Consider the following 57,671-nt stretch of genomic DNA (forward strand, 5'->3'; position numbering starts at 1 on the left):
TTTTTTGTTATAAACTGGCTATACAAGCTTCTCTAAAAGTCCAAATGTCTTTAAAAGTATAAGGTATATTATGTGATTGTATCCACTGTTTTAAATACGTTTTGTGCACATTTACTTTATAATCTCCAATGTCTTTTGGTTGTATAAAGTTTTCAGTTAAAAGGCTAGTAGTAAAAGCGTTATTGCTTTGTTCTTGTTTTGTAACATCACGTATTTTAGTATTGATTTTTAAATAGGTGTGTGCTTCTGGTAAATAGTCTAATTTATATTTTCTTAAAATACCACCAACTCCTTTGGTATTGGAGTCTTTCATTTTATAAATTCCTAAACAGAGATTGACTTCATTTTTATTATGCTCTATAGCTATTTGTTTTAAAAATGCATGTTTTGTGGAGCAGGTTCCTCTGTGCTCTATTAATACTAAAGTGTAATCGCTTCGGTCGGAGTTTCTTCCGTAGGGAAGTTGTTTAACAAATTCACAAAGTGAAATAAAATCACTTAAATCGTTAGCTAAACACAGTTGTGTTAATGGCGTTTTTGCAGTGAGTTTAAAGTTAAACGATTTGTCCATTTATAATCACTTTATCGATATGGTTTTCGCCAAAAGCGTAAGGTAAATAGTTATAACTTGGCACTGGTTTAGTGATAATTATATTTGCTTTTTTGCCTTTGGTAATGCTTCCATATTGGTTTTGAATTCCCATAGCATAAGCACCATTTATTGTGGCTGCATTTATGGCTTCTTCTGGTGTCATTCTTAATTTTATACACGCTGTGCTAAGTACAAAATTCATATTTCCGCTTGGTGTAGATCCAGGATTATAGTCTGATGCTATTGCTAAAGGCAAGCCTGCATCAATAAGTTGTCGGGCAGGAGTATAAGGAATATTTAAAAAATAGGAGCAAGAAGGTAAAGCCACAGGCATAGTTTCTGTGTTTTTTAGTGCATCTATATCTTCAGGTGTTAACTCTTCTAAATGGTCAACACTCAATGCATTATGTTTAACACCAAGTGCAATACCACCAAAAGCATTAAATTGATTGACATGGATTTTAGGTCTAAGACCATACTTTTTTCCTGCGGAAAGCATACGTTCTGTATCGTCTAAATCGAAATAACCTTTTTCACAAAATATATCTATATAATGTGCTAATTGCTCTTTTGCAATCTGCGGAAGCATCTCGTTAATAATTAAATTGAGATAGCCATTTTTATCATTTTTATATTCCTTTGGAAGTGCATGAGCACCTAAAAAGGTAGCTTTTACTTTTACAGGAAACTCCTTTTTTATACGCTTAATGACACGTAACATTTTAAGTTCTGCTTCTACAGTTAAACCATAGCCAGATTTAATTTCTATGGCTCCTGTACCTAATTGCATAACGTTTTTTAGACGTTTAACAGATTGGTTGTACAACTCTTCTTCGCTGGTGTTTTGAAGTCGTTCTGCCGAATTTAAAATCCCACCACCACGATTTGCAATAGCCTCGTAACTCAATCCATTTATTCTATCTACAAATTCTTGTTCACGATTTCCAGCATAAACAATATGTGTGTGACTATCGCACCAGGTTGGCAACACCATTTGTCCAGTAGCGTCAATTATAGTTTCTGCTGTTAGGTGACCAATATTATCCATTTCTCCAAAATCTACAATCGTATCGTGCTCAATTAGCACATACGCGTTTTTTAGAGTAGGAAGACTTTTCATAGCTTTGCCAGCTACTTTATTTACTGAGGTTTCTCTAATTTGAAGGAGTTCTTTAATATTTTTTATTAAAATGGACATAAGTTCTATTTTGAGCAATTATTTTAAAAGCATAAATTTAGCAATTAATTATTGTTTTTATCCCTAAACCAATGGACTATATAAAAGAAAACTATAAATTTATAGCAAGTTTTTATCCAATTTCTGAGCCAGTTTTTAAAAAGCTACAAGCTTTAGCTACTTATAAAAAACTAAAATCAAATATTCGTATTTTAGAAGCAGGCGAAGTACCAGATAAAATTTTTATAATTAACAAGGGTGTTATTCGCTCTTATATTCCTTTAGAAAATGGTAAAGAAGTTACTAAATCTTTATTTACACCAATTGTATTTTTCGCTTCGTTTAAAGCCTTGCTAAACCAATCACCTTCAGAAACTGTATATGAAACTTTAACCGATAGTGAAATCTATGAAATTGATTTTAAAGGCTTTGCAGAATTATGTAAAACAAATATTGAAGTACTTACCTTTTATTCTGAATTTCTAGAATCTTTAATACATGATAATGAAAAAAAATTTGTAGAGTTTGTATCGCACGATGCTAAAAAACGCTATTTAATGTTAAGGCAACGCATTCCTAATGTAGATAATTTAATACCGCAATACCAAATTGCTTCATATTTAAATATTACACCAGTGCAATTAAGTAGAATTCGTGCAAAACTATAATTTATTTATTAACCTATGTTAAGGGGTAAAATTGATTTGTTAACTATACTTGCACAAAGCTATTTTCTAAATCCCTAAGAACTAATAGCTGACTTTTTTAAGTAGAAAAGCCGATGACTTTATTGTCCATCGGCTTTTTGATATTTTAAATAGTTATGTTTAGAAGTACTGTTATTGCAAGCTTCCAACCATGTCTTCTGGTTTTACCCATTCGTCATAATCTTCTGCAGAAACATAACCTAAATTAATAGCTTCTTCTTTTAACGTTGTTCCATTTTTATGAGCAGTATTTGCAATCTCTGCGGCTTTATAGTATCCAATTTTAGTATTTAAAGCAGTGACTAACATTAGAGAGTTGTTTAACAGTTGCTTAATCACTTCGTGGTTTGGCTCAATTCCAGCAGCACAATGCTCATCGAAACTAGCACAAGCATCACCAATTAATTGTGCACTTTGTAAAATATTTGCAGCCATCATTGGTTTAAATACGTTAAGCTCGTAATGTCCTTGTGTGCCACCAACAGTAATAGCAACATCGTTACCCATTACTTGAGCACAAACCATTGTTAGAGCTTCGCATTGCGTAGGATTTACTTTTCCTGGCATTATAGAACTACCTGGTTCGTTTGCAGGAATTGTAATTTCTCCAATACCAGAACGAGGACCAGAAGCCATCATACGAATATCGTTTGCTATTTTATTTAGAGATACAGCTAATTGTTTTAAGGCACCATGAGTTTCTACAATAGCATCATGAGCAGCGAGTGCTTCAAATTTATTCTCTGCAGTTACAAAAGGTAATCCTGTAAATTGTGCAATGTATTTAGCCACTAAAACATCGTAACCGTTTGGTGTGTTTAAACCTGTACCAACAGCTGTTCCACCTAAAGCTAATTCTGCTAAATGAGGCAAAGTATTTTCTAAAGCTTTTAAACCATGATCTAATTGTGATACATAACCAGAAAATTCCTGACCAAGTGTTAAAGGTGTTGCATCCATTAAATGTGTACGACCAATTTTAACAACGTTTTTAAAGGCTATAGATTTTTCGTGTAAAGTGTTGCGTAATTGTATCACACCAGGAATAGTAGTTTCTACCACCTTTTTGTAAGCTGCAATGTGCATTCCTGTTGGAAACGTATCGTTAGAGGATTGTGACTTATTTACATCATCGTTTGGCTGAATTGTTTTGTCACCTTCACCAATAGTTTTACCAGCAATTTGGTGTGCTCTATTAGCAATAACTTCGTTAACATTCATATTACTTTGTGTCCCAGAACCTGTTTGCCAAATAACTAACGGAAATTGATCATCGTGCTGTCCATCTAAAATTTCGTCACATACTTTTGCTATCAAATCGCGTTTTTCTTCTGCTAAAACACCTAATTCTGCATTAGTATATGCAGCTGCTTTTTTTAAGTAAGCAAATCCATAAACAATTTCTAAAGGCATTGATGCTGCAGCACCAATTTTAAAGTTATTACGAGAACGTTCGGTTTGTGCTCCCCAAAGCTTATTGGCTGGCACTTTAACGTCTCCCATAGTGTCTTTTTCTATTCTGTATTCCATAGTGATGTTGATTAATTAGTGTGCAAAATTACGAAAATTTTAATGTTTTAATTATAAGTATTTGTTAATTAGAATAGCGTGTAAATTCTATAATTAATTATACTCAGTAGGATTTTTACCATTATATTTTTTAAATATTCTATTAAAATGGCTAGCATCTACAAATCCTGTTTTATCTGCAATTTCATTAATGGATAAATTTGATTGTTTTAATAAACGCTCTGCCATTTTTATTTTGGTTTGTATAACGTATTGTTGTATGGAAATACCAGCATGTTTTTTAATAAATATGCTAATGTAATTAGGTGACATGTGGAATTCTTCAGCAATAGTTTTAATCTTAATACGTTCTTTATGTAATACATTTTGCCTGATGTAACTTAACATGCGCTCAATTTTTTCAGAATTTGAACTTGTTGTACTTAGCTTATGTTTTAAGCTAGATTTTAAATTTCTAGATAATATGATTAGTAAAGCACCAAACAATTCAGTTAACACATTTCTACTATATACTTGCGGTTCATGCAATTCATTTTTTATCAATTCGTACAATCCAAAAAGTTGCGTTTTATCAGTATGATAATGCACAATACTTTCTGTAATTATATTTGAATGGAAAATTACAGTTTCAATATTTTTTCGCCAATAGGTACTGGAAGAAAAGGTGGCTTTTTCTAAAAATAATTGTTCGGTAAATTTTATAATACCAAATGTTGTGGGTTCAGCTATCACAAACTCGTGCTCATCTTTAGGAGTTAAAAAAAAGAGATCACCTTTATTGTAATCTATAACAGTATCATTTAAAATGTGGTGTCCAGAGCCTTTTAAAATAAATGTTAGTTCAAAAAAGTTATGATTATGTCTGGGATAACCCCATTCCTCAACAGCTTCAAACTCTAAGACATCTAAATTTTTGGTAATATAAAAACGTTTCGACATAGTGTAATATAATTATACAAATATACAATGTATTTGTACAACTATATAACTTCCAGTTACTGCTATCTTTGTACCATATAAAAACAGTTAATTATGAAAAAATCAATAGTTATAACATTAGCAGGTGCATTATTTTTATTTATAGGATTGACCTCTTGCCAAAAAAGCGATAGGAAAATTGAAAAACAAACTAACGTTAAAATTAAAAAAGCAGACAAGAGCTATTGGCCAAACGATGCGCAATTAGTGATTTCAATTTCTATGCAATTTGAAACAGGTGGACAGCCAGAAGGTGCCGAGAGTCCGTTCTCTGGTAACCCATTACCAAAAGGCAATCCAGATATGCCAGCAGAAAGTTAGTTTCGTTATGGTGCGAAAGAAGGTGTTTATAGAATGTTAGACCTTTGGGAAAAGCACAATGTAAAAGTCACTTCGCATGTTGTTGGAGAAGCTGCAATAACATATCCGGAAGTTGCAAAAGCCATAGCAATTGGTGGACACGAGATTGCAGCACATGGCATTGCTTGGAGCGATCAATGGGATTTAAGTTATGAAGACGAGTTGCGATTTATTAAAAAAGGAATCGATACAGTAGAAGCTATTACAGGACAACGTGGTCGTGGTTATAATGCCAATTGGTTGCGTCGTGGACCAAACACTTTAAAGGTATTGCAAGAGTTAGATTTTTTATACCATATAGATGATTTAAGTAGAGACGAGCCTTTTATAACTAAAGTAAGAGGTAAGGATTTTGTGGTTATGCCTTACACACTTAGAAATAATGATATTGTAAATATTGAAGGAAAATCGTGGAGTCCAGACCAACATTTAGCACAATTAAAAATGGAATTCGACCAATTATATGCAGAAGGAGCTACTAAGAGACGCATGATGTCTGTAAGTATGCACGATCGTATTGGTGGAGCTCCAGCTGTAGTTAATGCAGTAGATCAATTTATTGAATATGCAAAACAACACGAAGGCGTTGTATTTATGAGGAAAGATGACATTGCAAATATGATTAAAAACGATCCGAATACACCCATTGATAATTCTGAAATTGAATTCAATAGATAAACTATGATTAGTAAAACAATCAATAATGAAGGACATTGGGATTCTTTTTGGACGGAAGAATTAAAAGAAGCTCTAAAAAAAGCAGAAACTAACGATAATGTTGGTGAGTATTTATTACTTGAAACAGAGAGCTTTAAAGTGTGGAGTATTAGTTTAGAAAAAGGAAAATCCTTGCCATTTCATAAACATAACAAACCTTACTTTTATACAGCAAATCGTAAAGGAAAGTCACGTTCTTTTTTTTCTAACGGAAAAATAGTAGAAACAGAATACGAAACAAACGATATTAAGCATTTTAAGAATTTAAGCGAAGACCATTATTTTATTCATAATTTAGAAAATATAGGCAGCACAACCTTAAAATTTACAACAGTAGAATTTAAAAAATGAGATTCCCGCTTTCTCGGGAAATAACTATGAAAAACACACTTTTTACACCATATAGCATGAATGGCATTTCTTTAGAAAATCGTTTTCTAATGGCACCAATGACGCGTTCTAGAGCATCACAACCAGGAGATATACCAAACGCATTAATGGCAAAATATTACGGACAAAGAGCTTCCGCAGGACTTATAATTAGCGAAGCTACACAAATCTCTTTACAAGGAAAAGGCTACTCTAAAACACCTGGAATTTATACACAAGAGCAAATTGAAGGTTGGAAATTAGTAACCGACCAAGTGCATAAAAAAGGAAGTAAAATATTCTTACAATTATGGCATGTTGGTCGTGTGAGCTCTTCTAAAGTAAATGGACTGCAACCTATTGGACCATCTGCGAAAATAGCTAAAGAAACTAATGTATATATTTTTGATGGTGCGCCAAATGGCGACGCTACTTTTGTGCCAGTTGAAACACCAAAAGAAATGACTAAAGCCGATATAAAACAAGTAATTGAAGAGTTTAGAATTGGTGCAAAAAATGCCATTGAGGCAGGTTTTGATGGTGTAGAAATACATGCAGCTAATGGCTATTTAATCGATCAGTTTTTAAGAAGTAATTCTAACGAAAGGAAAGACGATTATGGTGGAAGTAAAGAAAACAGAGTACGTATTTTAAATGAAATTACTGAGGCTGTTGCCAACGAAATAGGAACAGAAAAAACAGGTGTTCGCTTATCGCCATTTATTAGTTTTAAAGACATGAATGATCCAGAAATTTTAGAGACCATACAAATTGCTGCAAAAGCATTAGAAAAAATAGGTGTTACTTATATTCATTTATGTGAAGCAGATTGGGATGATGCGCCTGAAATCCCACAGGATTTTAGAGTTGAATTAAGAAAAAATTTCTCCAAAACTATTATAGCAACTGGTAATAAAACGCCAAAACAAGCCAATGATTTATTAGGAGATAATTTAGTGGATTTAGTTGGTTTTGGAAGAAAATTTTTAACCAATCCAGACTACCCAAAACGGGTAAAACTAAATGCTGAAATGAACGAAATTAGCGATAATCATACACTGTTTGGAGGAGGAACAGCTAGAGGTTATACAGATTATCCGTTTTTATAACTAAAAAAACATTAAGTAAAAGGAGAGTCATTTATTTTTAAATCTAATAGTTTTAAACTAAACTTTAATACGTAAATCCAATTTTAATTCCTCCCCATTTTGCGGAAGAACCTGTTGTAAATTCGCGAGTGATAGCAGAGCGAGAATACTCAAAATAGAGTGTTCTCGTTTTTAATACTAAACCATAATTATATTGCGCAGTAAAACGAGTAATGTCACTAGAAGCAATTGTATATGGACTTTTTGTATTAAAAACTCCACCTTGTAAAGTAGCATCGTAACCAACAAGTGTTGCAATGGGTTGAAAATAAGCATACACTTTAAAATGTTTAGTAGAGTTTGATATAGAGAAAGGAGTATTAATAATCCCAAGAGTGGCATTAAATCCTACAGAAGCATTGGTAAATAACGTTCCTAATTTAAGGTTACTATGCGCTTGTAGAGAGAATAAGTTATTATTTTTATAGAGTTGTTTTTCGAAACCTATTTCGTAATTAATAACAACATCGTTTTTAATTTGGTGTTTCCAACCTTTCGGGATTTTATTGCCTGTTGCTTTGTGGATGCCAACTTGCATTTCTTCTCCAAAAGCTCCAGGACCAATAATTCCTATGTTTAATGAAGATGTAAAACGCGATTTATTTTCAAAATTTGAAGAGATTATAAAACTCTTCAACATAATTGCAGCAGCAAAAGGCCTGTCGCCAAACTGGATATCTTCACTTTCATAATCGTTTGGCGTAAAACCAATATGCTCTAAAGATAAACCGTATTTAATAGTGGAATGTTTCGGTTTTAGGAATACAACATTTATTGGGTTTTTTGCTAAACTTTTTAAAACTAACTCAAAATTATAACCTTGCGTGTAATTCTCGTCGGTTGCAGCAAAGTAATCGTTTTCATAATTATATCTAAAATAGCTTTCGCGCTTAATATCCCGAAAAGAGATTAAATTATCTATTTTTTGAGCATAAGTGATGCTTGTAAAACTTACAAAAAAGAGTAGGAGTAATATATGTTTGTTCATACCACTACTTACGCTATTTATTAGGTTTTGGTTTTGTTATTGGTTGATTAATAATGTGCATTATTGTATCAGTTTTTAAAAGAAATTAATTTTTCTTTATAAACTAATATTTATAACTATTAAGTCTTTCTTTTAATAACTCTGTTAATAATTTTAGACTTTGTATTGTTTAAAAAAGGAGATTGCTTTATATTTGCCTAAGATTTAAACCACAATTAAACGCATTATGTTCGAATTTGACCAATATTTAGGCTTTTTAGCATTTTTAACTATCTTAACCATAGGCTTTTGGTTAATGATTTTTTTAATAACTTTTGTTGTTCCTTATTGGATTGGAGGAAGCTTAATGGAGCGTTTAAAAGAAATTAAAGAAGAAAAAAAGGCTAAGCGTAACGCTTAAACTTAAAAATTATAACTTAAAAAAGAGGAAATTCTATTAGAATTTCCTCTTTTTTGTTTTTATAGGTGTTGTAAAGAAAAGTACTATAAATAGCGTTTCAATAAATATTTAAAGAGTTTACCGAACACTACACACTAAAACTTATCCTTCAAACTCCATATCGTCGCCATCTCCACGTCCACCACGTTCACGCTTCTTTTTCTGGTTAAAGCGGTAAGTAAACGATAAATTAAAACTACGCTCTCTCCATTGGAATTCGCTATCGCTTATATACGTTGGAGTAGTGGTTGTTTGTTGTCTTTTTCGGCTATTAAATAAATCACTAACGTTAAATGCTATAGAGGCTTTTTCTTTAAATAAGTCTTTACTAAATGCCATAGAAGTAGATAAAATCCCTTCGTTTTTATTTTGAGCATCTTCACTTGGACCTCTATAAAATATATTTGTTTGCCAATCTATGCTTGCTGGTAAAGTATATTTATTACTTAAACGTGCAAACCAACTAGTGTTTTTATTGTCTAACGATAAGCCATTTGGTGTTGTTCCATTAACTTCCGATTGAAAAAAGTTAAAATTTGTGTTTATACGCCATTTTCTCGAAGGACTATAAGTTACTGTAAACTCTGCACCAATTCTGTCTTGAGTAGCTAAGTTTATAGGAGTACGTTCAATAATTGGGATTTCTTGTCCTGAAATTGTTGCCGTTTCTCCAGTATCAAAATTTATATAATTAAACACATCTGTTGCATGAGAATAATAGGTAGAGGCATTGATAGTAAATTTTCCAAAACGTTTTAAATAGCCTAAATCAAACTGACCAGAGTAACTTGGGTCTAATTCTGGGTTTCCTCTAAAAACATTAGTTAAACTAGAAAACGATGGGAATGGATTTATAAAATACGAACGTGGTCTTCGTAATCGTCTGGCATAACCTAATGTTACATTTTCTTTATCACTAAGCTCGTAACTTAAATTTACCGTTGGAAATAATCCAGTGTAATTTCTTTTGCTATAATCACCACTTGTTGGTTGGTCTATAGTTAATTGTGTGTTTTCTAAGCGTAACCCTAAAAGGTAAGAGAATTTACCCATTTTACTACCAAATTGCGTATAAACAGCAGTTAGGTTTTCTTTATAATTAAACAAATTAGATTGCGTATTGTCTAACACCAATACATTGTCTGAGTTTAAGGATTTTACTATAAAGTCTGTAGATTGTGAGTTGTAATTTCCTCTATAACCTGCTTCAAACTGACTGTTCTCACCAATAGGTAACACATAATCTGTTTGTAACAAAATACGACTTTGCTCCTCAATGCTAGAAATATCGTTTGTTAAAACATTGTCGGACTGGACTAAGGAGTTTTCACTTTCGTTGTTGTCCTCATATTGAAAATCGAAAGTTAATTTATGTCCACTAGTATTAAAATCTTTATTAAAATTAACTGAATATTGTACCGTTTTATCATCCTCTAATTCTGGATCTAAACGTACATTAGTTGTGGTGTTTCCAAAAGCGTCTGTTTGGAACGTTGTATTTGTTGTATTTCTTTCATTATCACTATCTCTATAAAATACAGAAGTAGTTAACGAAGCCGAATCGTTAATATACCATTCTACACCAAAATTTGTGTTTAATCCTTTACGAATACGATCGTATTCTCTAATTTCTTCAGTAAATATATCTGGATTGTCTTCGATTAAATTTCCATTATCATCAAAAACTCTATTTAAAAATTGTGTATTAGAGTAGGAGTTTCCTGGAGCTTCTCTATAACTATAACCAGTTGTATTAAAAATATTTAAATCACCAGTTCTGTAGTTAATATTACCAGAAATTCCTGCAGATGGATTATAACCTACATTAGTAGTTATTGCTCCATTTAGGCCTTGTAGTTTGCTACGACGTAAAATTATATTTAAAATTCCTGCAGTACCTTCAGCATCATATCTTGCTGATGGTGAGGTAATCACTTCAACTTTTTCAATTGATTCTGCTGGTAGTTGACGTAAAGCATCTGTAGAATTTAATCCTACTAATCCTGAAGGTTTCCCGTTAATTAAAATACGAACGTTATCATTTCCGCGTAAAGCGACATTTCCTTCAACATCTACAGAAACAGAAGGCACATTATCTAAAACATCACTTACTGTACCACCACTAACAGTTAGGTCTTTACCTACGTTATAGATTTTTTTATCTAGCCTAATTTCTACAGTGGTTTTTTCGGCAATAATTTCGATTTCGCCTAAAGATTGCGCATCGATATCTAATCTTTGAGTCCCAAAATCTTCGTCTTTTGTAATTGTTTTTACTCCTAGATCTTTAGTCTTAAATCCAATATACTCAATAGCTACATTGTAAGTGCCTGTTTCTACAGGAATGCTGTAAGCACCTTTTATATCTGTTATCCCTCCAGTAACTTTGCTTGGTGTATTTACATCTTTAAATATAACTGTAGCAAATTCTAAAGGCTCTTGTGTATCGTTATCTAAAACAATACCCTTTATTGTTACCTCTTTGCCTTCTGGTGTTTGAGCAAAGCTTGTTGTAGAAATTAAAAATAAAGCAATTAAAGAAAATAAATAGTTTTGCATAATCTTAGTTTTGGTAGTAAGACCGCAAAAATACCCTTTGGTTTAACCTTAATTGGTTAAAGGTTTGTTAAATGAAATTAACGTTTTGTTAAAGGAATTTGTAAGACTATATAATATCTAATACTTTTTCTGGAGGTCTGCCAATTATAGCTATGTTATTATTAACAATAATTGGTCTTTCTATTAATTTGGGGTAACTAATCATAGCGTCAATAAGCTCTGCATCAGTTAATGTTTTGCCTTTAAAATGGTCTTTCCAAGCCGCTTCGTTTTTTCTAATTAATTCCATAGGTGTAATACCTAATAATTTAATGAGGTGTTTTAGTTCTGTTTTAGTAGGTACATTTTCTAAATACTTAATAACCTCAAATTCTTGTTTAGAGTCTTCAACTAGTTTTAATGCATTTCGGGATTTACTGCAACGGTTGTTGTGATATATTTGTATCATTAAAAAGGTCTTTTTATTTCCGCGTAAGTTAAAGATTTAAATTATAATTGGTCAGATTCTGTTGTTTGTTGTCCCATCATCATTAAATAGGCTTTTAAAAAGGGTTCGATATCGCCATCCATTACAGCATCTACGTTTCCTGTTTCGTGACCAGAACGTACATCTTTTACAAGTTTATAAGGATGCATGACGTAATTACGGATTTGGCTTCCCCATTCTATCTTCATTTTACCAGCTTCTATATCTTCGCGTTGTGCTAATTGCTTTTGTAATTCTATTTCGTAAAGTTGTGATTTTAGCATTTGCATTGCTCTAGCTCTATTGTCGTGTTGAGAGCGTGTTTCGGAGCATGAAATTTGAATGCCAGTTGGCTTGTGTGTTAACTGCACTTTGGTTTCTACTTTATTAACATTTTGTCCACCAGCTCCACTAGATCTAGCAGTTGTAATGTCTATATCTGCAGGGTTTATTTCAATTTCTATAGAGTCGTCCACTAAAGGATACACATATACCGAAGCAAAACTTGTGTGGCGTTTAGCATTACTATCAAAAGGAGAAATACGTACTAAACGATGAACACCATTTTCACCTTTTAACCAACCAAAGGCATAATCGCCTTCAATTTCTATAGTTACAGTTTTTATACCAGCAACGTCACCTTCTTGGAAGTTGAGTTCTTTAACTTTAAAACCACTTTTTTCGGCATACATTAAATACATACGCATAAGCATTTGTGCCCAATCGCAACTTTCTGTACCACCAGCTCCTGCTGTAATTTGAAGAACAGCACTTAAACTGTCACCTTCTTCGGAGAGCATATTTCTAAACTCTAAGGCTTCGATTAAAGTTGTGGCTTTTTCAAATCGAGACTCTACATCTGCTAAAGGCGCTTCGTCTTCTTTAAAAAACTCGTAAACAACCTCAAGGTCTTCAACTAAAGTTTTTGAGTTTTCATAATCTTCAATCCATTTTTTCTTTACTCGCAAGGATTTCATAATAGCTTCTGCTGCTTTAGAGTCGTTCCAGAAATTGGGATCAAAAGTTTGTTCTTCTTCGTTTTGTATTTCTATACGTTTTGCATCTATGTCAAAGATACTGCCTAAGTGCATCTAGGCGTGTATTGAGGTCTTTTATTTGATCTGAAGTAATCATTGTTTAGAATTTAAAACAAATGTATAATTTAATGAGTAAGTGCAAAATTAATACGAATATATTTTATAGTTTTATCTGAAAAATTTTTAAATATGATTATAGATTTAAGAAGCGATACGGTTACAAAACCAACAAAAGGCATGTTAGATGCTATGATGCAAGCCAAAGTTGGAGATGATGTCTATAAAGAAGATGAAACTGTAAATGCTTTAGAAGATCGTTTGGCTAAACTATTTGGGAAATCTCATGCTTTATTTTTCCCAACAGGAACTATGGCAAATCAAACTGCTTTAAAATTACATACCAATCCTGGAGACCAGGTTATATGCGATAAATATGCACATATTTATAATTACGAAGGAGGAGGAGCCTCTTTTAATAGTGGGATTTCTTGTAAATTATTAGATGGTAATAGAGGTATGTTTACAGCAGACCAAGTTTTAGAAGCTATAAATCCGCCCGATTTTTACCATAGTCCTTTAACAAGCCTAGTCGCAATAGAAAACACTACTAATAAAGGAGGAGGAGCATGTTGGGATTACCAAGAATTAAAGCAAATAAAACAAGTCTGTAAAAATCATAATTTAGGTTATCACTTAGATGGAGCACGTATTTGGAATGCTTTGGCTGTAAAAAAAGAATCTGCAAAAGCGTATGGAGAAGTGTTTGATACCATTTCTGTTTGTTTAAGTAAAGGTTTGGGTTGTCCATCAGGTTCTGTATTAATAGGAGACGAATTTTTAATGAAACATGCCATTAGAATCCGTAAAATTTTAGGAGGTGGCATGCGACAAGTAGGGTATTTAGCTGCTGCAGGATTATTTGCTTTAGATAATAACTTAGAGCGTTTAAAGGAAGATCATAAAAAAGCAAAAGAAATTGCAAGGGTTTTAAAAATGGTTAAAGGTATTTATAAAGTTGATCCTGTAGAAACAAATATTATAGTTTTTCAACTTGAAAATACTATCGATAGTAATAAATTTATAAGAAAATTACAACAAGATAATCTTCTTATTAGTGATATGGGAAATGGTAAGTTGCGCATAGTCACGCACTTAGATTATACTAACCAACAACATAGCTGGTTTTTAGCCTATTTAAAGTCCATTAACCTTAATTCTTTGTAAATATGATGATTATAAATTTTATTATCATTTAAACCTATTAAAAATGTATTTGGTCGAAATAGTTAACAATTTTTAACATTTAAGTAGGCTTTAAGTTTGATAAGTATTTTTTTTGTACGAAATTAGTAAACCTTGCTAGAAGTAATTTTAGCATTAAAAATTAATCTATAAATAACCATTTAAATCATTAAAAGAAATGAAAAAAGTATTACTAACAATTTTATCTTTTGTAGTGTGTGTGTCAGCATTTGCTCAAGATTTACCAACAAATCCTGAACCAGGAAAATGTTACGTTCGTTGTGTAACTCCAGATGTTTGGGTTAATCAAGATGTAACTATCCAAGTAGCACCAGCTTACAAAAAGTTAAGCACAGTGCCAGCAAGATACGAAACAACTACAGAGACTGTAGTAGTAGCAGACGCAAGTCAAAAATTAGAAGTAGTTCCTGCACAGTACGAAACTCAAACGTTTACAGTAGTAACTCAAGCGGCTTCTCAACGTTTAGAGAAAGTAGCATCTAGAACAGAAACTCAAACTGAAACTGTTGTTGTAAAACAAGCTAGTCAACGTTTAGAAGTTGTTCCTGCAGTTTACGAAACTCAAACTTTTGAGGTAGTAACTCAGCCAGCTAGTCAGAAATTAGAAATAGTTCCTGCTCAATACGAAACGCAAGATGTTACTGTAGTGGTACAAGAAGCGTCTCAACGTTTAGAGGTTGTACCTGCAGAATATGGTACAGAAACATTATCATACAAGAAAAGAGAATATGGTTCGTCTTTAAGAATTGTACCTGCTCAGTTTTCTTCTAACTACCAAGTTATAGAGACTAAGCCAGCTACTGCTAAATGGGGAATGAGTGATACACCAGCTGCGGATTGTGCATCTAGTGATCCTAACGATTGTAGATACTGGTGTTACACAGCAGTTCCTGCTCAAAACATAACTATAAACACTACTGAGTTAGCAGCAGATGCTAGTTTTGTAAGAACTCCAGATTGTGATACTTCTTCATCTAACGATGATTGTGGAATGGCAACTTACACAAAAAGAATTGTAACTAAGCCAGCTACTACAAGAGTAATTGATATTCCTGCTGTTACAAAAACAGTTAAGAAAACTGTAATGGTAACACCTCCAACAACACGAGTAATTCCTATTCCAGAGCAAAAAAGAACAATGAAGCGTACTGTAATGGTAACGCCTCCAACAACAAGAGTAATTGATATTCCTGCAGAAACTAAAACTGTAACTAAAACTATCATTATTCCTGAAACTACAAGAGTTGTTGATATTCCTGAACAAACTACTACAATGAAGCGTACTGTAATGGTAACTCCTCCAACTACAAGAGCTGTTGAAGTACCACAAAGAACATCTACAATTAAGAAAACAGTATTAGTAGAAGATTCTAAAGTTGTTGAAACTACAGTTCCTCCAGTATCTAAAACAGTTACTAAAGAAGTGTTGCAAACAAAAGGTGGTTTAACTACTTGGAAAGAAGTTGATTGTAAAATTGTTGAATATAACGACTTAAACATAAACTGGAACTTAGGTTCTGCAACATTAACTCCTGCTGCTAAAGCAGAGATTGATGCAAAATTATTACCAGTTCTTGCTGATGGTGTATCAGTAGAAATTGCTTCTCATACAGATTCTAGAGGTTCTAAAGCTAACAACCGTTCTTTATCAGAAAGAAGAGCACAAGCTGTAACTAACTACTTAATCTCTAAAGGTATCAACTCTTCAAGAATTGTATCTAACGGATTTGGTGAGTCTAGATTAACTAACAGATGTTCTGATGGTGTTTCTTGTACAGAAAGAGAGCACTTAGCAAACAGAAGAACTCAATTTAGAGTAATTAACGCTAACTAAGCTTAGTACTACTTACATATAAAAAAAAGGGAACCAATTTGGTTCCCTTTTTTATTATATCATACTCTCAATTTAATTTTAGATTGAAATTTTTTATTTAAACATATCCATTCCAGGAATGTTTGGCATACCTTCTTTAGCCACAGCAGCAATTTCGGCATCATTAATTTTAGTTGCTTTTTCAATAGCTTTATTAAGTGTTAATACCAAATAATCTTCAAGCTGCTCTTTATCTTCCAATAAACTATCATCAATAACAATAGATTTTAGTTCTCTATTGGCAGTTAAAGTAACTTTAAGTAAATTGTCACTACTTTGTTCATCTACTAAAACAGTGTCTAAACGTTTTTTAGTGTCTTCTACTTTTTGTTGGGTTTCTTTAAATTTACCCATCATTCCCATAAGGTCTCCAAACATAATTATAAGTTTTAAAATTTATTACAAAGCTATATAAATTTCATATTTTTATAAACTGAATTTTAATTATTAAATACTTAAATTTTTTGAAACTAAATCCTAATTATCCAATAGCACCAAAACTACCTAAAACATTAGTAATCCATAACGACGAGCGTATAGATGATTACTTTTGGTTAAATAATAGAGAAAACAAAGATGTTATTGATTATTTAGAAGCAGAGAATGAATATACAAAAAACACCTTAGCGCATACTGAAGACTTTCAACATTCTTTATTTGAAGAAATGAAAGCAAGAATAAAAGAAGATGATGAGTCTGTACCTTATAAACTAAATGGCTATTGGTATATTACAAAATTTGAAAAAGGTAAAGATTACCCAATATATACTAGAAAAAAAGAAACATTACACGCTAAAGAAGAGTTGCTTTTTGATTGTAATGAGATGGCAAAAGACTATGATTACTTTAAACTTGGCAGTATTTCTGTGAGTCCTGATAATCGTTTAGCTGCGTTTTCAACAGATACTGTAAGTAGAAGGCAATACACAATTCAAATAAAAAATTTAGAAACAGGTATAATTTATAAAGATAAGATTGAAAATACCACAGGAAGCGCAACTTGGGCAAATGATAATAAAACCTTGTTTTATGCAAGAAAAGACGAAGTTACCTTACGATCAGACACCATATTTAAACATAAATTTGGAGATGCTGTAGAAAATGATACCATTGTGTATCATGAAAAAGACGATACATTTAATACGTTTGTTTATAAATCTAAATCTAAAAAATACATTATAATTGGTTCTGCAAGTACATTAACAACTGAGTATCAAATTTTAAATGCAGATACACCAGGCGAGTCTTTTAAGCTATTTCAATCGCGTGTAAGAGGCTTAGAATATTCAATTTCGCATTATAAAGACCATTTTTATATACTTACCAATGCAGATAAAGCAACAAATTTTAAGCTTCAAAAAACGCCAGTACAAGCAACCGAGAAACAATTTTGGAAAGATGTAATTACACACAGAGAAAATGTACTTTTAGAAGACATTGAACTTTTCTCAGAGTATCTTGTGGTCACAGAAAGAGAAAATGGATTAAATAAAATTAGAATTATAAATTGGGATGGTAATGAAGATTATTATTTGCCATTAAAAGGCGAAACCTATACTGCCTATGTTGGTAATAATCCAGATTTTAATAGTAATGTGTTACGTTACAGTTACAACTCTTTGTCAACACCAGCTTCTGTAATAGACTATAATTTTAAAAAGAAAACAAAATCTATAAAAAAGCAACAAGAAGTTTTAGACGCTAATTTTGATAGCAGTAATTACCAAACGGAACGTATTTGGGCAACTGCTAGAGATGGCGTTAAAATCCCAATATCTTTAATTTATAAAAAAGGAATTGTATTAAATGGTACAAATCCCTTATTTCAATACGCTTATGGGTCTTATGGTTCTACAATTGATCCCTATTTTTCGTCTATACGATTAAGTTTGCTAGACAGAGGTTTTATATTTGCCATAGCTCATGTAAGAGGAGGAGAGTATTTAGGACGTTCATGGTATGAAGATGGTAAATTGCTTAAAAAGAAAAACACATTTTACGATTTTATAGATTGTTCATTACATTTAATTGAAAATAAGTACACCTCTTCACAACATTTATATGCTTCAGGAGGCTCAGCAGGAGGATTGTTAATGGGAGCAATAATAAATTTAAAACCAGAATTATATAAAGCTGTAATAGCTGCAGTACCTTTTGTTGATGTTGTAACTACAATGTTAGACGATACTATTCCATTAACAACAGGAGAATATGATGAATGGGGAAATCCAAATCAAGAAGATTACTATCATTATATAAAATCCTATTCGCCTTATGATAATATTGAGCGCAAAGACTATCCTAATCTATTAGTAACCACAGGATTGCACGATTCTCAAGTGCAGTATTGGGAACCTGCAAAATGGGTAGCCAAACTTAGAGACTATAAAACCGACTCTAACATTTTGCTTTTACATACCAACATGAAAACAGGACATGGTGGTGCTTCAGGCCGTTTTGAAAGTTTAAAAGAAGTCGCTTTAGAGTATGCATTTATATTGGATTTTGAAGGAATTAGTTCGTAAAAAAAAAAATGCTTATTTTTGCGAGGTTTTAGGTTACAATAAATAATTTGAGTAACGCTTAAAAAACGTTTATGAAAGATAACAAACAAGTTTTTGATAATGTGTTAGACCTTATAGGTAATACACCAATGATAAAACTAAACAAAATAACTTCTGGCTTTAATGGTCAATATTTAGCTAAAGTAGAAGCTTTTAATCCAGGACACTCTTCTAAAGATAGAATTGCACTTTACATAATAAAACAAGCAGAAAAGCAAGGGATTATAAAACCTGGTGACACCATTATCGAAACTACCTCTGGTAATACAGGATTTAGTCTGGCTATGGTGAGTGTAATTAAAGGTTACGATTGTATTTTAGCTGTAAGTTCAAAGTCCTCAGCAGATAAAATAGATATGCTTAAAAATATGGGCGCCAAAGTTTACGTTTGTCCTGCAAACGTTAGTGCAGACGACCCAAGATCATATTATCAAGTAGCAAAACGATTGCATGACGAGATAAAAGGTTCTGTTTATATTAATCAATATTTTAACGAATTAAATATTGATGCACATTACCACTCCACTGGACCAGAAATTTGGAATCAAACAGAAGGTAAAATAACCCATTTAGTAGCTTGTAGTGGTACAGGAGGTACTATTTCCGGAACGGCAAAATACTTAAAAGAGAAAAACCCAAACATTAAAATTATTGGCGTAGATGCTTATGGCTCTGTATTAAAAAAATACCACGAGACACGCGAGTTTGACGACAAAGAAATTTACCCTTATAGAATTGAAGGTTTAGGTAAAAACCTAATACCTACAGCAACAGATTTTGATGCTATAGATAATTTTGTAAAAGTTTCTGACGAAGAAAGTGCGCATACAGCAAGAGAAATTGCTGTAACCGAAGGTTTATTTGTTGGTTACACTTCTGGAGCTGCTATGCAAGCAATTAAACAACTAAATGATTCTAATTATTTTACAAAAGAAGATAATGTAGTTGTTATATTCCCAGATCATGGCTCACGCTACATGAGTAAAATATACAGTGATAAGTGGATGAATGAGCAAGGCTTTTTTGATAGTGTAAATTTAGAAGCAGCACAAAGCATACAATACGTTAAATAAAAAATAAAATACTAAATTAGAGATAATAATAAAGGTACTCCTTTGTTATTATCTTTTTTTGTTAATAATAGTAGGTAAAAATATTATGCAAGCATCTTAAAATTGTATAATTTTGTAATTCCTAACAAAACATAAGCTAAATGAAAGACTTATTCGATAAAATCTATAAAGACAAAGGACCTTTAGGTAAATGGGCTGCTCAAGCAGAAGGATATTTTGTATTCCCTAAGCTTGAAGGAGAAATTTCAAATCGAATGAAATTTCAAGGCAAAGAAGTAATTACTTGGAGTATTAACGATTATTTAGGTTTAGCCAATCATCCAGAAGTTCGTAAAGTAGATGCTGAAGCAGCTGCACAGTATGGATCTGCATATCCTATGGGAGCACGTATGATGTCTGGTCACACAGAGTTACACGAACAATTGCAGAATGAGTTAGCTGCATTTGTGCATAAAGAAGCTGCTTATTTATTAAACTTTGGGTATCAAGGTATGGTATCTACTGTAGATGCATTAGTTGCTAAAGACGATATTATTGTTTATGATGTCGATGCACACGCTTGTATTATTGATGGAGTTCGTTTACACCATGGTAAACGTTTTACATATAAACATAACGATATAGAAAGTTTAGAAAAAAACTTAGAGCGTGCCACTAAAATGGCAGAACAAACAGGTGGAGGAATTTTAGTGATTTCTGAAGGTGTTTTTGGAATGCGTGGAGAGCAAGGTCGTTTAAAAGAAATTGTTGCACTTAAAAAGAAATATAATTTTAGATTATTTGTTGATGATGCGCATGGTTTTGGAACATTAGGTAAAACAGGAGCAGGAGCAGGTGAGGAGCAAGGCGTACAAGACGATATTGATGTGTACTTTGCAACTTTTGCTAAATCATTAGCAAGTACTGGAGCTTTTATAGCAGCAGATCAAGAAATAATAGATTATTTAAAATATAACTTACGTTCACAAATGTTTGCGAAGTCGCTACAAATGCAATTGGTAGTTGGTGCTTTAAAGCGTTTAGACATGTTGCGCACAATGCCTGAGTTAAAACAAAACTTATGGAAAATTGTTGATGCTTTACAATCTGGACTTAAAAATCGTGGTTTCGACATTGGGACTACACAAAGTTGTGTAACTCCTGTATATTTAAACGGAAGTATTCCTGAAGCTATGGCACTAGTAAGGGATTTAAGAGAAAACTACGGAATTTTCTGCTCAATAGTAGTATATCCTGTAATACCTAAAGGAATGATATTATTGCGTATGATTCCTACTGCAACTCATACACTGCAAGATGTTACTGAAACGTTAGATGCTTTTGATGCGATTAGAACACGCCTTGAAAATGGAACATACAAGCGTATGTCTGCTGCTTTAATTAAAGCAATGGGAGAATAGTTATTAAGTCAATTAACACTATAAAAAAATCCGATTCAATTGAATCGGATTTTTTTATGCTATATTTTTTCTAAACGTTTTTCGTCTTTTTATCACTACAGGATCAAAATGTTTCCAGATTTTATGAATCGCTTCATTGTCTTCCAATTCTGGAGTTCTATAACAATCAATAATACCTTTCTCTTTAAAAGTATCATAATATTCGTTAAATATTACAGCATGTACGCCTTTGTTTTGGTACTCAGGATGTACACCAATTAAATAAAACACAACATCTTTACTTTCTTTTTTAGCTTTTAAAAGTTTTAAAAAGCCAAAAGGCAAAAGCTTCCCTTTCATTTTCTGTAAAGCATTAGCAAATCTAGGCATTACAATGGCAAAAGCAACCATGTTATCCTCTTTATCAACTACAAATTTTATATATTCTGGATTAACAAAACTGATAAATTTCTTCTTAAAAAATTCTTTTTGAATATCAGTAATTTCAACAAAAGAAGCTAACGATGCATACGATGTATTAAACAAATCAAACATTTTGTCTGCATATGGCATAACTTCTTCTGTTTTTGTTAAATTTAAAGCAGTTAATTGGTATCTACGTTTTATAAGCTCTTGTGCTTTTTTAAAAAATTCTGGTTTTACATTTTTAAAAGGAAACTTACTTTCGGAATATGATTTTTCGACAGTAAAACCATGAGCTTCGTAGTGATTTACATAATAGGCGTGATTATACCATGTAATCATGTTGGCAATTTGATCGAAACCTTCGGTCATTACACCAACTTTATCTAAATTTGAAAACCCTACAGGACCTTCAGAATATTCTAATTGGTGTGCTTTTCCAATAGTTTCAACTTGGTTTAAAAGCGCTTTTGAGACTTCTAAATCGTCTATAAAATCAAACCAGCCAAAACGCATTTTTTTCTGGTTTTGTTTTTTTACTTCTAGCCAATTTATAATGGCAGCAATTCTTCCAACAAGTTTATCGTTTTTGTAAGCTAAAAAAAAGCGTGCTTCTGCATCATTAAAAATGGGATTTTTATCCTTATTAAAGGTTTCTATTTCTTGCTTAATAATAGGAGGAACCCAATATTTAGAGTCTTTATATAATGAAAAAGGAAACGTAACAAATGCTTTTAAATCCTTTTTATTTTTTACTTCTTTAATTAAAATCATAGAGTTCAGGATAGATTATTCGTCATCAAAATTAATATCCTGAGTTTGCTTTTTACGCTTTTTGCTTCCACCATCATCATCATCATCATTTTTCTTGTTTTTCTTGTTTTTTCTGTTTGCTTTACGTTCTGCTTCTTCTTCTGCAGAAGTTCCATTATCTTCTTTATCCTTGTGGAAATCAAAACGATAAGATGCACCAAGATTCACACTAAATACAGATGGTGTGTCTTTAGTGTTAAACGTTAAGGCTGTATCTAATTGAAAATCTTTAGTGAGTAAATAAGCGCCTCCAAATCGAAATAAATTATCGGCATAAAAATCACTTTTTATTCCTTGTGTTTCTCCAAAAAGCACCACTTTTTCGCTTAATGCTTTTGTTAATGTGATTAAATATTGAAAATCAGAAAATTCACTACCAATTCTATCTTTTACAAGATTAATCACCAAAACCCAACCACTAGAAAAGTTGTTTTGTGTTGCAATCATTACTTTTGGACTAAAGCCTTCAACATCTGGAGCAGTGTATGGATTGTTTTTAGTGTCAAAATTTGCACCAGCATAAACTGCAACTGCTGGAATTAGTGAGCTCCATTTAAACTTTCTATTAGCGTGATAACTGTATAAATTTGGCTTGTCTTCACCAGCATTTTTATAAGGATCGTACACTAAATATTTTGCGCCAATAGTAAGATTTTTAAAATTGGAGCGTTTGTTTTCTGCATTAAAAACAGAAGTGAATGTTTGGGTGTCGTTTTGGTAAGTCCCTTCTAGATTTAATTCTAATTGAGGCAGTAACAATCCATAACGTGCTGCAAAATCAACACCAAATCCTTTAACTTCGTAGCTTGCTGCAGGAGTTCTTTCTTCATTAAGTAAATAAGGGCCTGCTTCTAATTGTATAACTCCTGTACCTACAGAAAATGCACTGCGTGATACTCCTGGCCTGTTAGAGTTTATAACTTCTGTATATTGTGCAAAGCCTATTAAAGGCAGGATAAATAAAACAGCAAATAAGTAATTTTTATAGATATTCATTTATTTTCTACTTAGGTTAAGTTTCAAATATAGAGATTTTATATTTTTTTTAAGTATTTATATATTATTTTAAAAGCGCAAAATTGTATTTTTGTGTAACACTAATAGTTAAGATAATTATCCTAGTATGGGAATTTTAAGAACTCTAATAATAATCGCATTAATTTACTACGGAATAAAAATTCTGTCAAAACTTTTTGCGCCATACTTATTTAAACAGGTTGTTAAAAAGGCTGAGAAAAAATTTGGACAGCAGTTTGAAGGATTTAAAAACCAGCAGCCACCAAAAAAAGAAGGTGAGATTACTATAGATAAAATGCCACAACGAAAATCTTCGAACAAAAAAGTTGGTGATTATGTGGACTTTGAAGAAATTGAATAAGCTTCTGTTTAATCTCAAAAAATATGAGTAATTTTCACGCTCATAGTTTTAAATCTATTTCATGTCATTTTCTATAAAAAGAATTCTTCCGCATATATTTGTACTTATTGGTTTTGTAGTACTTTCTTTAGCTTATTTTAGTCCTGTTTTAAAAGGCGATAAAATCTACCAAAGTGATATTATGCATTACATTGGGATGGCAGAACAGCAAACCCAACATAGAGCACAAACAGGAGAAGAAACCTATTGGACAAACAGTGCGTTTGGAGGTATGCCAACCTACCAGTTAGGTGCAAAATATCCTCATAATTATATTAAAAAACTAGATTTAACACTGCGTTTTTTACCTCGTCCTGCAGATTACTTATTCTTATATTTTATTGGTTTTTATATATTATTACTTAGTCTAAAAGTAGATTTTAAATTAGCTGCCTTAGGTGCATTGGCGTTTGGGTTTTCTACATATCTCATTATAATTTTAGGTGTTGGCCATAATAGTAAAGCACATGCTATTGCCTATATGCCATTAGTTTTAAGTGGTATAATTTTAACATTTAGAAAAAAATACATTTTAGGTTTTCTAGTAACAGCCATTGCTATGGCTTTGGAGTTGGTGGCAAATCACTTTCAAATGACTTACTACTTAATGCTACTAGTTGTTGTGTTAGGAATAGTGTATTTAATCGATGCGTACAGAAAACAATTATTGCCACACTTTTTTAAATCGGTTGGGATTCTAACAGTTGCAGTTATTTTGGCTGTAGGTTTAAATGCAACAAATATTTTGGCAACGCAAGAATATGTAAAAGAAAGTACGCGTGGTCAAAGCGAATTAACCATTAATCCTGATGGTTCACCAAAAGAAGTCACTTCTGGTTTAAGTAGAGCATATATTACAGAATACAGTTATGGTATTTTAGAAACATTTAACCTATACATTCCTCGTTTTTTAGGAGGAGGAAGCTATGAAGATACAGGAAAAGATTCTGAAACCTATAAAGCGTTTAAAGATTTAGGTGCTTCGCCATTACAAGCCTTAGAAGAAGCTAAACAAACACCAACATATTGGGGAAATCAGACAATTGTAGAAGCTCCAGCTTACGTTGGCGCAGTTGTAATTTTCTTGTTTGTACTCGCTTTATTTTTAGTAAAAGGCAGATTAAAATGGTGGTTAGTAGCAGGAACTGTATTGTCTTTACTATTATCCTACGGAAAGAATTTTGGATTTTTAACCGACTTTTTTATCGACTACGTACCACTTTATAATAAATTTAGAGCAGTAAGCTCCATACAAGTTATATTAGAATTGTGTATTCCAACTTTAGGGATTTTCGCATTGGTGCGTTTATTTAATGATTACGAAAAAGATGAAGAAAAACTTAAAGCATTAAAATATACAGTTGGAATTACAGCAGGTTTGGCTATTCTTTTTCTGTTATTGAAAATAGGAGGAGTGTTCGATTTTGTTGGTGCAAGAGATGGAATGTTTAGAGACGCTTATGGACAGCGTTTTGTAGATGCCGTTAAAGAGGACAGAAAAACATTTTTTACGCAAGACACATTACGAACTCTCATTCTTGTATTATTAAGTGCAGCAACTGTCTATTTCTTTATAAAAAAGAAATTAAACGACACTAAAGTTATTATCATATTTGCTGCTTTAATACTATTTGATCTTGTTGGTGTTAACAAACGTTACGTTAATAATGACGATTTTGTGCCAGCAATACGAGTGAATAAACCTTATGTTGCAGATCAGGCAAATACTCAGATTTTAAAAGATAAATCTAATTTTCGTGTGTTTGATTTGGCGTCGCGAGAGCCTGCAAAAGCATCATACTTTCATAATTCGTTAACAGGTTATCATGCCGCAAAGCTGAAACGTTATAACGAAATTTACGATTTTTACATTTCCAGAAACAATATAAACGTGCTTAATATGTTAAATGCAAAGTATATTATTGCACCAGAGGAAGATGGTTCGGTATTTGCTTTCACCAACGAAGATGCTAACGGAAACGCTTGGTTTATTGAGCGATTAAAGGCTGTGAACTCTGCAAATGAAGAAATTAAAGCGCTTGATAGTTTAGATAATAAACGTGTTGCTGTTTTTGATACTAAGCAAAATATAGACATAAATAAAACATTTAAAGTAGATTCCTTAGCCTCAATAACTGTAGTATCGTACAAACCAAATGAGATTATTTACGAGTCTAAAAACCTAAACGAAGGTTTTGCAGTATTTTCAGAAGTGTATTATAACAAGGGTTGGCAAGCGTTTATAGACAATAAACCTGTTGCACACTATAGAGTAAATTACTTACTAAGAGGGTTGCCAATACCAAAAGGCAAACATACAATACGATTTATTTTTGAGCCAAAAGTAGTAAAAACAGGAAGCCAAATAGCCTTAGGAAGCTCCCTTTTGTTAGGCTTATTGTTGCTTGGAGGTTTGTTTTACTCCTTTAAGCAAAAAAGCCAAGCATAGCGTTTAGCGTATGACTACTAAAACTGTTTTAATCATTACTTATTATTGGCCACCAGCAGGAGGACCAGGAGTACAACGTTGGTTAAAATTTGTAAAGTATTTGCCAGAGTTTACTATAAATCCAATTGTGTATTGTCCAGAAAACCCTAGTTATCCAATTATAGACGAAAGCTTGGTAAACGATATAAATAGTGATGTCGTTGTAATAAAACAGCCTATTTCTGAGCCTTATAAATTGGCGCTTTTGTTGTCTAAAAAAAGCAAAGTGATTAGTAAAGGGATAATTTCGGATAAAAAAAAGCAGAGTTTTGTAGAGCGCCTTATGCTTTACATACGTGGCAATTATTTTATTCCAGATGCTCGTAAATCTTGGGTAAAACCATCTGTTAAGTATTTACAAGAGTATATAAAAGTGCATAATATAGATACTGTAATTACCACAGGTCCACCACACAGCCTACATCTTATTGGACTAGAGTTAAAAAAGAGACTTAATGTCACATGGTTAGCCGATTTTAGAGATCCTTGGACAACTATTGGTTACCACAAAAAATTAAAGCTCACCAAAAGTTCGCAAAGAAAACACAAACAATTAGAAGCTGAAGTGTTACAAACGGCAAACCACATTATTGTAACAAGCGAAAACACAAAAACACAATTTAAAAGCTTAACTCAACAGCCTATAACTGTTATTACAAATGGTTTTGATGAAGAAAACTTTAATCAAGTTGAATTAGATTCTAAATTTTCCATTAGCCATATTGGTTCTTTATTATCTGAAAGAAATCCAGAAATTTTATGGACTGTTTTAGGAGAATTAATTGAAGAAGTTGAGGGTTTTGAGGAGAAGCTTCAGTTAAATTTCATAGGTATTGTTAGTAAAGATGTCTTAGATTCTGCTGAAAAATTTATCTCGAAAACATGTTTAAGTAATATTGGCTATGTGCCACATAATGAAGCAGTTGAGTTTCAAAAAAAATCTCAATTATTAGTGTTAATCGAAATCGATTCCGAAGACACCAAAGTAATTATTCCTGGCAAGCTATTTGAATATTTAAACGCTAAACGACCACTTATTGCTTTAGGTCCAAAAGGTTCTGATGTAGAACGTATTATAAACGACACCAACTCTGGAGCGTATTTTAATTATAACGAGAAAGCGAATTTGAAATCGCATATTCTTCAGCAGTACAATTTATTTCTAAAAAAAGCATTGGTTTCTAATGCAAAAGGTATAGAAAAATACAGTAGATTTAATCTCACCAAAACACTCGCTGAGTTACTGTAATGGGAATTGTAATTAATCAATCTATTAAAAACACTGTAGTCACTTACATTGGTTTTGCTATTGGAGCGATTAATGTGCTGTTTTTGTTTACTAATTTTATGAGTGATACTTATTTTGGGTTAATCACTTTTATTCTGTCAACATCCAATATTTTAATGCCTTTAATGGCGTTTGGAGTTCACAACACGATTGTAAAGTTTTATTCTTCGTTTAAAACAAGGCAAACGCAAAATAGTTTTTTAATGCTAATGCTTTTACTGCCTTTAGCAATAATAATTCCAATGGGTTTAATTGGTGTATTTGCTTACGATGTAATAGGAGAGTGGCTAGCAAAAGAAAACCCAATTGTTAAGGATTATACTTGGTTAATTTACGTGTGTGCAATTACTTTTGCATATTTCGAAATTTTTTATTCGTGGACCAAAGTGCAGATGAATAGTGTATTTGGTAATTTTATGAAAGAAGTGTTTCATAGAGTCTGCATCACTATTTTATTACTATGTTTATATGCAAAATATGTTACTGTAGAGGAGTTAATTTATGGTGTAGTAGCAACGTATGTTTTAAGAATGCTAATCATGAAAATTTATGCCTTTAGCATTAGACGTCCACAGTTAAAAGTCTCTAAAATTAAAAATTTAAGTGCTGTTTTAAAATATGCATTTTTAATAATTATTGCAGGTTCGGTTGCTAATATTATTTTAGAAATCGACAAATTTATGATTGGTCAATACATAGAGATTAAAAACGTTGCTTACTATGGTGTTGCTATCTATATTGCTAGTGTAATTGCCGTACCATCTAGAGCGATGCACCAAATCACTAGTCCATTAACGGCTAAGTTGTTAAACGAAAATAACAAACCTGAGCTTAAAACTTTATACCAAAAAAGCTCATTAAATCTATTTATTATTAGTGGCTTTATATTTTTATTAATTCTAATAAATATTGACTCGTTATACACATTAATTCCAGAAAAATATAATGGAGGTTTACTTATTGTGTTTTTAATTGGCTTAACTAAATTGTTTGATAATGTATTAGGTAATAATAATGCGATACTTTTTAATAGTGATTATTATAGAATGGTACTGTTTTTTGGTGTTTTTTTAACGGTTTTAACTATTGTGTTAAACACTATTTTTATACCAGAATTTGGTATTAATGGAGCTGCTTATGCTACTTGTATTGCTATAGGATGTTATAATTTATCCAAATTGGTTTTTGTAAACCTTAAGTTTAATATGCTCCCTTTTACAAGTGCCACTTTAAAAGTGTTATTACTTATTAGTGGTAGTGTGTTACTGTTTTACTTCTGGAATTTTAGTGTTCATCCACTGGTGAATATTATATTAAAAACCTTGTTAGCTTCTGTGTTTTATGGTGTTTTGGTGTATAGATTAAATCTTTCTGAGGATATAACAACACTATTAAACAAAATTTTAAAACGTGAGAAATAAAAATGAAGAATCCTGCAACGTTGCTTTGAGGCAAACTTATTGCAGGATTCTTACTAACCAACCAAAAATTTTATTTTAACGACGACCAGCTCTTCTAGTGCTTGATCCTCTGTTACTAGTGCTCGATTTACGAGAGGTTGTTTTTCTCGCTGTTGGAGCAGCTTTTCGAGTTCTATTTGTATTACTAACAACTCGCTTTTGAGTGTTTCTTTTAGGAGTACTTTTAACTGTTCTACTTTTTTTACTAGGCGCTTTTCTAATTTGTGTAGAGTTGCTTTTACGAGTATTAGATGTTACTCTAGTATTAGAACGTACAGGAGCAGATTTTGTATTGCTACGAACTCTTGTAGAGTTAGTGTTTGCTCTAGTATTTCCTCTCGTGTTATTCTCTCTAATTTGAGTATTATTTCTAGTCGTACCTCTTGTGGTACTTCTAGTATTTCCTCTTGTATTAGTTTCTCTAATTTGAGTGTTGTTTCTAGTCGTACCTCTTGTGGTACTTCTAGTATTTCCTCTCGTATTAGTTTCTCTAATTTGAGTGTTGTTTCTAGTAGTCCCTCTTGTATTTCCTCTAGTTCTTACAGAATTGCTATTTGCAGCTAATCGTGTGTTGTTTCTTGTTCTTACTTCACGTCCATCTCTAGGTGTAGCGTATCTTGTGTTTCTAACCACTCGATTTCCTCTTCTACTAGCTACAGCAGTTGTACGTCTGTAATTGTTTCTATAAGGTCTTGTATATCTATAACGAATAGGAGTGTAAAATTGTCTATAAGGTCTGTTGTACACTACGCAATAGTTCACAGGTGGAATTACATAGTAGGCATGCCAAGGTCTGTAAATATAAGCTCTGTTATAAATATTTATAAATCCAGAACAGTGAGAAAAACGGTTGTAACGGTTGTAATGTACGTACAATCCACCAACTCTTGTTAAATAACCATAGCTATTATAATTAATGTTTACTTCTCCAATCTGGCTTACTCGTCCATAATAATCGTAGTATATAGGAATATTTTCAATCTGAATAATTGCGCCAAATTCATCGTATTGAACGTAAGCACTATAATCATAACCAGAATTAAAGTTTAAATTAACGTTTCCTGTGTTGATAGAAACATTAACGTTAGATCTCAAATTATTAATATTGAAATCGAATTGTCCATCAGGAAACACCGAAAATTCAACGCCATTTTCTACAAAAATGAAGGAATTACCATAACCTCTGTTGTTAGTGCTGTGAATGTCTGAGTCTAATGTGGTTGTGGTGGTTGCGTTTGCAGATACTGTTGCGATTAGCATAGTAAAAAGCAGTGTGAATAATGTCTTCATAATTGTATTGTTTTAAGATTGAACAATTACATAATTACAAGCATCGTGCCAAAAACGAAAACGTTGTAGTTAGAAAACTATAACACTATGACTTAAAAGCATACTGTTTGTGCTAACAATACTATATGGTTGAGCGCAGACAAAACCTTATTTAATATTAAAATAATATTAATTTAATTATGAGTAATTCAAAAACACTGTCCGGTTGAGCGCAGTCGAAACCTATTTAATATTAAAACATTAAAAATTTTAATTACGCACAACACAACAATTAGTTACTACAACTTTGCTAACTCAATAATAACCTTTAGTTTCGTGATTTAATACTAAAATTCTCTTTAAAATGTCCTTTAAAAAATTACATCCTTTATTAAAAGAAGCTATTGAAAACAATGGTTTTTCTGAAGCGAATGCGTTTCAAAAAGCTGTTTTGCCAAAGCTTAAAGGAGGCGCAAATTTATATGCTATTGGACCTAAAGGCTGCGGAAAAACATCTACTTTAATTATTGGAATTCTGCATAAATTAAAATATATGGCAGAAGGAGATTCGCCAAGAGCTATGATTTTAGTAAATAGTAAAGCGGAAGCCTTAGCACTTAAAGACCAATTTACAACATTTTTAAAAGCTTCAGACTTACGTGTGTATTGTGCTTACGAGGAACATGCTATAGACAAACAACGCGAAGAAATTTATTATGGACAAGACATCATAATAGGTACGCCAAAACGAATAAATAAACTCTATTTTTTAAACAGTATCGATTTTAGCCAATTAAAACTTTTTGTTATTGAAGATGCAGAGTTTACAGAAAACGATATTATTTACAACTCTGTAGTTCGCATCCCAGAAAGTATTAAAAGTGCGCAATACATTGTGTTTGCCAAAAACATGAGTGCGAAATTAGAGCGTTTTCGTAACCACTTTATGTATAATGCTCAGGTTATGGATTTGGGATAGGATATGATGCAAAAAAACTCCCAAAAGCAAAGCCTTTGGGAGTTTTATATTTAAAGTGTTTCTATTTAATCGTCGTCGTCATCATCATCATCATAATCACGATTTTTACGTTTTAGTTTTTTTACTTTTTTAGTTTTACCATTACTTTTGTAATAGTAAAAATCATCGTTATTGTATGTGTTATCGTTGTAATGATCGTTATCATAACCAGTATGTACATCAAAATGGTTTATTGAGCAACTTGCTCCACCACAAACACCACAACTTTGGTTCCAATAGTTTACATGACCAGTAATTCTAATTACTTGGCCATTTCTCTTATAATGGATATGTAATCCACCAACTTGAGTTAACCAACCTTGTCTGTTATAACGCATATAAACAGAACCTAAACGTTTAACTTGGTCGTAACGGTTATAATTTACAAACACATTGCCAATACGTCTTACTTTACCATCACGATCGTGAGTGATAATTACACCTCTGTTTCTAGGCGCAGAATAACGTACTCGTGTTCCTGGAGCACCAAAGGTATGGTTTATAGAGCCACGTCTTGTTGTACGTGTTCTGTAGTAGTTATCGTCATAACCTGGTGAGGTTTGATTACCAACATTGGTATTAAAATCAAAGCTTCCATCAGGAAAAATTAAAAACTCCACACCACGCTCTACAAACTGAATTGGTTGTGCATAACTGTAGCGTGTAATTAAATTTTCCCCTTTTAATGTTGCAGACTCTTTTTTCTCTGCTGCTGTTACAGTTGTTAATCCCATTAACAAACCTGTAAATAATAGTACTAATTTTTTCATAGTAATAAGGATTTAAATTTTGCCTACTCATTTAGCTTTTCGGCTTACGCTATTTGTTTTATAGGTTTTCAATTTACGTGCCAAAATTTATAACTACCACGTTAATAGTGCTTTATAAATTTTAATAATAAAGATGTTAACCTTTTTTGTTTGTTTTTTATTAAATATTAAACAATAGGACATACTTCTTTTAAAAAATAAAATTCAAATAACATTTTTATTATGGGCTTATTAGCTATAGATTTTAGAACCAATATTCCACGAAATCAATTGAGCCATATAGATATTACTTTAATACATAGAGTAGATATTAGGCAAAACCAATACACGATTATCCCTAGGTTTCCTGGAGGTAATCTTACGACTGGAGTTAGAATTTTGGAAATTGATAATTTGGACGAGGGTCAAATATACACCCTTGTAGGAAGACTTTTTCTTAATAGACAAACAATTTTTCTTAGGGAGTATAGCGTTCAAATGGCTCGTGAAACTTGTAGTGGTGCTTGGTTTTGGAGAAGATGTTTTACAGATGTCACTGGAGTGACAATAACTGTTTAGACAGAAGCAACTTTTAATTTCATAATTAAAAACTGAAAGTCTTTCAACAAAATTTCTTTGACGTTGAATTATTAAAGTGCTAATTTTAAACTTTGTAGTTTCATAATAAATTCCAATAAATATTTAGTAGGTTTAGAACTAAATTATAGTAAAAACAACTTAATTTATTATTTTTATTATCAATCTATAGGAATGAAAAAAGAAGCTATCAAAAATTGCAAAAACTGTGAACAACCATTTAATGAAGTTTATGAATATTGTCCACATTGTGGTCAAAAAGATAAAGACGAGCTCACTTTAGGTTTACTTTTTTATAACACAGTGGCTAATTATTTTAGTTTCGATGCACGTTTTTTTAAAAGCTTTTTCCCGTTATTATTTAGACCAGGTTATTTGGCAGCAAAATTTATAGAAGGAAAGCGTTTATTGTACTTGCATCCTGCACAATTGTACTTGTTTATTTCTATTGTTTTCTTCTTTTTATATTCCTTTAATGTAAGAAAACAGGTTACAGAATTAGATAATAATTTGGCTAAAACATTAAAAAGTAACAAAGTATCAGACACTTTAACCAACAATAAAGTTAAGGACTCAGTCTATTTTGCTGCTATAGAAGCTAAACGTGTTACAGATTCTATTAAAAGAGAGGAGGTTAGAAAAGCACTTAAGGATAATGCGCATCTAACAGGAATGAATGAAACGCAAATAGATTCTATAGTAAATACTGAAGATTTTAATAACTCTGGTTTTATCAATTTTAAATTTAGTGAAAGTAAAGTTGATTCTTTGATTGCAGTAGATGCTTCAAATGAAAAAATTTATAAAGCGATGGGAATGGAAGATAGTGACAGCGCGTTTATAAAACGGCTTTATGCTCAAACACTAAAATTTTACAAATCCAGAAAAGGCGGAAGCATCTTGCAAGCATTTTACGATACGATTCCTATAGCTATGTTTTTTGTGTTGCCATTGTTTGCTTTAATCTTAAAACTTTTCTACAGAAAAACAGGACGATACTCGCATCATCTCGTATTTAGCTTTTACTTTTTTGCGTTTATATTTACAGTATTTAGTATAATAGTTGGTGTAAATTTAATCACAGATATACCAGATTGGATAGATGCGATTATATTTTTCTCAGTATTTATATATTTAATTGTAGCCATAAAACGTTTTTATCAAAAAAGCTGGCTTAATAGTATTGTAAAAGGGAGTTTAACAACTTTAACCTTTTTACCTGTTGTTATTATTGCAATGATTGGTGTTTTGGTTTTTGCCTTTACGTTTTATTAAAGGTCTAGAGCTTTTCTTTTAAATATTGACCAGTAACACTTTTTTTATTTTTCACAATGTCTTCTGGTGTTCCTGTTGCTACTAAGTATCCTCCATTTTCTCCACCTTCAGGTCCTAAATCTATAAGATGATCTGCACATTTAATAAGCTCTAAATTATGCTCAACAACTATAATAGAATGCTTGTTTTCTATTAAAGCATTAAAAGATTTTAGTAGCTTTTTAATATCATGAAAATGTAAACCAGTTGTTGGCTCATCAAAAATAAATAAGGTGTTGTCTTTTTTATTTCCTTTGCCTAAAAAAGAAGCTAATTTAATACGTTGTGCCTCACCACCAGAAAGGGTAGAGGAGCTTTGTCCTAAAGTAACATAACCTAAACCAACATCTTGTAAGGGTTGTAATTTATCTTTTATTTTAGTTACGTGGTTAGTGTCAAAAAACGCAATAGCATCATCAATAGTTAGATTTAAAATATCGTCTATATTTTTATCTGCAAATGTAACTTCTAAAACTTCTTTTTTAAACCGTTTTCCTTTACAGGTTTCACATTCTAAATGCACATCTGCCATAAATTGCATTTCTATAGTTACTTCGCCTTCACCTTTACAGGTTTCACAGCGTCCACCATCGACATTAAAACTAAAATGTTTGGGTTGGTAGTTTCTAATTGTGCTTAATTTTTGTTTAGAATATAAGGCTCTAATATCGTCGTAAGCCTTTATATATGTTACAGGATTTGAACGCGAGGAGCGCCCAATTGGATTTTGATCCACATACTCAATGTGTTGCACGTTGGTAAAATTTCCTTTTAATTCTGAAAACTGACCAGGTTTATCTCCAAAACCAGTTAATTTTTTCTGTAACGCAGGATATAAAATCTTTTTTACGAGTGTACTTTTTCCACTACCAGAAACACCTGTAATAACAGTTAGCATGCCTAACGGAAAGTTTACATCTATGTTTTTTAAGTTGTTTTCTCGCGCACCTTTAACCTCAATATTATACTTAGAGGTACGTCGGTTTTTAGGGACTTCAATTTTAAGCGTTTCATTTAAATATTGAGCAGTTAAGGAATCTGAAGCTAAAATATCTTTATAAGTTCCTGTTGCAACAACGTGACCTCCAAAGGTGCCAGCTTCTGGTCCAATATCAATAATCTGGTCTGCTTCCTTCATTATATCTTCGTCATGCTCAACAACAATAACAGTATTTCCTAAATCGCGTAATGCTTTTAAAACTAAAATTAAGCGTTCGCTGTCTTTTGGGTGTAATCCAATACTTGGTTCGTCTAAAATATACATTGAGCCAACTAAACTACTACCTAATGAAGTGGCTAAGTTTATACGCTGACTTTCTCCACCAGACAGTGTATTCGATTTTCGATTTAGCGTTAAATAGTCTAAGCCTACGTTACTTAAAAATTCTAATCTGTTATTAATTTCTTTTAATAATCGGTTTGCGATTTGTGTATCGTAGTCGTTTAACTCTAGTTGTTTAAAAAATACGCTAAGTTTATTTAGAGGCATTTCAACTAAATCGGTAAGCGTAGCATTACTAATTTTTACATAATTTGCTTCTTCTCGTAAGCGTTTGCCATTACAACGTTTACATTTAGTTTTTCCTCTATAACGCGATAGCATTACTCGGTTTTGTATTTTATAAGCTTTACTTTCTAACTCTGCAAAAAAAGCGTTTAGTCCTTCAAAATATGTGTTTCCATTCCAAATTAATTGCTTGTGAGCGTCACTTAACTCAAAATAAGGTTTATGAATTGGGAAATCGAATTTATGAGAGTTATTAACCAATTGGTCTCTATACCAACTCATACTTTCGCCTCGCCATGGAAAAATAGCATTTTCGTAAACTGAAAGTGCTGTATTTGGAATTACTAAATCGTCGTCAATACCTATAACATCTCCATAACCTTCACATTTTGGACAGGCTCCATAAGGATTATTAAAGCTGAATAAATGCACATTAGGTTCTAAAAAAGTAATGCCATCTAATTCAAATTTATTGCTAAAATGTCTAGTTGTTGTGTCCTTTAATGTTTCGATATAACATTCGCCTTTACCTTCAAAAAAGGCAGTTTGTATGGCATCTGCGAGACGATTATAAAAATCGTCGTCATCTTTGGTTACAATCCTATCAACTACTAAAAAGAGCTTATCTTTTTTCTTTACTGCTTCAGCTTCATCAATTCTAAGTACAGTATCATTTACTTTTATTCGCGCATAACCTTGTTGGTTTAAAACTTTTAGCTTGTCTTCAATTGTGCGACCTTCTTCTAAATAAATAGGAGCGAGAAGGAGTAGTTTTTCATTTTCAGCTATAGTCTTTACATAATTTAAAACATCTGTAACGGTATCTTTTTTTACTTCTAAGCCAGAAACAGGAGAGTAGGTTTTACCAATTCTTGCAAATAATAGTTTTAAATAATCGTAAATTTCTGTAGTGGTACCAACGGTTGAACGTGGATTGGTAGAATTTACCTTTTGCTCTATTGCAATGGCAGGCGCAATGCCTTTTATGTAATCTACTTTGGGTTTATCGAGTCGTCCTAAAAACTGCCTAGCGTAACTCGAAAGGCTTTCTACATAACGTCTTTGACCTTCGGCATATAATGTATCGAAGGCTAAACTAGACTTTCCTGAACCTGATAAACCAGTAATGACTACTAATTTGTTTCTTGGGATAACAACATCAATATTTTTTAAGTTATGCAATTTTGCACCTTTAATGATGATGTTTTTTTTAGGATTTACTTCGGAAAGCTTAATATTCATAGGGTTTTTTGAAATATAGATTTGCAAAGATACGACTTCTACATTAGCTTAAAAAATGATTTATTGTGCAATAAAATGTTAAAACTTTAATTTTTTTTTGTTTTTTAGGAATGATTGTTGTTATATTTGACTCATACTAAACTATTTAATTTACCTCTGCCTATAGCATAATATTACTTTTTAAATTTTAAACCCCAAGTTGGAAGGCTACTTCCGCTTAAAAAAAGTGATTATTATGCGAAAAGAAACAATTTCTGATGCTACATTGGTTAGCGCATACATTAATGGTGACGAAAGTGCACTAGAAATGTTAATAAAAAGACACAAGCAACGTATTTATAGTTTTATTTACTCTAAAGTTTTTGATAGAGATTTGGCTGAAGACGTTTTTCAAGACACATTTATTAAAGTTATAAGAACCTTAAAACGTGGCTCTTACAACGAAGAAGGTAAATTTTTACCTTGGGTAATGCGTATTGCTCATAACTTAGTTATAGATCACTTTAGAAAAAATAATAGAATGCCAAAATTTGATAATAGTGGTGAGTTCAGTATTTTTTCGGTATTAAGTGACAGTAGCTTAAATGCTGAAAAAACAATTATTAAATCGCAAGTAGAAGATGATGTGCGACGAGTAATTGATGAGTTACCAGACGACCAAAAAGAAGTACTAGTTATGCGTATGTATAATGATATGAGTTTTAAAGAAATCTCTGAGCGCACTGGTGTTAGCATCAATACAGCATTAGGAAGAATGCGTTATGCATTAATTAATATGCGTAAAATAATTGATAAGCATAATATTATTTTAACTAACTAATACAATAATATATATTTTGTGACGTTTAGAGTAGTGTAACCAAAAATAAATTAGATGGCAAAACTCTACTCAAAAAAACCTAAATCACAAAATTTCGAAATGAACCCTAAAAAGGAAACCGTAAACTTTCTTCTTAGTTACTCAAAAGCTTTAAGTGTTATAGATTGCAATAAGATGAAGTTTGAAGCGCTTCTCAACTAAACTTTGTTAAAGTCCTGATTAGTCTCAGGACTTTTTTTATTTCTATTAAAGTAGGACTATATTAAACGATATAGAGTTTTTAGGTTATTATTTTTTGTTAGTGTAATAATCTTTTAAAACAGAAGCTCTACCTATAGTTTTGGTAATAATATCTTTCTCTAAATCCCAGCCTCTTGCTGGCGAATATTCGCGACCATACCAAATAATTTGCAAATGTAAATCGTTCCATAACTCTTTTGGGAATAAGCGTTTGGCATCTTTTTCGGTTTGTTTTACGTTTTTGCCATTGGTTAAATTCCAACGATATAGTAATCTATGTATATGAGTATCTACTGGGAATGCAGGAACTCCAAAGGCTTGCGACATGACAACACTAGCTGTTTTGTGTCCAACTGCTGGTAATTCTTCTAATGCTTCAAAACTTTGAGGTACTTTCCCATTATGTTTGTCTATTAAAATATGAGACAATCCATAAATACCTTTACTTTTCATTGGCGATAAACCACAAGGTCTAATAATTTCCTTTATCTCTTCAACAGTAAGTTTTACCATATCGTAAGGATTATCTGCTTCAGCAAACAATAATGGAGTAATTTGGTTAACTCTAACATCTGTACATTGTGCCGAAAGCAACACAGCAACCAATAGCGTATAAGGATCTTTATGGTCTAGCGGAACAGGTATTTCTGGATATAAGTCATTTAACGTATTTATAACAAAATCTACCTTTTCTTGTTTAGTCATAAGTTGTATTTTTGATTACAAATCAATTAATTTCAAAATTACAACTATGAATACTCTTAAACAAGGTGATAAAGTACCAAATTTTACAGTTAATAATCAGGATGGAGAACCAGTTTCGTTATCGGATTATAAAGGAAAAAAACTAGTTGTTTTCTTTTATCCAAAAGCCAGTACTCCTGGTTGTACTGCAGAGGCTTGTAACTTAACAGATAATTACAAAACTTTGCAAGATAAAGGCTATTCTATATTGGGAGTTAGTGTAGACTCTGAGAAAAGACAAACAAATTTTAGAAATAAATATGAATTTCCGTTTCCTTTATTGGCAGATGAAGACAAAGAAGTAATTAACGCTTTTGGAGTTTGGGGAGAGAAAAAATTTATGGGTAAAACCTACGATGGCATCCACAGAAAAACGTTTTTAGTAGATGAGAATGGCGTAGTGGCACATGTAATAGATAAAGTAAAGACCAAAGATCACGCAGCACAAATATTAGCGTTATAGAACTATTAAGTATTAAAAAAGGCGACCAACTGGTCGCCTTTTTTAATTTAATTTAATTTATCTTCTTTTTTATTCTTTAGGTTATTCTTTAGGCTATTTTTTAGGTTATTCTCTATGCGGAATTTCTTCTGTTTCACAACCAAATAGGCTTTTCTCAGAAATTAAATTAGAAACCCCTTCTGGTAGCATTTGTTGCCAACCATCTTCGTTTTTTGAAATCATTTTAAGTACTGTTCTCGAAAATATTTCTAAAGTTGAAGGGTCGTAATCTGCAATATCAACTACTTTTCCGTTGTATTTAAAGAACTTGTATAATTCCTTCATTCGAGGATGTACCTTAAGGTTTTCGCTAGTTGTAAGTGTGCCATCATCGTTTTTCATTGGGTATAAATACACACGTAAATCCTTAAAGAATAACTTTCCAAAAGCCTCTAATATTCCACCACTTAAATGTGTGTAGTATTTTTGATCAAAAATATCTACCAAATTATTAACGCCCATGGCTAATCCCATTCTCGCTTTAGAGTATTGAGAGAAGTATTCAACAAGTTTATAATATTCTTGGAAGTTAGAAATTAAAACAGTTTGACCTAATGAGCACAATAATTTTGCGCGATCCATAAAATCTTGTTCGTCAATTTCTCCTTCGGCACGTAAGTTAGACAGTGTAATTTCGAAAATTACTTGAGTTTTTTCCTCGTCAACTTTATTTTCTTTTAAAAACATGTCCAAAGATTTTTTGTACATGTCCATATTAACCTTTGTTACAGGTCTAAAACTACCACGTAAGGCTAAAATGTTTCGTTTATAAAGCACTCTTGCAGGTAACACATTATTACCATCTGGTGCAAACATTACAGCATCTGTCATCCCATTTTTAACAAGTTGCAAACTCATTAAACGGTTATCTACATCTTTAAAAACAGGTCCAGAAAAGTTAATTGTATCTATTTCTACTTGGTCTTTGTCTAAGTGGTCGTAGAGATATCGTAATAATTTACGAGGCTCGTTATACTTATAAAATGCACCATAAATTAAGTTTGTTCCTAATTTACCTAAAGTTTCTTGCTGTAAACGTGCATCGTTTTCTTTAAAACGAATATGTAAAATAATTTCGTTATACTCTTGGCTAGCATCAATTTGGTATTTAAGACCAACCCAACCATGGCCTTTATATTTTTTAGCAAAATCAATAGTTGCAACAGTATTAGCATAACTAAAAAACATTTTGTTAGGATGCTTATCTCTAGTAATACGTTGCTCTATTAAATTAATTTCGTGCGTTAACATTTTACGTAAACGTGCTTCGGTTACGTAGCGTCTATCATCTTCAATCCCATAAATAGCATCACTAAAATCCTTATCGTAAGCAGACATTGCTTTGGCGATAGTCCCAGAACCTCCACCAGCTCTAAAAAACTGGCGAACAGTTTCCTGTCCTGCGCCAATTTCTGAAAAAGAACCGTAAATGTTTTCGTTAAGATTTATGCGTAATGCTTTGTCCTTTATAGACGGAATATTTTCAATTTCTTTGTCTCCTTTTAGCGTAATTTCCATAATAGATTAAGCAGTATTTGTGCAACACAAAGGTATTAAATATGCGTATCAAACAAAAAAATTAACTTATTTTTGTTTTCAAAATTTAAAGTTTTTGAAAGTTACATTTTTAGGTACTGGTACATCGCAAGGAATTCCTGTAATTGGGAGTATGCATCCTGTATGTTTAAGTCCTAATCTAAAAGATAAAAGACTTCGCGTTTCTGTGCTTATAGAAATTGATGACTTTAATTATGTTATTGATTGTGGTCCTGATTTTAGACAGCAAATGTTACGTGCAAATTGCAACACGATTGATGGTATTTTGTTTACACACGAGCATGCAGATCATACAGCAGGCTTAGATGATATTAGACCCTATTTTTTTAAACAAGGCGATATCGATATCTATGCACACAAACGTGTAATAAGTGAGCTTAAGCAACGTTTTGACTATATTTTTACTACCGAAAATAAATATCCTGGAGCACCAAATTTAACCATTAATATTATTGACAACAAACCATTTAAGTTAGATGAATTTGAAGTAATACCTGTAAATGGAATGCATCATAATTTGCAAGTATTTGGGTATAGAATTAAAGATTTTGCGTATTTAACAGATATGAAAACTATTGAAACTGAAGAATTAAACAAGCTTAAAAATCTAGAAGTTTTAGTTGTAAATGCTTTACGCGAAAAAGAGCATATTTCGCATTTTAGTTTAGCGGAAGCCTTAGAACTTATTGCCTATTTAAAACCAAAACGCGCTTACTTAACACATATTAGTCATTTATTAGGCTTTCATGATGAGGTACAACAAAATCTACCAGAAAACGTTTTTTTAGCTTACGATACTTTACAAATAACCATTTAATTATATTACATACTATATGAAAAATAGAATCTTTATGTACTTATTCATTTTTACGCTGTTACTAGTGTTATTTATGTTTATGAACTCCAAAAAAATTATAGAAAATAATATGAAAGTCATTGAAGACTATAAAACTGAAGTGAACAACTACAAAACCTCAGATTCTATTTCAAAAGATAAAATTTTTGAATACTCTCAATTTAGTGTCGATAGAAATGATGCTGCCATTACTTATTTCGACAACCAAGGCTACGATAGTGATGTGGTATTTAAAATGGTTAAAGACGAATTATTTGCGCTTAACGACTATAAAGGCGAGGAGCATCCAATAATTCCTTATGGCTCTAGCGAAGGCCGTAAAATGCTAATAAATAACGTGAGGCTCGTAAACCATAAATGGGTTTTGGCAGAGTTTAGCGATGGACAATTTAGTGGCGAGTTATTTATTACTTATTTTATAAACGATAAACAAGAACTTAAGTTTAATGTTGAAGAACACCTCTTATATCCTTTAAATTAGTTTTTTTAACCACTCTTTAAGCTCATAAAAATTTTGTGGTGCAACACCATGTCCAACAGGAAATTCACTGTATTGATGATTAATATTTAGTGCAGAAAGAAATTTTGGTGCTTGCCTTGCCCAATCTACAGGAATAACCTGATCTACGCTACCATGAGAACAGTAAAAATTAAGGTGTTTATATGCTGAAGCGTCTTTAACATCAAACAAATCCTCGTTAACATAGCCACTTAGCGCAATAACGTTATTAATTTTTTCAGGATAACTCAATGCTACTGCGTAGCTTAAAATGGTGCCTTGACTAAAGCCTAGTAGTGACACATTATTTTTGTTTACAGGATAATTCTCAACAGCTTCATCTATAAATTTAGCGATTTCATCTCTAGATTCTATGGCTTGTTCATTATCGCTCCATTTTCCTTTTTCGGCATCAAAATTAATAGCATACCAAGCATTTCCGTAAGGTTGCATGGCATAAGGCGCTCTTACTGAAATTATAAATAACTCCTCTGGTAATTCTGATGCAAATGAAAACAAGTCGTTCTCATCACTACCATAACCATGAAAAAGGATAAGTAAAGGTGCATTTTCTTTTAGAGAAGATTCTCTAACAATATGATATAATGATAATTGTTTCATGTTATTGTCCTAAATTAGAAAACCACTTTTGGAATAACTCACCTATAACAGGAATAGGCTTGTGTTTTCCTGTTGCAGCAGTAATAATTCCATATAACCAACACGCAAAAGTTACAAACCAAAAGGCTGTGCCTAATGTGCTATTTACGTATTTTTCAGTAACATTAGAAAATATAAGTAGAAGTATTAAACCTATCATTTGTCTGGCGTGGAACCATACAAAATTATTTTTCTTTTCTAAGTTCATAATCACTGCAATAATTACACCTACAAAGGTTAAATAACTAACAATGGCTAATGTTTTACCTTCTTGTATTGTTTGTTCTGTCATTAGTTTAATTCCATTTTATTGTTGGCAATTACACCATAAACTTGTCCTTTTAATGGGTAATCTAAAAAAATACTGTTTTTAGAAGTCGAGATAATATGTTGTGTTGAAAATATGTATTTACTATCTGGATTAAATAGCGTAAGATTAGCCATTTCTCCAACTTTAATGCTAGAGTTTTCTGTGCTAAAGCGTTCTTTACCTTTAGTTAGTAACTCTATTGTTTTTTTTGTGGTAAATACGGTTTGCAAGGCTCCAAAAGCACTTTCAAGGCCTATTGTTCCATAATCTGCGAAATCAAATTCTACTTTTTTACCTTCAATTGTAATTGGGTTATGGTCGCTAGTCACCATGTCTATTGTACCATCTTTTACGCCTTCAATTAAAGCATCAATATCGTGTTGCGTTCGTAAAGGTGGTTGTACTTTAAATTTGGTATCAAATTCATTTAAAGCTTCATCTGTAAGTATTAAATTGTGGATTGCAACGCTACATGTTACATCTAGCTTTTTCTTTTTGGCGTCTCGTATAAGTTTTACACTTTCTGCAGTAGAAATTGTTGGAATGTGTAGTTTTCCATTAGTGTATTCTAGTAAAAATAAATCGCGAGCTACTTGTAACGCTTCCGCTAAATTAGGATTACCTTTTAATCCTAAATTTGTGCTTGCAATATGCTCATTCATTACGCCATGTTCTGCAATTCTATTTTCTTGTGGATAGGAGCAGACTAAGCCATTAAAATTGCTTGCATATTGTAATGCGATTTTTAATAAATTTGGATTGGAAATGGCCTTTTTATAATCGTAAAAAGCAACTGATCCAGCAGTGTGCATGTCAAACAATTCGGCTAAATCTTTACTTTCGCTTCCCTTTGTTAAAGCGCCTATAGAGAGTAGGTTAACTAAATTATTTTGTGATTTGTTTTGTGCAAATAAAAGTGCGCTATTACTATCTGTAACAGGATTGGTGTTGGCTTGCATGGCAACGGTTGTAAAACCAGATTTTGCAGCAGTTCGTAATCCGTTATCAATTGTTTCTCTATCTTCAAAACCAGGTTCGCCAAAGCACACACTACTATCAAACCAACCATTAGAAAGGTATAGATTTTCTAAGGCTATTTCCTTGAATTTTTTAGTGTTTTTAATAGACTTTGAAATTTCGGAAATACTACCTTTTTCAATTAAAACATCTACTGTTTTATTATGAAATTCACTTTTTGAATCTAAAATGGTAGCAGATTTTATGAGTACGTTCATTTAAAATATTTTAAGATGAGCATTTCAACTATTAAAAGAATTACTGCAAAAATAGCAAACCATTTCCATAGTGCATTTATTTTAGAGTTACTTTTTATGGTATTAAAAACAGTTTCTATGGTGTTGGAAACAGTCCCAAAGTCTAAATTTTCAAGATTTTGATACGCTAATTGGCTTTCGCTTCTGTTATAATTATAGCTTACTTGTTTTATGTTTTTAGTTTTATTTGCCACCTCATAAATGCCAGATTTACTAGGTGTTTCGTTGGTTGTGATTACTACTTTGTTATTGTAATACTGTTGCAATGGTATTATGCTTTCAGTGCCATTATTAAGCGTTAATACGGCATCTTGTTGTAAATCTACAGCCACATCAAAACTATTTTCTTTCCCTATGTTGTAATATAAATCGGTTTGTTTTAGGCTAAAGCGTGCCATATTATAAAACGTTGGCACAATAAGATTAATGTTTTTAAAATTACTATTCTTAGTGTTTAGCGCAGTGCTAAATACATAAACAGAGTTCCGTTGCGATAAAAAAGGTTTGTTATCCTCAAATTGCAAAACTGCCGAAGCGCCATTTTGAGATTGCGAATAATAACTTTCTACTTTTGGATATTGAAAGTTTTTAACTTGTTTTTCGAAAACACCATCTGCAAACAATGGATGCGAATAGTTAATGGTTGTTAATCGTTTTTTGCTAGTATTTAATTCCAAAAATTTAGAAAATCCAAACTGGGTAAGCAATTGGTTGTAATTAGTAATATCTATTTTGGCAGAAGGAATAATAATTAAGCTTCCACCTTTGTTTGTAAATGCTTGTAAAGCCGTTTGTAATGCAGTAGGAATACTGTTTAATTCGTTTAAAATAATAGTATTTTGGCTGTCTATAAGTGCGTAATTTATAGTTTCGCTTTTTGTAGAAGTAAACTCAAACTCGTCTTCTGTGTAAATACGCTTTAAAAACGAATCGTCAGCTTCAGTAATACTTAGCACTTTAATTTTTTCGATAGCATTAATATTAAAATAAAAATTGTTATCGTATTGTAATTGATTGTCTGTAATAGTAACACGTCCCTTAATAATTTGGTTAGCTGGTAGTGTAAATGTTGTTGTGGCAGTTTCGGTAATATCCACTGCTGATTTTGCTAGTAATACATTGTTATTGTATAATGCTACAGAAACAGTTTCGTTAGTTTTACCTTGTTTTTTTAATACAACAGAAAGCTCCAAATTGCTAGCCATACGCTTAGAAACAAATACGCTATCTATAGAAATGTTAGCAGTTGTTACAGGTGTTAATTGCACAAAATTATAATTAATATTACCTGTGTTTTTAGCATTTAACCCTTCATTTTTTTGCTGAAAATCAGAAATAAAGACAACATTTTTATTACTAGTATTGTTTTTACTAAATAATTTTTCAGCTTTTAATAATGACGCATTATAAGGTAATTGAGTGGCACTATAATTAAGCTGAAGCAACTCGTTTTTAATCGCTTTTATAGTGGTGTTTTTATATACTTCCTCGTTAGTAAATAAGGATATTTGTTCGTTTTCTGGGACGTTAGATATTAAATCTTGGACAGCACGTTTAAATAATTCGCCTTGTTCGCCTTTAGCTTGCATACTAAAAGAATTATCCAAATAAATAACCGTTTCATTAGGTTTATTAAAGGTGTCGTTTTTAGCAGTAAACGGTTGAGCAAAAGCAAAAATTATTGCAGCCAATAATAATAAACGTGTGAGTAATGTGAGCCATTTTTTTATTTGCGAACTTTTACGGGTTTGCATGGTCACTTTTTTTAAAAAAGCGACATTTGTAAATTGTTCTTTTTTAAATTTCCTAAGCTGAAATAAATGAACAATTATAGGAATTAGCAGTAAAAATAATGCGTAAAGAAGTTCTGGGTGTTTAAACTGCATAGTAAATTAGTTGGTCAAAGATAAAAAATGAAACGACAAAAAGAACACACCTTTTTAAGATTTTAACAAAAGAAATAATAATCTGTCGTAGGCTGTTTTTTTAAGCTTGATAAATAGCGTGTAATCTCTAACTGAGCTTCAGGATTTGCAACAGATACAATAGTTTGTGCGTTTTGTATAGTCTCTAATGCCTGATACGGTTTTAATACAACCTCGTATATTGATTTGCCTATTTTTTTAGGATTATCGCAAATCCAAGTAAATTTAACTTGTTTAGCTATTAGTTTTTGAGCTAAAAGTTTTCCTTTCTTTCCTGCTCCCCAAAGTACTAGTGGTCTGTTTTTAGTGTAGTCTAATTTTAAAAAATAATATAGTTTTAAATCTAAAAAACTGTTTTCGGCATAATTATCATCTGTTCTGGAAGCTCTAGTCTGGTAATCTCTCCAATGGTGTAAAACAGTATCGCAAGGAATAACTTTTAGTTTGTTTTGGTAAAACCTAAAGGTTAAATCGTAGTCTTCTGGATACGTATTGCTATTAAAAGCACCAGAAGTTTCAAAATCTTCTCTAAAGACCATCCAACAAGGAGAAGGAATTACACATTCTTTATATATTTCGCTGTAGTTAGTGCCTTTTTTAGTGAGGTTATTTAGCCAAGTTGCATACTTTTTGTAGCCATCGCTAATTCCGTTTTTAGAGAAATAATGTACTAATCCAGTCGCTAAATATCCTTTTCCGTTTGTAATGAGGTTTGTGGATAAAATCTCTAATTTTTCATTTGGCATAATATCATCACTATCCATTCTGGTAATTAATTCGCCATTAGAATTGTTGTAAGCTAGTTTTAAGGCTTCAATTATACCTTTACCATTATTTTTAAACAATTTAATTCTATTATCGGTTTTCGCAATGCTTTCAACTAAAACATAACTATTATCTGTGGAGTGATCGTCCACAATACAGATTTCCCAATTGGTGTATGTTTGGTTAATAATGGAGTACAAACACTCCTTTAAATAAGCTTGTGTATTTTTAAAAGGGATTAGAATACTAATTAATGGGTTTTGCATGCTCAAATTTAACATAACCTTAAGTTAAATAGAAGTAACAACTAATAAATTTGTGCGTCAGACTTTAATAGAAATTAATAACTAAATAATAATTATGAAAAATAGTATTTTAACATTTGTATTTGCAAGTGTATTACTTGTTAGTTGTGGATCTAGCAAAACAGCATCCTTGCCACTAGCTTCAAGCTCTCCAATCGAAACAACTTTAGATTTAACTAAAGTGGTGAACGATAAAGCTCCTGTAACCATTAATCCTGGACGTTTTACAGCCGAAACTGTTACGTACAGACTACCAAGAGTTGTACAAGGAACATATTCTGTTAGTGATTTTGGTAAATATATTGACGATTTTAAAGCTTATAATTATAAAGGTGAAGAGCTATCTGTAAAAAAAGAAGATATTAATACTTGGATTATAAGTGATGCTAAAAACTTAGATAAAATTGAGTATTATGTAAACGATACTTTTGATACAGAATCTTATGGTGGAATAGGAGGTGAGAATCCATTTTCTCCAGCAGGAACTAATATTGAGACTACTAACTATGTATTAAATCTTCATGGTTTTATTGGGTATTTCGATTCGCTTAAAAATGCACAATACAACTTAGATGTTGTTGCTCCTGCAAGTTTTAAACGAACTTCTGCTTTACAAGAAACTAAATCTGAGAAAAGTAAAGACGGAAAAACAATAACTACAAGCTATTTTGCACCTCGTTATTTTGATATAACAGATAACCCAATGTTTTATGGTGAGTTAGATGTTGAAGAATTTAAAGTTGGTGATATAAAAATAGTTTTAAGTGTTTATTCTCCAAACAAAATACATTCTGCAGCAAAGATTAAAGCTGTAATGGAAAAAATGATGCAAGCGCAAAAAGAATATTTAGGAGATATAGATAGTACGCCTCGTTATGATATTTATTTGTATTTAGCAGGTCAAGAAGACACTGCTCCTAAAGGTTATGGTGCATTAGAACACCATACATCTACTGTAGTTGTATTGCCAGAAGCAATGCCAGACTCTGCTTTATTTGAAAGTATGATAGATGTAGTATCACACGAGTTTTTTCATATTGTAACACCATTAAGTGTACACAGTGAAGATGTTCATTATTTTGATTATAACAACCCAACATTTTCTAAGCATTTATGGATGTATGAAGGTGTAACAGAGTATTTTGCAACCTTATTTCAAGTAGATCAAGGTTTAGTGTCTGAAGATGAATTTTACACTAAAATTATGGGTAAAATTCAAGGCGCTTCTGGTATGAACGACAGTATGAGTTTTACTAAAATGAGTGAAAATGTTTTAGACGAGCCTTATGCTTCGCAATACTATAATGTGTATCAAAAAGGTGCTTTAATTGGGATGTGTATTGATATTTTAATGCGTGAAGAAAGTAATGGACAACGTGGTATTTTATCTTTAATGAAAGAATTATCTAATAAATATGGTAAAAACAAACCTTTTGAAGACGATAAGTTAATTGAAGAAATTACTGCAATGACCTATCCTTCTGTTGGAGAGTTTTTAAATACTCATGTTGTTGGCGGAACACCAATTGATTATAACGTATTTTTTAATAAAGTAGGTTTAGAAATAGCAGAATCTAAAGTTAAAACTAACTATATCCAAAATGATGGAGCGCTTATTGTTGCTCCAAACCAAGACAATGGAACCATCGCTTTTAATGGTTTAGTTGCTAATAATAGTTTTTGGAATGATGCTGGAGCACAATCTGGAGATATTATTAAAATGATAGATGGTACAGCAGTGACAATGGAAACTGCACAGCAAGTTTTTGGTCAAGTATTTATGTGGCAACCAGGAAAAGATGTAGAGGTAAAATTAGAACGAAATCGGAAAGAAGTTGTAATTAAAACAACACTTACACAATCGTACACAATGGGTAAATCTTTATCAGAAAAAGCAACTGCAACTGAAGCAGAAAAGAAATTAAGAAAAGCATGGACTAAAGGTTAAAAACCTAAAGACATAAACTAAAAAAGCGACTAAAGTGTTTAACATTTTAGTCGCTTTTTTTATTTAGAAACAGTAAATGTGAATGTAGAGCCTTTTGATAATTCGGATTCTAAACGGATTTCGCCTCCTAATTTTTTTACAAGACTTTTTACTGTAAATAACCCAATTCCAGTACCTTTTTTACCTTTTGCATCCTTAATATCTAAATTATTAAAGAGTTTAAAAATAGTTTCTTTTTTATCGTTTGCAATACCTTGTCCATTGTCTGTAACCGAAAAAATATGAGAGTCTTTATTTTCGTTATAATTTACAGTAACTAAGGGCTTTACCTTATTGTTATATTTAAAAGCATTATCTACTAAATTTAATAGTATTTGAGTTATTGCAGCTTCGTTAATGTTATGTGCAGTTCCTTGCGTTGGATATTTAAATTCATCGCTTTTTAAGATGAGAATATTTTTTACATTTTCAAATAAACTTTCAAGTTTAACATCTTTATTCTTGGCATTTACAAGTTCACTAGCTTTGTAGTGTAATAATATACCATCTATATATTCTTTTAATGTATCTGCAGATTCTTCGATGTAGTTTAAATACGTGGCAGATTCTTCAGTAAGCTTGTTATTGTTTTCTTCTTTTAGTAATTCTGTTAATGAAATAATATTGGACAAAGGAGACTTTAAATCGTGCGAAACATGGCTCGCAAAGGTATTAAGCTCTGCGTTTCTTATGGTAAGTTCTTGTTGTGCTTCGTCTAACAATCTGTTTTTTAGTCTTAGTTCAAAAAGATTCATTACTTGATTTCCTAAGGCTATTAACGCACTTTTTTGATTTTTGGATAAGGTTCTTGGCTCATGATCGTAAACACATAAAGTACCTAATGCCAAACCTTTTTCATTTCGTAAAGGTACACCAGCATAAAATATGGCTTTAAAGCCTTCAATTAAAGGATTGTCTTTAAAACGTTCGTCCTCTCTAGAGTCTTCAACAATAAAAATAGGGTCGTTGTGTAAAATGGCGTGTCCACAAAAAGAAATATCTCTTGGAGACTCATTAATATCTAATCCATGATGCGATTTTAAAAAATTACGTTCGGTATCTAAAAGTGTTATTAATGAAATCGGCACATCACAAATAGCTGATACTAAATTTGTTATATTGTCAAAATCACTTTCAGGCAATGTGTCTAAAAGTTTATATTCTCTTACGCAGGAAATTCTCTCACGTTCGTTTTTAGGGAAGTTAGGTTTAATCATTGTTTTTAGGGCTTTTGTTTGTCAACACTATATTTACGTAAAAGTTTAAATTGTGGTTTTATAAAGCATTAAAATTTTTCAAATACGCCTAATCCAAAGAGTGCAAAATCATATTTTACAGGATCTGAAGCGTCTAGCTTTTGTAAAGCTGTATCTAATTCTGCTAAAGCTTTACCATCGTTTTGCTGTCGTTTAAGCAATCCTAGTTTTCTGGCAACATTGCCTGAGTGCACATCTAAAGGACATGAGAGTTGAGCAGGAGAGAGGCTGTCCCAAATCCCAAAGTCAACACCTGTATTATTTGGTCGTACCATCCAACGTAAATACATATTTATACGTTTTGCAGCAGAGTTTTTTAAGGGATCACTAACGTGTTTTAGGGTGCGTTGTAAATGTTCAATTTCAAAAAAAGTGTGTTTAAATTTATGTATAGCGTTTTGTAGTGAGTGTTTTTCGGCATGTTTACTAAAAACAGCTTCTAATCCATTATGGTTTTTATAAATATTTTGTAATGCTTTTATAAACGTAATAAAGTCCAAACCGTTAAATGTTCTGTGTACAAAAGGTTGCAAAGCTTCTAAATCTGATTCTTTATGATTTATTATAAAATCGTGAGGCGAATGGTCTATTAATGCCATCATTTTGGTTGCATTATTAATAATGCTTTTTCTATTTCCCCAAGCTATTGTAGCCGTTAAAAAACCAGAAATTTCAATATCTTCTTTTTTAGAAAATTGATGTGGTATTTGTATGGGATCACTAGAAATAAAGTCTGGCCTATTGTATAATTCTACTTTAGCGTCTAGAAACTCTTTGAGGTCTTTTTTATTTATTTTTTTTGTCATTTATAAACTCACTAAACAATCTTCCCATCTACCATAGTTAGCTTTCTATCCGCTAAATTTGCTAATTCTTCGTTATGCGTTACTATAACAAAGGTTTGTCCAAATTGGTCTCGTAATTTAAAAAACAAATTATGAAGATTTTCTGCACTTTCGCTATCTAAATTACCAGAAGGTTCATCGGCAAAAATAACTTCAGGATTATTAATTAAAGCACGAGCCACTGCAACACGTTGTTGTTCACCACCAGATAATTCGTTTGGTTTATGGTTGTAGCGATGCGATAAGCCTAAAAAATCTAAAAGTTCTTTAGCGCGTTTCTCTGCTTCGGTTTTTGAGTTTCCTTTTATAAAAGAAGGAATACAAACATTTTCTAAAGCTGTAAATTCTGGTAATAATTGATGAAACTGAAAAATAAACCCTAAATGTTCATTTCTAAATTTAGCTAACTCCTTGTCGTTTAAACTAGTAATAGATTTATTATTTATAATGAGTTCACTATCGTTTTTAGCCGAAATACGATCTAAAGTGCCTAAAATTTGAAGCAAAGTTGTTTTTCCTGCGCCAGAAGCTCCAACAATTGAGACGACTTCACCTTTTTTAATATGAACATTTACACCTTTTAAAACATGTAAATCGCCATAGTGTTTATGAATATTTTTTGCCTGAATCATTATTATAATTTAAGGCTATGAAAGTACTACTTTAAACTGTTATTAGCAATTAAGAAGATTTCTTTTTAAAAACAGATTTTATATCATTATAGTCAATAAAATAGACCATTCTTAACGAAAACGTGTTGCGTTGTTCTTGTTTAAATAAATCGTCTATACTATCAAAATAACCAGCTTCAGAGTTATTAGAAAAATTAAATATTTGGTTTCTATACAACGCTGTTAATTGGCTACCAGGCGCAAATTGCCAAGTATAACTTAAATCTAAGTTCCACGTGTTGAAATTAATATCTGGATCAAAATTGGCAGAACTTCCAACATTATTTTTTGTGTAAATATCAGATTTTGCTAGATATCCATTGTCTTGCAATACATAAGCTTGATCATCATAAGTTACTGTACTTAAATAGTTTCTAAAGCTTAGCGTTAACGCATTAAAGGAGTTAAAATTATAGCTCCCAGAAATACTGGTTTCTATATCTAAGCGATCGCGTTGTCCAAAAATAATTCTATCGTCTATGTTTTGACCGTTTATGTAGCCTCTATCTCCTGTATAATCGTCATACTCAAAACCTAAAACCATTAAAAACTTATCGTTAAATTTAAAACGAGGTTCTAAACCAAACCACCAGTTATTAAAGTTTTTTCTGTCGTCGTCAAAAAAGCGTCCATATCCAAAATTAGCATCTAAAGCAAAAAATAAGTTGTAGTTACTAGACATCCAAATGTTTGTTTGTGCATAATCCTCCGTTATAAAATAACTATCAAAGCCATTACGAGGCTCAAAGTAATCGAATTGTTTACCTATGTTCCAATTAGCATTTATACCAAAATTGTGTAACGTTTTAGATTGCGCATTAAAGTTAAAGCCAGTATTAGCTCCTGTAAATGTATTTGGACTTGCTAGTTGATTGTAATTAAACCAACTCCCAATATAATAGTTGTTTAGTGTTTTAGTAGGTTCAAAAATCCTGTAGCTAGCGTCTGCACTAAAGTTACTGTAATTATTTCTAAAGAGAATGCCAAGATCATTAATATCGTAATTTTTATCGGCAAAACTATAACTTGCGCTATATCTAAATTTACCACTATTTTTGCCAGCTCCAAGTCTTAAACTATAGCCATTATCTTTGTTTTCGACATCATTAAAGGTGCTCATTTTTGCTTCTGCTATAGCTCCATAAGTATTTTTTTTGTTTATTAAATCGAACAATAATCCTGTAACGTTTGCATCTCTAAAATCACCATTTCTTGTAACATTGGTGTTAATTAAGGTTACTGAAGAGTTTTTGTTAAACTGTTGGTCTAAAACCATAATGTTGTAATTTGCTAGCGGTTCTACCACTTCATTTCTGTAAGATGTAAGTGTTTCATCTAAACCTGTGTTTTGATTTAAAACGTTTTCTGTTTTTTTTATTTTAACCGAAGTTTTTTCGGTAATGGCATTAAAAAAACCAATCCCTAACCCTTTTTTAGTTCTTCCAGAAACTTTAACAGCGTTTAGTAATTGAACTTTTTCTGGAAATTCAGTAATTTCTTCATCATCATCAAGATTTGGACGTGATGATGGATGGTTTCCAACTCTACGCGAATAGAATAAATTTCCTTTGTTAAACAAATCTACACCTTCAGTAAAAAACTGTCTTTGCTCTGCGAATTGTTGTTCAAAAGGTCCTAAATTAAGTTGCACATCATCAAAACCAGCTTGGCTAAAGTCAGGAATTAATGTAGCATCTAATGTGATATTTTCTGTAATTCCATATTTTATATCTAGTCCAGCAGCAAAATCGGTATCTGTTTCACCATCAAAAGTGCTTACTAAACCTGATGCGTAAGGATAAAAACTTAATCGAGTAGGAGGCTTTATGTTTTTTAATCCTTTTAATTCACCATGATATAAACCTCTATTTCCTTTAGTTGGATCTATAGTATTCCATGTACTTTGCTCTCTCGTCTTTCTGTATTGTCTTTGAAATTGAATGCCCCAAACAGGATCCTCTTGTTGTGTAAAGCGCAATGCTCTATAAGGTATTTTCATTTCTACAATCCAGCCATTTTCGACAATTTTAACACTACTATCCCAAACTGCATTCCAACCAAAATCTTCACCAATACTTGGTGTTGCAACAGCATCTGCCTGTGTGCCAGAACTAAATACGAAAAACTTGGTATCGTTTTGCGCATCGTTGTTTGGATTAAATATTACACCAAAAAAATCGCACTGACCAAAATTATCTCTCTGCGTAAATTGGCGCATTATATCCATGGAATCGTCATATAAATAAGCAGCTATATATATGCCAGAATCATCATAAGTCATTTTAACTTCTGTACGCTTATTATTAGGTGCCTTGTTCCCAACATCTGGAGTAAATTGTGTAAAATCTGTTGCTATTTGAACGTTTTGCCAAACAGCGTCGTCTAAATTACCATCTATAGTTGGAGGACTTTCTGCTCGAGTTATTTCGTACCCTTTTTTGTCTTGCGCATTTATGAATAAAGCAAAGCAAAAAATGAATAATTTTATAATTAGTCTCATTAGTTTAGTGTTTTGATTGGTTTTGATTGATGTTATAAAGACTCTAACTAATAGCAATTGTTACAGTTTTGTTAAACAAATCTACTTTTGTGAGCATAAAACTTTATTAATTAAAAGTTAAAACTGACATTTTTAAGAACAAATAATTTGGCTACAATCTGTTTTTTCTGAAAACTTAGCGTAGTACATTAGTGTAAATAGTATTACATCCTTGTGAATTATTTTGAAACTTAATAATGCAAATCTGTCATACTTTATTTTGGAATACTATTTGCTATATTTAAAATAATTAAACAATACATTATAAATGAATTTAGGAAACAAAAACAATTATAAAAAATTAGGATTAAGCATTTTATTAGATGCTGTAGGCTATATATCTTATGTTTTTCCTCCATTTGATTTTGTTTGGGCACCAGCATCTGCTTGGATTATGACCAAACTATACAAAGGCAGAACAGGAAAAATAGCTGCAGTAGTTTCTTTTGTAGAAGAAGCACTCCCATTTTTTGATGTGATACCAACATTTACCATTATGTGGTTTTATACCTATGTTTATAAAGGAAAAACCTCTGAAACTATTATAGAAGTAGATTAAAAAAAAGCACTCGTTTGAGTGCTTTTTTTATACAATAAAATTTAATAGTTGTTTATAAAGTATATTTTAATCCTACGCTTATATTTCTGCCTATGTTAAAAATATTTTCAGATTTTAATCGCGATAAATGATTTACGTATTCTTGGTTAGTTAAATTAGTTCCAACAATATTAAAGCTTAAATTATTATCAAAAAGTTTAAACTCTCCTCCAAACCCTAAACTTAATAAATTATAACCATCTGTTGTAGTTTCAAAAACACCTGTATTTTCTTGTTTAAATGTACTTTGTAGTTTTACAAAAGCATAACCAGACTGTAACCAAGGTCTAGTAAATTCTACTCGCAATGTATTATTTAGGTTATTAGCAGGTATAAGTGGTAGATAATCTCCATTATTTTGTTTTCCTGTTACAGTTTCAAAACTACTTTCTAAATGCAACCAATCCAATGGATGAGGATGTAGGTGAAAACCAATTTCTCCTCCATATAATTTTGCATCTTCTTGTAAATAATTAAATACAGGTGTATTGTCTATAATGTCACCATTTGGAGATAAATAAATATAGTTATTTACTACATTATAAAATCCGTTTACAAACAACTCTACATGTTCGTTTTTATATTCTAAAGCTAAATCTGTCTGAAAATTTTGTTCATTATTTAAATCTAAATTTCCTGTTTCATATCGGTTAGTGCCTTCGTGTGTGCCATTAGAAGCAAGTTCTGCTAGGTTTGGAGCTCTAAAACCAGATGCCAAATTTAATCTTGCAACTACATTTTTTGCAATATTTGTTTTAACACCTGCAGCACCATTAAAACTGTTGTAATGTTTATTGTTTGTATTTAAAATAGATATTGTTCTAGAATCAAAACGAGCACCTAATTGCACATCAAAAGTTTCAAAATGAATATGTGATGTTGCTAACACTCCAACATCATTAGTTGTTGCATTTGGTATTAATTGTTCTTCGCCAAAGTTTGCGTTTGTTTGGTGCATACCTTGTACACCAACAATAGTTTCAAACTTACCCAAAGTAGGTAAGTGGTATTTTATATCGTAATTAAAAGTACTAAGCGACATGTGTAGAGCTGCAGCCTCATCCTCTTCATGCTCATCATCATGCTCTTCTTCGTGCGCTTCGTCTTCATGTGATTCCTCTTCAGAATGTTCGTCATGCTCGTCTTCTTCTCCATGATGATGATCTTCAAACTCTTTTCTATCGTTATAGATGTATCCTAAATTAACATCTAAGCTAGAGTTTTTAAAAAACCATTTCGATTTACTACTTAGTATATGATTTTGTAATTTTTGGTAAGGTTCTAGAGGTGTTCTGGCTGTAGATTGCATCTCGATGCCTTCAGGAATACCTAAATTAGAAAGATTTACATTATACCTAAATTCTGATTTAAATTTAGAACTTTGATAGCCAATTCCTGCTTTAAAATCTTTCTCTTTAAAACGCGTATTAGTAACTCTGTATGATTTTGTGTCGTAATCGGAATGTTCTGTTTGGCTTCCTCTAATTAAAAATTTAAATTTATCGCTAGACGCTTTGTAGCCTAAATTCGCATTGTAACCCTTGGTGTTCGAAAAATAACGAGTACTAAAATCTGCTGTTTTACTATTTGAATTCGCAAAACGTTCTGGGTTTAGGTAGAGTACACCACCAAGTGCATCACTACCATAAAGAAGGGAAGCAGGACCTTTTATAACTTCTACGCTTTCTATACCAGACTCACTAACACCAAGTCCATGTTCGTCTCCAAATTGTTGATTTTCCAAACGCACACCTTGCGCATAAACCAATACGCGATTAGAACTTAGACCTCTAATTACTGGCTTGCCAATGCCTAATCCTGTAGTTACGCTTTCTACACCAGCGATTTCTGTAATTCCATCTGCTAAACTTACAGCTCCTTTTGCTTGTAAATTGCTTATTTTTTCTTGCTCAACCTTCATTACATTTTCGCTTTGTAATTGGTGGAAAGGTGTGGAGATAATAATTTCTTCCATTTCTATCGCAGAAGGGTTTAACGATACGTTAATAGCTTCTAAATTAGGAATGGAGAGTTTTTGCGAACCTGTTTGGTAACCAACGATAGAAAAAATTATTCTGTAGTTACCAGAAGGGATATCGCTAACACTAAAGTTTCCATTTACATCTGTAATAGTTCCTTTTTCTAAGGTTGGGAAATAAACAGTTACAAACTCTAATGGTGAGTTATTGGTTGCATCTGTTACAGTCCCATTAATTGTATTTTGAGAATGAGAGATTACTGTTACTATAAAAAGTAACATAAAAAATTTAATTTTCATTATGTGTGTGTTTTAGTTGAATAAATTATTGTTGAAGCAAAGAAGCTTCAATTAGCCTATTTAAACAACTTGAGGAGGACCACGTAAAGCAAAACCTAAACGTTGGTATTCGCTAATAAATAAATATTGCGATGTAGTAATACTAAAATTATTGTTAGGAATAAAAATATCAAAACTTAGAGGTGTAAACGAAGCTAGAGTGTTTATATTAAACTTATAAAACTCACAGTCTAAAT

49 protein-coding genes and 1 pseudogene (1 of these 50 only partly in view) are annotated in these 57,671 nt (G+C 31.9%); 23 read left to right on the forward strand and 27 right to left on the reverse strand.

Going from position 1 to position 57,671, the window contains the following annotated elements; genetic code table 11:
* Positions 1-7 precede the first annotated feature (7 nt).
* Together ACVC5O_RS06780 and hutI are read right to left on the reverse strand one after the other, a co-directional pair.
* Positions 8-571 (reverse strand): hypothetical protein, encoded by a 564-nt coding sequence (locus ACVC5O_RS06780; protein WP_452220718.1) that lies wholly within the window; start codon positions 569-571, stop codon positions 8-10.
* Positions 555-1,790: an imidazolonepropionase gene (hutI, locus tag ACVC5O_RS06785; RefSeq protein ID WP_452220719.1), complete on the reverse strand. Its 1,236-nt coding sequence runs from the start codon at positions 1,788-1,790 to the stop codon at positions 555-557. Before hutI ends, ACVC5O_RS06780 begins: the two co-directional genes overlap by 17 nt.
* 71 nt (positions 1,791-1,861) lie before the next feature.
* On the opposite strand from hutI, the gene ACVC5O_RS06790 reads away from it, so the two are divergent.
* On the forward strand, positions 1,862-2,437 hold the full coding sequence (locus ACVC5O_RS06790) for a Crp/Fnr family transcriptional regulator (RefSeq protein WP_452220720.1): 576 nt from the start codon (positions 1,862-1,864) through the stop codon (positions 2,435-2,437).
* 171 nt (positions 2,438-2,608) lie between these two features.
* Here the strand turns inward: ACVC5O_RS06790 and fumC are convergent, their stop codons facing one another.
* Together fumC and ACVC5O_RS06800 are read right to left on the reverse strand one after the other, a co-directional pair.
* Positions 2,609-4,006, reverse strand: coding sequence for a class II fumarate hydratase (gene fumC / locus ACVC5O_RS06795; protein ID WP_452220721.1), 1,398 nt, complete (start codon positions 4,004-4,006; stop codon positions 2,609-2,611).
* 93 nt (positions 4,007-4,099) lie between these two features.
* On the reverse strand, positions 4,100-4,945 hold the full coding sequence (locus tag ACVC5O_RS06800) for an AraC family transcriptional regulator (protein ID WP_452220722.1): 846 nt from the start codon (positions 4,943-4,945) through the stop codon (positions 4,100-4,102).
* Positions 4,946-5,038: 93 nt separating this feature from the next.
* Between ACVC5O_RS06800 and ACVC5O_RS06805 the strand changes: the two genes are divergently transcribed.
* The 4 genes and pseudogenes from ACVC5O_RS06805 (at position 5,039) to ACVC5O_RS06820 (ending at position 7,539) form a co-directional block, all read left to right on the forward strand.
* Entirely contained in the window at positions 5,039-5,305 is a 267-nt protein-coding gene (locus ACVC5O_RS06805) for a hypothetical protein (RefSeq protein WP_452220723.1), read from the forward strand.
* A gap of 21 nt (positions 5,306-5,326) precedes the next feature.
* Positions 5,327-6,022 (forward strand): annotated as a pseudogene (locus ACVC5O_RS06810) (polysaccharide deacetylase family protein); the annotation flags it as partial.
* A 3-nt stretch (positions 6,023-6,025) separates the two neighbouring features.
* A complete protein-coding gene (locus tag ACVC5O_RS06815) occupies positions 6,026-6,412 on the forward strand; it encodes a hypothetical protein (RefSeq protein WP_452220724.1) in 387 nt (128 codons plus the stop codon).
* Positions 6,413-6,438: 26 nt separating this feature from the next.
* Positions 6,439-7,539 (forward strand): alkene reductase, encoded by a 1,101-nt coding sequence (locus tag ACVC5O_RS06820; RefSeq protein WP_452220725.1) that lies wholly within the window; start codon positions 6,439-6,441, stop codon positions 7,537-7,539.
* Positions 7,540-7,603: 64 nt separating this feature from the next.
* Here the strand turns inward: ACVC5O_RS06820 and ACVC5O_RS06825 are convergent, their stop codons facing one another.
* The gene (locus tag ACVC5O_RS06825; protein WP_452220726.1) at positions 7,604-8,566 is read right to left on the reverse strand and encodes a lipid A deacylase LpxR family protein; all 963 of its coding nucleotides are present in this window, start codon (positions 8,564-8,566) and stop codon (positions 7,604-7,606) included.
* Positions 8,567-8,792: 226 nt separating this feature from the next.
* On the opposite strand from ACVC5O_RS06825, the gene ACVC5O_RS06830 reads away from it, so the two are divergent.
* Positions 8,793-8,966: a hypothetical protein gene (locus ACVC5O_RS06830; protein ID WP_452220727.1), complete on the forward strand. Its 174-nt coding sequence runs from the start codon at positions 8,793-8,795 to the stop codon at positions 8,964-8,966.
* 141 nt (positions 8,967-9,107) lie between these two features.
* Here the strand turns inward: ACVC5O_RS06830 and ACVC5O_RS06835 are convergent, their stop codons facing one another.
* The 3 genes from ACVC5O_RS06835 to prfB form a co-directional block, all read right to left on the reverse strand.
* A complete protein-coding gene (locus tag ACVC5O_RS06835; RefSeq protein ID WP_452220728.1) occupies positions 9,108-11,564 on the reverse strand; it encodes a TonB-dependent receptor domain-containing protein in 2,457 nt (818 codons plus the stop codon).
* A gap of 106 nt (positions 11,565-11,670) precedes the next feature.
* Positions 11,671-12,012, reverse strand: coding sequence for an arsenate reductase (glutaredoxin) (arsC, locus tag ACVC5O_RS06840; RefSeq protein ID WP_452220729.1), 342 nt, complete (start codon positions 12,010-12,012; stop codon positions 11,671-11,673).
* A 41-nt stretch (positions 12,013-12,053) separates the two neighbouring features.
* Positions 12,054-13,164, reverse strand: a protein-coding gene (gene prfB, locus ACVC5O_RS06845) for a peptide chain release factor 2 (protein ID WP_452220730.1) whose coding sequence is annotated in 2 segments (ribosomal slippage) — positions 12,054-13,100 and positions 13,102-13,164 — 1,110 coding nt in all. Because the reading frame shifts where the segments join, the coding sequence is not laid out codon by codon here.
* A 92-nt stretch (positions 13,165-13,256) separates the two neighbouring features.
* Between prfB and ACVC5O_RS06850 the strand changes: the two genes are divergently transcribed.
* Both ACVC5O_RS06850 and ACVC5O_RS06855 read left to right on the forward strand, forming a co-directional pair.
* Positions 13,257-14,291 (forward strand): threonine aldolase family protein, encoded by a 1,035-nt coding sequence (locus ACVC5O_RS06850; RefSeq protein ID WP_452220731.1) that lies wholly within the window; start codon positions 13,257-13,259, stop codon positions 14,289-14,291.
* A gap of 196 nt (positions 14,292-14,487) precedes the next feature.
* Complete coding sequence (locus ACVC5O_RS06855; RefSeq protein ID WP_452220732.1) at positions 14,488-16,164, forward strand: OmpA family protein; 1,677 nt, start codon at positions 14,488-14,490, stop codon at positions 16,162-16,164.
* Between the two features lie 93 nt (positions 16,165-16,257).
* On the opposite strand, the gene ACVC5O_RS06860 is transcribed toward ACVC5O_RS06855, so the two are convergent.
* Positions 16,258-16,581, reverse strand: coding sequence for a YbaB/EbfC family nucleoid-associated protein (locus tag ACVC5O_RS06860; RefSeq protein WP_452220733.1), 324 nt, complete (start codon positions 16,579-16,581; stop codon positions 16,258-16,260).
* An 86-nt stretch (positions 16,582-16,667) separates the two neighbouring features.
* On the opposite strand from ACVC5O_RS06860, the gene ACVC5O_RS06865 reads away from it, so the two are divergent.
* The 3 genes from ACVC5O_RS06865 to ACVC5O_RS06875 all read left to right on the forward strand — a co-directional run bounded on the left by ACVC5O_RS06865 (position 16,668) and on the right by ACVC5O_RS06875 (position 21,240).
* Complete coding sequence (locus ACVC5O_RS06865) at positions 16,668-18,728, forward strand: S9 family peptidase (RefSeq protein WP_452220734.1); 2,061 nt, start codon at positions 16,668-16,670, stop codon at positions 18,726-18,728.
* A 71-nt stretch (positions 18,729-18,799) separates the two neighbouring features.
* A complete protein-coding gene (locus ACVC5O_RS06870; RefSeq protein WP_452220735.1) occupies positions 18,800-19,840 on the forward strand; it encodes a PLP-dependent cysteine synthase family protein in 1,041 nt (346 codons plus the stop codon).
* 140 nt (positions 19,841-19,980) lie between these two features.
* Complete coding sequence (locus ACVC5O_RS06875) at positions 19,981-21,240, forward strand: aminotransferase class I/II-fold pyridoxal phosphate-dependent enzyme (protein WP_452220736.1); 1,260 nt, start codon at positions 19,981-19,983, stop codon at positions 21,238-21,240.
* Between the two features lie 54 nt (positions 21,241-21,294).
* Here ACVC5O_RS06875 and ACVC5O_RS06880 read toward each other — a convergent pair whose 3' ends face one another.
* Both ACVC5O_RS06880 and ACVC5O_RS06885 read right to left on the reverse strand, forming a co-directional pair.
* Positions 21,295-22,416 (reverse strand): GTP cyclohydrolase, encoded by a 1,122-nt coding sequence (locus ACVC5O_RS06880; RefSeq protein ID WP_452220737.1) that lies wholly within the window; start codon positions 22,414-22,416, stop codon positions 21,295-21,297.
* A 15-nt stretch (positions 22,417-22,431) separates the two neighbouring features.
* The gene (locus tag ACVC5O_RS06885) at positions 22,432-23,451 is read right to left on the reverse strand and encodes a transporter (protein ID WP_452220738.1); all 1,020 of its coding nucleotides are present in this window, start codon (positions 23,449-23,451) and stop codon (positions 22,432-22,434) included.
* Positions 23,452-23,578: 127 nt separating this feature from the next.
* Between ACVC5O_RS06885 and ACVC5O_RS06890 the strand changes: the two genes are divergently transcribed.
* The 4 genes from ACVC5O_RS06890 to ACVC5O_RS06905 all read left to right on the forward strand — a co-directional run bounded on the left by ACVC5O_RS06890 (position 23,579) and on the right by ACVC5O_RS06905 (position 29,069).
* Entirely contained in the window at positions 23,579-23,833 is a 255-nt protein-coding gene (locus tag ACVC5O_RS06890; protein WP_452220739.1) for a DUF4834 family protein, read from the forward strand.
* Between the two features lie 61 nt (positions 23,834-23,894).
* Positions 23,895-26,321, forward strand: coding sequence for a YfhO family protein (locus tag ACVC5O_RS06895; RefSeq protein ID WP_452220740.1), 2,427 nt, complete (start codon positions 23,895-23,897; stop codon positions 26,319-26,321).
* 10 nt (positions 26,322-26,331) lie between these two features.
* Positions 26,332-27,609 (forward strand): glycosyltransferase, encoded by a 1,278-nt coding sequence (locus ACVC5O_RS06900; protein ID WP_452220741.1) that lies wholly within the window; start codon positions 26,332-26,334, stop codon positions 27,607-27,609.
* A complete protein-coding gene (locus ACVC5O_RS06905) occupies positions 27,609-29,069 on the forward strand; it encodes an oligosaccharide flippase family protein (RefSeq protein WP_452220742.1) in 1,461 nt (486 codons plus the stop codon). The genes ACVC5O_RS06900 and ACVC5O_RS06905 overlap by 1 nt, the downstream gene beginning before the upstream one ends.
* Positions 29,070-29,144: 75 nt before the next feature.
* Here the strand turns inward: ACVC5O_RS06905 and ACVC5O_RS06910 are convergent, their stop codons facing one another.
* Positions 29,145-30,398, reverse strand: a complete 1,254-nt coding sequence (locus tag ACVC5O_RS06910) for a hypothetical protein (RefSeq protein WP_452220743.1) — start codon at positions 30,396-30,398, stop codon at positions 29,145-29,147.
* Between the two features lie 343 nt (positions 30,399-30,741).
* Between ACVC5O_RS06910 and ACVC5O_RS06915 the strand changes: the two genes are divergently transcribed.
* Positions 30,742-31,356, forward strand: a complete 615-nt coding sequence (locus tag ACVC5O_RS06915) for a DEAD/DEAH box helicase (protein ID WP_452220744.1) — start codon at positions 30,742-30,744, stop codon at positions 31,354-31,356.
* Positions 31,357-31,421: 65 nt separating this feature from the next.
* On the opposite strand, the gene ACVC5O_RS06920 is transcribed toward ACVC5O_RS06915, so the two are convergent.
* Positions 31,422-32,165 carry a hypothetical protein gene (locus ACVC5O_RS06920; RefSeq protein WP_452220745.1) on the reverse strand — a complete coding sequence of 248 codons (744 nt, stop codon included), beginning with the start codon at positions 32,163-32,165 and terminating at the stop codon, positions 31,422-31,424.
* A gap of 750 nt (positions 32,166-32,915) precedes the next feature.
* Here ACVC5O_RS06920 and ACVC5O_RS06925 point away from each other — a divergent pair.
* Positions 32,916-34,016 carry a DUF3667 domain-containing protein gene (locus tag ACVC5O_RS06925; protein WP_452220746.1) on the forward strand — a complete coding sequence of 367 codons (1,101 nt, stop codon included), beginning with the start codon at positions 32,916-32,918 and terminating at the stop codon, positions 34,014-34,016.
* A gap of 4 nt (positions 34,017-34,020) precedes the next feature.
* On the opposite strand, the gene uvrA is transcribed toward ACVC5O_RS06925, so the two are convergent.
* Positions 34,021-36,804, reverse strand: coding sequence for an excinuclease ABC subunit UvrA (gene uvrA, locus ACVC5O_RS06930; RefSeq protein ID WP_452220747.1), 2,784 nt, complete (start codon positions 36,802-36,804; stop codon positions 34,021-34,023).
* Between the two features lie 235 nt (positions 36,805-37,039).
* Between uvrA and ACVC5O_RS06935 the strand changes: the two genes are divergently transcribed.
* Positions 37,040-37,624: an RNA polymerase sigma factor gene (locus tag ACVC5O_RS06935; protein WP_452220748.1), complete on the forward strand. Its 585-nt coding sequence runs from the start codon at positions 37,040-37,042 to the stop codon at positions 37,622-37,624.
* Positions 37,625-37,912: 288 nt separating this feature from the next.
* Here the strand turns inward: ACVC5O_RS06935 and ACVC5O_RS06940 are convergent, their stop codons facing one another.
* Positions 37,913-38,569 carry an endonuclease III domain-containing protein gene (locus tag ACVC5O_RS06940; RefSeq protein ID WP_452220749.1) on the reverse strand — a complete coding sequence of 219 codons (657 nt, stop codon included), beginning with the start codon at positions 38,567-38,569 and terminating at the stop codon, positions 37,913-37,915.
* Positions 38,570-38,615: 46 nt separating this feature from the next.
* Between ACVC5O_RS06940 and bcp the strand changes: the two genes are divergently transcribed.
* Positions 38,616-39,071: a thioredoxin-dependent thiol peroxidase gene (gene bcp / locus ACVC5O_RS06945; protein WP_452220750.1), complete on the forward strand. Its 456-nt coding sequence runs from the start codon at positions 38,616-38,618 to the stop codon at positions 39,069-39,071.
* A 105-nt stretch (positions 39,072-39,176) separates the two neighbouring features.
* Here bcp and ACVC5O_RS06950 read toward each other — a convergent pair whose 3' ends face one another.
* A complete protein-coding gene (locus ACVC5O_RS06950) occupies positions 39,177-40,628 on the reverse strand; it encodes a TonB-dependent receptor (RefSeq protein WP_452220751.1) in 1,452 nt (483 codons plus the stop codon).
* A 94-nt stretch (positions 40,629-40,722) separates the two neighbouring features.
* Between ACVC5O_RS06950 and ACVC5O_RS06955 the strand changes: the two genes are divergently transcribed.
* Complete coding sequence (locus ACVC5O_RS06955) at positions 40,723-41,484, forward strand: MBL fold metallo-hydrolase (RefSeq protein ID WP_452220752.1); 762 nt, start codon at positions 40,723-40,725, stop codon at positions 41,482-41,484.
* A gap of 34 nt (positions 41,485-41,518) precedes the next feature.
* Positions 41,519-42,004 (forward strand): hydrolase, encoded by a 486-nt coding sequence (locus ACVC5O_RS06960; protein ID WP_452220753.1) that lies wholly within the window; start codon positions 41,519-41,521, stop codon positions 42,002-42,004.
* Here ACVC5O_RS06960 and ACVC5O_RS06965 read toward each other — a convergent pair.
* The 5 genes from ACVC5O_RS06965 to ACVC5O_RS06985 all read right to left on the reverse strand — a co-directional run bounded on the left by ACVC5O_RS06965 (position 41,996) and on the right by ACVC5O_RS06985 (position 47,222).
* Positions 41,996-42,643, reverse strand: coding sequence for an alpha/beta hydrolase (locus ACVC5O_RS06965; protein ID WP_452220754.1), 648 nt, complete (start codon positions 42,641-42,643; stop codon positions 41,996-41,998). The two genes, ACVC5O_RS06960 and ACVC5O_RS06965, sit on opposite strands and share 9 nt — an antisense overlap.
* A 1-nt stretch (position 42,644) precedes the next feature.
* Positions 42,645-42,974 carry a DUF4870 domain-containing protein gene (locus ACVC5O_RS06970; RefSeq protein ID WP_452220755.1) on the reverse strand — a complete coding sequence of 110 codons (330 nt, stop codon included), beginning with the start codon at positions 42,972-42,974 and terminating at the stop codon, positions 42,645-42,647.
* Entirely contained in the window at positions 42,974-44,227 is a 1,254-nt protein-coding gene (locus tag ACVC5O_RS06975) for a dihydroorotase (RefSeq protein WP_452220756.1), read from the reverse strand. The genes ACVC5O_RS06970 and ACVC5O_RS06975 overlap by 1 nt, the downstream gene beginning before the upstream one ends.
* Positions 44,224-46,152, reverse strand: coding sequence for a vWA domain-containing protein (locus tag ACVC5O_RS06980; RefSeq protein WP_452220757.1), 1,929 nt, complete (start codon positions 46,150-46,152; stop codon positions 44,224-44,226). The genes ACVC5O_RS06975 and ACVC5O_RS06980 overlap by 4 nt, the downstream gene beginning before the upstream one ends.
* A 62-nt stretch (positions 46,153-46,214) precedes the next feature.
* The gene (locus ACVC5O_RS06985) at positions 46,215-47,222 is read right to left on the reverse strand and encodes a glycosyltransferase family 2 protein (protein ID WP_452220758.1); all 1,008 of its coding nucleotides are present in this window, start codon (positions 47,220-47,222) and stop codon (positions 46,215-46,217) included.
* Positions 47,223-47,316: 94 nt separating this feature from the next.
* Here ACVC5O_RS06985 and ACVC5O_RS06990 point away from each other — a divergent pair, with 94 nt between their 5' ends.
* Positions 47,317-49,209: a M61 family metallopeptidase gene (locus tag ACVC5O_RS06990; protein WP_452220759.1), complete on the forward strand. Its 1,893-nt coding sequence runs from the start codon at positions 47,317-47,319 to the stop codon at positions 49,207-49,209.
* 59 nt (positions 49,210-49,268) lie between these two features.
* On the opposite strand, the gene ACVC5O_RS06995 is transcribed toward ACVC5O_RS06990, so the two are convergent.
* From ACVC5O_RS06995 to ACVC5O_RS07010, 4 genes are all read right to left on the reverse strand, one after another.
* A complete protein-coding gene (locus tag ACVC5O_RS06995; RefSeq protein WP_452220760.1) occupies positions 49,269-50,465 on the reverse strand; it encodes a sensor histidine kinase in 1,197 nt (398 codons plus the stop codon).
* A 68-nt stretch (positions 50,466-50,533) separates the two neighbouring features.
* Complete coding sequence (locus ACVC5O_RS07000; RefSeq protein WP_452220828.1) at positions 50,534-51,298, reverse strand: TIGR02757 family protein; 765 nt, start codon at positions 51,296-51,298, stop codon at positions 50,534-50,536.
* A gap of 23 nt (positions 51,299-51,321) precedes the next feature.
* Positions 51,322-51,981 (reverse strand): ABC transporter ATP-binding protein, encoded by a 660-nt coding sequence (locus ACVC5O_RS07005; protein ID WP_452220761.1) that lies wholly within the window; start codon positions 51,979-51,981, stop codon positions 51,322-51,324.
* A 49-nt stretch (positions 51,982-52,030) separates the two neighbouring features.
* Positions 52,031-54,520: a DUF5916 domain-containing protein gene (locus ACVC5O_RS07010; RefSeq protein ID WP_452220762.1), complete on the reverse strand. Its 2,490-nt coding sequence runs from the start codon at positions 54,518-54,520 to the stop codon at positions 52,031-52,033.
* A 307-nt stretch (positions 54,521-54,827) separates the two neighbouring features.
* Between ACVC5O_RS07010 and ACVC5O_RS07015 the strand changes: the two genes are divergently transcribed.
* Positions 54,828-55,118: a hypothetical protein gene (locus ACVC5O_RS07015; RefSeq protein WP_452220763.1), complete on the forward strand. Its 291-nt coding sequence runs from the start codon at positions 54,828-54,830 to the stop codon at positions 55,116-55,118.
* A 52-nt stretch (positions 55,119-55,170) separates the two neighbouring features.
* On the opposite strand, the gene ACVC5O_RS07020 is transcribed toward ACVC5O_RS07015, so the two are convergent.
* Together ACVC5O_RS07020 and ACVC5O_RS07025 are read right to left on the reverse strand one after the other, a co-directional pair.
* The gene (locus ACVC5O_RS07020; RefSeq protein WP_452220764.1) at positions 55,171-57,435 is read right to left on the reverse strand and encodes a TonB-dependent receptor; all 2,265 of its coding nucleotides are present in this window, start codon (positions 57,433-57,435) and stop codon (positions 55,171-55,173) included.
* 60 nt (positions 57,436-57,495) lie between these two features.
* Positions 57,496-57,671: the 3' portion of a hypothetical protein gene (locus ACVC5O_RS07025; protein WP_452220765.1), read on the reverse strand. The gene runs 157 nt beyond the window's last position; 176 of the gene's 333 nt are visible here — the last part of the coding sequence; the start codon falls outside the window, past its right edge; its stop codon occupies positions 57,496-57,498.

The organism is Lacinutrix salivirga (assembly GCF_053604675.1).

Coding starts and splice junctions, on each gene's coding strand:
- ACVC5O_RS06830 (WP_452220727.1), top strand. CDS start 8,793: ATGTTCGAATTTGACCAATATTTAGGCTTTTTAGCATTTTTAACTATC.
- ACVC5O_RS06940 (WP_452220749.1), bottom strand. CDS start 38,569: ATGACTAAACAAGAAAAGGTAGATTTTGTTATAAATACGTTAAATGAC.
- ACVC5O_RS06885 (WP_452220738.1), bottom strand. CDS start 23,451: ATGAATATCTATAAAAATTACTTATTTGCTGTTTTATTTATCCTGCCT.
- ACVC5O_RS06995 (WP_452220760.1), bottom strand. CDS start 50,465: ATGATTAAACCTAACTTCCCTAAAAACGAACGTGAGAGAATTTCCTGC.
- ACVC5O_RS06875 (WP_452220736.1), top strand. CDS start 19,981: ATGAAAGACTTATTCGATAAAATCTATAAAGACAAAGGACCTTTAGGT.
- ACVC5O_RS06870 (WP_452220735.1), top strand. CDS start 18,800: ATGAAAGATAACAAACAAGTTTTTGATAATGTGTTAGACCTTATAGGT.
- ACVC5O_RS06805 (WP_452220723.1), top strand. CDS start 5,039: ATGAAAAAATCAATAGTTATAACATTAGCAGGTGCATTATTTTTATTT.
- ACVC5O_RS06825 (WP_452220726.1), bottom strand. CDS start 8,566: ATGAACAAACATATATTACTCCTACTCTTTTTTGTAAGTTTTACAAGC.
- arsC (WP_452220729.1), bottom strand. CDS start 12,012: ATGATACAAATATATCACAACAACCGTTGCAGTAAATCCCGAAATGCA.
- ACVC5O_RS06950 (WP_452220751.1), bottom strand. CDS start 40,628: ATGGAAATTACGCTAAAAGGAGACAAAGAAATTGAAAATATTCCGTCT.
- ACVC5O_RS06815 (WP_452220724.1), top strand. CDS start 6,026: ATGATTAGTAAAACAATCAATAATGAAGGACATTGGGATTCTTTTTGG.
- ACVC5O_RS06960 (WP_452220753.1), top strand. CDS start 41,519: ATGTACTTATTCATTTTTACGCTGTTACTAGTGTTATTTATGTTTATG.
- ACVC5O_RS06860 (WP_452220733.1), bottom strand. CDS start 16,581: ATGTTTGGAGACCTTATGGGAATGATGGGTAAATTTAAAGAAACCCAA.
- ACVC5O_RS06905 (WP_452220742.1), top strand. CDS start 27,609: ATGGGAATTGTAATTAATCAATCTATTAAAAACACTGTAGTCACTTAC.
- ACVC5O_RS06790 (WP_452220720.1), top strand. CDS start 1,862: ATGGACTATATAAAAGAAAACTATAAATTTATAGCAAGTTTTTATCCA.
- bcp (WP_452220750.1), top strand. CDS start 38,616: ATGAATACTCTTAAACAAGGTGATAAAGTACCAAATTTTACAGTTAAT.
- ACVC5O_RS06915 (WP_452220744.1), top strand. CDS start 30,742: ATGTCCTTTAAAAAATTACATCCTTTATTAAAAGAAGCTATTGAAAAC.
- ACVC5O_RS06835 (WP_452220728.1), bottom strand. CDS start 11,564: ATGCAAAACTATTTATTTTCTTTAATTGCTTTATTTTTAATTTCTACA.
- ACVC5O_RS07010 (WP_452220762.1), bottom strand. CDS start 54,520: ATGAGACTAATTATAAAATTATTCATTTTTTGCTTTGCTTTATTCATA.
- ACVC5O_RS06910 (WP_452220743.1), bottom strand. CDS start 30,398: ATGAAGACATTATTCACACTGCTTTTTACTATGCTAATCGCAACAGTA.
- ACVC5O_RS07020 (WP_452220764.1), bottom strand. CDS start 57,435: ATGAAAATTAAATTTTTTATGTTACTTTTTATAGTAACAGTAATCTCT.
- fumC (WP_452220721.1), bottom strand. CDS start 4,006: ATGGAATACAGAATAGAAAAAGACACTATGGGAGACGTTAAAGTGCCA.
- ACVC5O_RS06990 (WP_452220759.1), top strand. CDS start 47,317: ATGAAAAATAGTATTTTAACATTTGTATTTGCAAGTGTATTACTTGTT.
- uvrA (WP_452220747.1), bottom strand. CDS start 36,804: ATGAATATTAAGCTTTCCGAAGTAAATCCTAAAAAAAACATCATCATT.
- ACVC5O_RS06975 (WP_452220756.1), bottom strand. CDS start 44,227: ATGAACGTACTCATAAAATCTGCTACCATTTTAGATTCAAAAAGTGAA.
- hutI (WP_452220719.1), bottom strand. CDS start 1,790: ATGTCCATTTTAATAAAAAATATTAAAGAACTCCTTCAAATTAGAGAA.
- ACVC5O_RS06890 (WP_452220739.1), top strand. CDS start 23,579: ATGGGAATTTTAAGAACTCTAATAATAATCGCATTAATTTACTACGGA.
- ACVC5O_RS07005 (WP_452220761.1), bottom strand. CDS start 51,981: ATGATTCAGGCAAAAAATATTCATAAACACTATGGCGATTTACATGTT.
- ACVC5O_RS06920 (WP_452220745.1), bottom strand. CDS start 32,165: ATGAAAAAATTAGTACTATTATTTACAGGTTTGTTAATGGGATTAACA.
- ACVC5O_RS06985 (WP_452220758.1), bottom strand. CDS start 47,222: ATGCAAAACCCATTAATTAGTATTCTAATCCCTTTTAAAAATACACAA.
- ACVC5O_RS06820 (WP_452220725.1), top strand. CDS start 6,439: ATGAAAAACACACTTTTTACACCATATAGCATGAATGGCATTTCTTTA.
- ACVC5O_RS06965 (WP_452220754.1), bottom strand. CDS start 42,643: ATGAAACAATTATCATTATATCATATTGTTAGAGAATCTTCTCTAAAA.
- ACVC5O_RS06780 (WP_452220718.1), bottom strand. CDS start 571: ATGGACAAATCGTTTAACTTTAAACTCACTGCAAAAACGCCATTAACA.
- ACVC5O_RS06900 (WP_452220741.1), top strand. CDS start 26,332: ATGACTACTAAAACTGTTTTAATCATTACTTATTATTGGCCACCAGCA.
- ACVC5O_RS06935 (WP_452220748.1), top strand. CDS start 37,040: ATGCGAAAAGAAACAATTTCTGATGCTACATTGGTTAGCGCATACATT.
- ACVC5O_RS07015 (WP_452220763.1), top strand. CDS start 54,828: ATGAATTTAGGAAACAAAAACAATTATAAAAAATTAGGATTAAGCATT.
- ACVC5O_RS06895 (WP_452220740.1), top strand. CDS start 23,895: ATGTCATTTTCTATAAAAAGAATTCTTCCGCATATATTTGTACTTATT.
- ACVC5O_RS06800 (WP_452220722.1), bottom strand. CDS start 4,945: ATGTCGAAACGTTTTTATATTACCAAAAATTTAGATGTCTTAGAGTTT.
- ACVC5O_RS06925 (WP_452220746.1), top strand. CDS start 32,916: ATGAAAAAAGAAGCTATCAAAAATTGCAAAAACTGTGAACAACCATTT.
- ACVC5O_RS06980 (WP_452220757.1), bottom strand. CDS start 46,152: ATGCAGTTTAAACACCCAGAACTTCTTTACGCATTATTTTTACTGCTA.
- ACVC5O_RS06855 (WP_452220732.1), top strand. CDS start 14,488: ATGAAAAAAGTATTACTAACAATTTTATCTTTTGTAGTGTGTGTGTCA.
- ACVC5O_RS06850 (WP_452220731.1), top strand. CDS start 13,257: ATGATTATAGATTTAAGAAGCGATACGGTTACAAAACCAACAAAAGGC.
- ACVC5O_RS06880 (WP_452220737.1), bottom strand. CDS start 22,416: ATGATTTTAATTAAAGAAGTAAAAAATAAAAAGGATTTAAAAGCATTT.
- ACVC5O_RS06970 (WP_452220755.1), bottom strand. CDS start 42,974: ATGACAGAACAAACAATACAAGAAGGTAAAACATTAGCCATTGTTAGT.